The sequence below is a fragment of the Cellulomonas sp. P5_C5 genome (assembly GCF_054049655.1).
Map to the genome: position 1 here is coordinate 57,672 of NZ_JBFULY010000007.1, position 57,671 is coordinate 115,342.

48 protein-coding genes (2 of these 48 cut by a window edge) are annotated in these 57,671 nt (G+C 73.3%); 29 read left to right on the forward strand and 19 right to left on the reverse strand.

Annotated features, from left to right (window positions below):
• Nucleotides 1-413 carry the 3' end of a hypothetical protein gene (locus ACXJKF_RS08405; RefSeq protein ID WP_456787284.1) on the forward strand. 835 nt of this gene lie to the left of the window's left edge, so the window shows 413 of its 1,248 coding nt (coding positions 836-1,248); its start codon lies off the left edge, out of view; it ends in the stop codon at nucleotides 411-413.
• 6 nt (nucleotides 414-419) lie between these two features.
• Here the strand turns inward: ACXJKF_RS08405 and ACXJKF_RS08410 are convergent, their stop codons facing one another.
• Genes ACXJKF_RS08410 through ACXJKF_RS08425 form a run of 4 tightly spaced genes read right to left on the reverse strand, consistent with a single transcriptional unit; the run spans nucleotide 420 to nucleotide 3,971 of the window.
• Nucleotides 420-1,103 (reverse strand): class I SAM-dependent methyltransferase, encoded by a 684-nt coding sequence (locus ACXJKF_RS08410; RefSeq protein WP_456787285.1) that lies wholly within the window; start codon nucleotides 1,101-1,103, stop codon nucleotides 420-422.
• A complete protein-coding gene (locus ACXJKF_RS08415) occupies nucleotides 1,100-1,948 on the reverse strand; it encodes a ChbG/HpnK family deacetylase (RefSeq protein ID WP_456787286.1) in 849 nt (282 codons plus the stop codon). The genes ACXJKF_RS08410 and ACXJKF_RS08415 overlap by 4 nt, the downstream gene beginning before the upstream one ends.
• Nucleotides 1,945-2,721, reverse strand: coding sequence for a glycosyltransferase family 2 protein (locus ACXJKF_RS08420; RefSeq protein ID WP_456787287.1), 777 nt, complete (start codon nucleotides 2,719-2,721; stop codon nucleotides 1,945-1,947). Before ACXJKF_RS08420 ends, ACXJKF_RS08415 begins: the two co-directional genes overlap by 4 nt.
• Nucleotides 2,718-3,971, reverse strand: coding sequence for a hypothetical protein (locus ACXJKF_RS08425; RefSeq protein ID WP_456787288.1), 1,254 nt, complete (start codon nucleotides 3,969-3,971; stop codon nucleotides 2,718-2,720). The genes ACXJKF_RS08420 and ACXJKF_RS08425 overlap by 4 nt, the downstream gene beginning before the upstream one ends.
• Before the next feature lie 110 nt (nucleotides 3,972-4,081).
• Between ACXJKF_RS08425 and ACXJKF_RS08430 the strand changes: the two genes are divergently transcribed.
• Nucleotides 4,082-4,954 (forward strand): hypothetical protein, encoded by an 873-nt coding sequence (locus tag ACXJKF_RS08430; RefSeq protein WP_456787289.1) that lies wholly within the window; start codon nucleotides 4,082-4,084, stop codon nucleotides 4,952-4,954.
• Here the strand turns inward: ACXJKF_RS08430 and galE are convergent.
• Nucleotides 4,951-5,922, reverse strand: coding sequence for a UDP-glucose 4-epimerase GalE (gene galE, locus ACXJKF_RS08435; RefSeq protein WP_456787290.1), 972 nt, complete (start codon nucleotides 5,920-5,922; stop codon nucleotides 4,951-4,953). The two genes, ACXJKF_RS08430 and galE, sit on opposite strands and share 4 nt — an antisense overlap.
• A gap of 91 nt (nucleotides 5,923-6,013) precedes the next feature.
• Between galE and ACXJKF_RS08440 the strand changes: the two genes are divergently transcribed.
• The gene (locus ACXJKF_RS08440; RefSeq protein ID WP_456787291.1) at nucleotides 6,014-7,102 is read left to right on the forward strand and encodes a carboxylate-amine ligase; all 1,089 of its coding nucleotides are present in this window, start codon (nucleotides 6,014-6,016) and stop codon (nucleotides 7,100-7,102) included.
• Here the strand turns inward: ACXJKF_RS08440 and ACXJKF_RS08445 are convergent.
• On the reverse strand, nucleotides 7,099-8,328 hold the full coding sequence (locus ACXJKF_RS08445) for an NAD(P)/FAD-dependent oxidoreductase (RefSeq protein ID WP_456787292.1): 1,230 nt from the start codon (nucleotides 8,326-8,328) through the stop codon (nucleotides 7,099-7,101). The two genes, ACXJKF_RS08440 and ACXJKF_RS08445, sit on opposite strands and share 4 nt — an antisense overlap.
• A gap of 150 nt (nucleotides 8,329-8,478) precedes the next feature.
• Between ACXJKF_RS08445 and glgX the strand changes: the two genes are divergently transcribed.
• From glgX to treZ, 3 genes are read left to right on the forward strand one after another with little or no spacing between them, the layout of a single operon-like run.
• Nucleotides 8,479-10,731 (forward strand): glycogen debranching protein GlgX, encoded by a 2,253-nt coding sequence (glgX, locus tag ACXJKF_RS08450; protein ID WP_456787293.1) that lies wholly within the window; start codon nucleotides 8,479-8,481, stop codon nucleotides 10,729-10,731.
• Complete coding sequence (gene treY / locus ACXJKF_RS08455) at nucleotides 10,728-13,238, forward strand: malto-oligosyltrehalose synthase (RefSeq protein WP_456787294.1); 2,511 nt, start codon at nucleotides 10,728-10,730, stop codon at nucleotides 13,236-13,238. Before glgX ends, treY begins: the two co-directional genes overlap by 4 nt.
• Before the next feature lie 3 nt (nucleotides 13,239-13,241).
• A complete protein-coding gene (gene treZ, locus ACXJKF_RS08460; RefSeq protein ID WP_456787295.1) occupies nucleotides 13,242-15,029 on the forward strand; it encodes a malto-oligosyltrehalose trehalohydrolase in 1,788 nt (595 codons plus the stop codon).
• Nucleotides 15,030-15,041: 12 nt separating this feature from the next.
• Here treZ and ACXJKF_RS08465 read toward each other — a convergent pair whose 3' ends face one another.
• Nucleotides 15,042-15,746: a hypothetical protein gene (locus ACXJKF_RS08465; RefSeq protein ID WP_456787296.1), complete on the reverse strand. Its 705-nt coding sequence runs from the start codon at nucleotides 15,744-15,746 to the stop codon at nucleotides 15,042-15,044.
• A gap of 39 nt (nucleotides 15,747-15,785) precedes the next feature.
• Nucleotides 15,786-16,808 (reverse strand): cell division protein ZapE, encoded by a 1,023-nt coding sequence (gene zapE / locus ACXJKF_RS08470; RefSeq protein ID WP_456787297.1) that lies wholly within the window; start codon nucleotides 16,806-16,808, stop codon nucleotides 15,786-15,788.
• Nucleotides 16,809-17,159: 351 nt separating this feature from the next.
• Here zapE and ACXJKF_RS08475 point away from each other — a divergent pair, with 351 nt between their 5' ends.
• Genes ACXJKF_RS08475 through ACXJKF_RS08510 form a run of 8 tightly spaced genes read left to right on the forward strand, consistent with a single transcriptional unit; the run spans nucleotide 17,160 to nucleotide 24,477 of the window.
• Nucleotides 17,160-18,818: a nitrite/sulfite reductase gene (locus ACXJKF_RS08475; RefSeq protein ID WP_456787298.1), complete on the forward strand. Its 1,659-nt coding sequence runs from the start codon at nucleotides 17,160-17,162 to the stop codon at nucleotides 18,816-18,818.
• Nucleotides 18,815-18,973: a hypothetical protein gene (locus ACXJKF_RS08480; RefSeq protein ID WP_456787299.1), complete on the forward strand. Its 159-nt coding sequence runs from the start codon at nucleotides 18,815-18,817 to the stop codon at nucleotides 18,971-18,973. Before ACXJKF_RS08475 ends, ACXJKF_RS08480 begins: the two co-directional genes overlap by 4 nt.
• Entirely contained in the window at nucleotides 18,970-19,662 is a 693-nt protein-coding gene (locus ACXJKF_RS08485) for a phosphoadenylyl-sulfate reductase (protein WP_456787300.1), read from the forward strand. Before ACXJKF_RS08480 ends, ACXJKF_RS08485 begins: the two co-directional genes overlap by 4 nt.
• Nucleotides 19,659-20,573, forward strand: a complete 915-nt coding sequence (cysD, locus tag ACXJKF_RS08490) for a sulfate adenylyltransferase subunit CysD (RefSeq protein ID WP_456787301.1) — start codon at nucleotides 19,659-19,661, stop codon at nucleotides 20,571-20,573. The genes ACXJKF_RS08485 and cysD overlap by 4 nt, the downstream gene beginning before the upstream one ends.
• On the forward strand, nucleotides 20,573-21,997 hold the full coding sequence (locus ACXJKF_RS08495) for a sulfate adenylyltransferase subunit 1 (protein ID WP_456787302.1): 1,425 nt from the start codon (nucleotides 20,573-20,575) through the stop codon (nucleotides 21,995-21,997). The genes cysD and ACXJKF_RS08495 overlap by 1 nt, the downstream gene beginning before the upstream one ends.
• Nucleotides 21,994-23,190: a uroporphyrinogen-III C-methyltransferase gene (gene cobA, locus ACXJKF_RS08500; RefSeq protein WP_456787303.1), complete on the forward strand. Its 1,197-nt coding sequence runs from the start codon at nucleotides 21,994-21,996 to the stop codon at nucleotides 23,188-23,190. The genes ACXJKF_RS08495 and cobA overlap by 4 nt, the downstream gene beginning before the upstream one ends.
• 10 nt (nucleotides 23,191-23,200) lie before the next feature.
• The gene (locus tag ACXJKF_RS08505) at nucleotides 23,201-23,995 is read left to right on the forward strand and encodes a dihydrofolate reductase family protein (RefSeq protein WP_456787304.1); all 795 of its coding nucleotides are present in this window, start codon (nucleotides 23,201-23,203) and stop codon (nucleotides 23,993-23,995) included.
• Nucleotides 23,992-24,477: a hypothetical protein gene (locus ACXJKF_RS08510; RefSeq protein WP_456787305.1), complete on the forward strand. Its 486-nt coding sequence runs from the start codon at nucleotides 23,992-23,994 to the stop codon at nucleotides 24,475-24,477. Before ACXJKF_RS08505 ends, ACXJKF_RS08510 begins: the two co-directional genes overlap by 4 nt.
• Before the next feature lie 76 nt (nucleotides 24,478-24,553).
• Here ACXJKF_RS08510 and ACXJKF_RS08515 read toward each other — a convergent pair whose 3' ends face one another.
• Nucleotides 24,554-25,813 (reverse strand): carboxylate--amine ligase, encoded by a 1,260-nt coding sequence (locus ACXJKF_RS08515; protein WP_456787306.1) that lies wholly within the window; start codon nucleotides 25,811-25,813, stop codon nucleotides 24,554-24,556.
• Nucleotides 25,810-27,264, reverse strand: coding sequence for an NADP-dependent phosphogluconate dehydrogenase (gndA, locus tag ACXJKF_RS08520; protein WP_456787307.1), 1,455 nt, complete (start codon nucleotides 27,262-27,264; stop codon nucleotides 25,810-25,812). The genes ACXJKF_RS08515 and gndA overlap by 4 nt, the downstream gene beginning before the upstream one ends.
• 251 nt (nucleotides 27,265-27,515) lie before the next feature.
• On the opposite strand from gndA, the gene ACXJKF_RS08525 reads away from it, so the two are divergent.
• Together ACXJKF_RS08525 and ACXJKF_RS08530 are read left to right on the forward strand one after the other, a co-directional pair.
• Complete coding sequence (locus tag ACXJKF_RS08525; protein ID WP_456787308.1) at nucleotides 27,516-29,768, forward strand: carbon starvation CstA family protein; 2,253 nt, start codon at nucleotides 27,516-27,518, stop codon at nucleotides 29,766-29,768.
• Nucleotides 29,765-29,974, forward strand: coding sequence for a YbdD/YjiX family protein (locus ACXJKF_RS08530; RefSeq protein ID WP_456787309.1), 210 nt, complete (start codon nucleotides 29,765-29,767; stop codon nucleotides 29,972-29,974). Before ACXJKF_RS08525 ends, ACXJKF_RS08530 begins: the two co-directional genes overlap by 4 nt.
• Nucleotides 29,975-29,976: 2 nt before the next feature.
• On the opposite strand, the gene ACXJKF_RS08535 is transcribed toward ACXJKF_RS08530, so the two are convergent.
• Nucleotides 29,977-30,120 carry a hypothetical protein gene (locus tag ACXJKF_RS08535; RefSeq protein ID WP_456787310.1) on the reverse strand — a complete coding sequence of 48 codons (144 nt, stop codon included), beginning with the start codon at nucleotides 30,118-30,120 and terminating at the stop codon, nucleotides 29,977-29,979.
• A gap of 71 nt (nucleotides 30,121-30,191) precedes the next feature.
• Between ACXJKF_RS08535 and ACXJKF_RS08540 the strand changes: the two genes are divergently transcribed.
• The 5 genes from ACXJKF_RS08540 to ACXJKF_RS08560 all read left to right on the forward strand — a co-directional run bounded on the left by ACXJKF_RS08540 (nucleotide 30,192) and on the right by ACXJKF_RS08560 (nucleotide 36,221).
• Nucleotides 30,192-30,776: a DUF3000 domain-containing protein gene (locus ACXJKF_RS08540; RefSeq protein ID WP_456787311.1), complete on the forward strand. Its 585-nt coding sequence runs from the start codon at nucleotides 30,192-30,194 to the stop codon at nucleotides 30,774-30,776.
• A gap of 185 nt (nucleotides 30,777-30,961) precedes the next feature.
• Nucleotides 30,962-31,363 carry a LuxR C-terminal-related transcriptional regulator gene (locus ACXJKF_RS08545; protein ID WP_456787312.1) on the forward strand — a complete coding sequence of 134 codons (402 nt, stop codon included), beginning with the start codon at nucleotides 30,962-30,964 and terminating at the stop codon, nucleotides 31,361-31,363.
• Nucleotides 31,364-31,550: 187 nt separating this feature from the next.
• The gene (locus tag ACXJKF_RS08550; RefSeq protein ID WP_456787372.1) at nucleotides 31,551-32,747 is read left to right on the forward strand and encodes an HRDC domain-containing protein; all 1,197 of its coding nucleotides are present in this window, start codon (nucleotides 31,551-31,553) and stop codon (nucleotides 32,745-32,747) included.
• Between the two features lie 121 nt (nucleotides 32,748-32,868).
• Nucleotides 32,869-34,113: a thiolase family protein gene (locus ACXJKF_RS08555; protein WP_456787313.1), complete on the forward strand. Its 1,245-nt coding sequence runs from the start codon at nucleotides 32,869-32,871 to the stop codon at nucleotides 34,111-34,113.
• Nucleotides 34,110-36,221, forward strand: a complete 2,112-nt coding sequence (locus ACXJKF_RS08560; protein ID WP_456787314.1) for a 3-hydroxyacyl-CoA dehydrogenase NAD-binding domain-containing protein — start codon at nucleotides 34,110-34,112, stop codon at nucleotides 36,219-36,221. Before ACXJKF_RS08555 ends, ACXJKF_RS08560 begins: the two co-directional genes overlap by 4 nt.
• Here ACXJKF_RS08560 and pflA read toward each other — a convergent pair.
• From pflA to dxs, 3 genes are all read right to left on the reverse strand, one after another.
• Nucleotides 36,218-37,081, reverse strand: coding sequence for a pyruvate formate-lyase-activating protein (gene pflA, locus ACXJKF_RS08565; RefSeq protein WP_456787373.1), 864 nt, complete (start codon nucleotides 37,079-37,081; stop codon nucleotides 36,218-36,220). The genes ACXJKF_RS08560 and pflA overlap by 4 nt on opposite strands.
• 5 nt (nucleotides 37,082-37,086) lie before the next feature.
• Nucleotides 37,087-39,360 (reverse strand): formate C-acetyltransferase, encoded by a 2,274-nt coding sequence (pflB, locus tag ACXJKF_RS08570; RefSeq protein WP_456787315.1) that lies wholly within the window; start codon nucleotides 39,358-39,360, stop codon nucleotides 37,087-37,089.
• Nucleotides 39,361-39,504: 144 nt separating this feature from the next.
• On the reverse strand, nucleotides 39,505-41,388 hold the full coding sequence (dxs, locus tag ACXJKF_RS08575) for a 1-deoxy-D-xylulose-5-phosphate synthase (protein ID WP_456787316.1): 1,884 nt from the start codon (nucleotides 41,386-41,388) through the stop codon (nucleotides 39,505-39,507).
• A 178-nt stretch (nucleotides 41,389-41,566) separates the two neighbouring features.
• Here dxs and ACXJKF_RS08580 point away from each other — a divergent pair, with 178 nt between their 5' ends.
• Genes ACXJKF_RS08580 through ACXJKF_RS08600 form a run of 5 tightly spaced genes read left to right on the forward strand, consistent with a single transcriptional unit; the run spans nucleotide 41,567 to nucleotide 47,195 of the window.
• Nucleotides 41,567-43,021, forward strand: coding sequence for a GuaB1 family IMP dehydrogenase-related protein (locus tag ACXJKF_RS08580; RefSeq protein WP_456787317.1), 1,455 nt, complete (start codon nucleotides 41,567-41,569; stop codon nucleotides 43,019-43,021).
• Nucleotides 43,022-43,026: 5 nt separating this feature from the next.
• Complete coding sequence (locus tag ACXJKF_RS08585) at nucleotides 43,027-43,719, forward strand: type 1 glutamine amidotransferase (RefSeq protein WP_456787318.1); 693 nt, start codon at nucleotides 43,027-43,029, stop codon at nucleotides 43,717-43,719.
• A complete protein-coding gene (locus ACXJKF_RS08590) occupies nucleotides 43,716-44,402 on the forward strand; it encodes an NUDIX hydrolase (protein ID WP_456787319.1) in 687 nt (228 codons plus the stop codon). The genes ACXJKF_RS08585 and ACXJKF_RS08590 overlap by 4 nt, the downstream gene beginning before the upstream one ends.
• Nucleotide 44,403: 1 nt before the next feature.
• Nucleotides 44,404-45,273 carry an aminoglycoside phosphotransferase family protein gene (locus ACXJKF_RS08595; RefSeq protein ID WP_456787320.1) on the forward strand — a complete coding sequence of 290 codons (870 nt, stop codon included), beginning with the start codon at nucleotides 44,404-44,406 and terminating at the stop codon, nucleotides 45,271-45,273.
• Between the two features lie 44 nt (nucleotides 45,274-45,317).
• Nucleotides 45,318-47,195, forward strand: a complete 1,878-nt coding sequence (locus ACXJKF_RS08600) for an O-antigen ligase family protein (RefSeq protein WP_456787321.1) — start codon at nucleotides 45,318-45,320, stop codon at nucleotides 47,193-47,195.
• 55 nt (nucleotides 47,196-47,250) lie between these two features.
• Here ACXJKF_RS08600 and ACXJKF_RS08605 read toward each other — a convergent pair whose 3' ends face one another.
• Nucleotides 47,251-52,104 (reverse strand): hypothetical protein, encoded by a 4,854-nt coding sequence (locus tag ACXJKF_RS08605; RefSeq protein ID WP_456787322.1) that lies wholly within the window; start codon nucleotides 52,102-52,104, stop codon nucleotides 47,251-47,253.
• A 243-nt stretch (nucleotides 52,105-52,347) separates the two neighbouring features.
• Between ACXJKF_RS08605 and ACXJKF_RS08610 the strand changes: the two genes are divergently transcribed.
• Genes ACXJKF_RS08610 through ACXJKF_RS08620 form a run of 3 tightly spaced genes read left to right on the forward strand, consistent with a single transcriptional unit; the run spans nucleotide 52,348 to nucleotide 55,101 of the window.
• Nucleotides 52,348-52,800 carry a DUF1801 domain-containing protein gene (locus ACXJKF_RS08610; protein WP_456787323.1) on the forward strand — a complete coding sequence of 151 codons (453 nt, stop codon included), beginning with the start codon at nucleotides 52,348-52,350 and terminating at the stop codon, nucleotides 52,798-52,800.
• A 29-nt stretch (nucleotides 52,801-52,829) separates the two neighbouring features.
• Nucleotides 52,830-53,756, forward strand: a complete 927-nt coding sequence (locus tag ACXJKF_RS08615) for an arginase family protein (protein ID WP_456787324.1) — start codon at nucleotides 52,830-52,832, stop codon at nucleotides 53,754-53,756.
• A 28-nt stretch (nucleotides 53,757-53,784) separates the two neighbouring features.
• Entirely contained in the window at nucleotides 53,785-55,101 is a 1,317-nt protein-coding gene (locus ACXJKF_RS08620) for a hypothetical protein (RefSeq protein ID WP_456787325.1), read from the forward strand.
• Here the strand turns inward: ACXJKF_RS08620 and ACXJKF_RS08625 are convergent.
• From ACXJKF_RS08625 to acnA, 4 genes are all read right to left on the reverse strand, one after another.
• Complete coding sequence (locus ACXJKF_RS08625; protein ID WP_456787326.1) at nucleotides 55,098-55,724, reverse strand: hypothetical protein; 627 nt, start codon at nucleotides 55,722-55,724, stop codon at nucleotides 55,098-55,100. The genes ACXJKF_RS08620 and ACXJKF_RS08625 overlap by 4 nt on opposite strands.
• Complete coding sequence (locus ACXJKF_RS08630) at nucleotides 55,721-56,356, reverse strand: hypothetical protein (protein ID WP_456787327.1); 636 nt, start codon at nucleotides 56,354-56,356, stop codon at nucleotides 55,721-55,723. Before ACXJKF_RS08630 ends, ACXJKF_RS08625 begins: the two co-directional genes overlap by 4 nt.
• Complete coding sequence (locus ACXJKF_RS08635) at nucleotides 56,353-57,039, reverse strand: hypothetical protein (RefSeq protein ID WP_456787328.1); 687 nt, start codon at nucleotides 57,037-57,039, stop codon at nucleotides 56,353-56,355. Before ACXJKF_RS08635 ends, ACXJKF_RS08630 begins: the two co-directional genes overlap by 4 nt.
• An 87-nt stretch (nucleotides 57,040-57,126) precedes the next feature.
• A protein-coding gene (acnA, locus tag ACXJKF_RS08640; protein ID WP_456787329.1) for an aconitate hydratase AcnA crosses the window boundary here: on the reverse strand, nucleotides 57,127-57,671 show its end. It continues 2,200 nt past the right edge of the window; only the last 545 of its 2,745 coding nucleotides appear in the window; its start codon lies off the right edge, out of view — the gene reads right to left on this strand; the stop codon is at nucleotides 57,127-57,129.

A 57,671-nucleotide genomic window follows, 5' to 3' on the forward strand; every position in this document is an offset into this window, starting at 1 on the left:
CCGGCCGCGCCTGGGCTGGTGTGTGGGCGCCACCCGACGATGCCGGACCGAAGTGCCGACGGCCGGGCGGCACGGACACGCTGGTGCTGACCCTGCCGGAGCCGGCCGACGTGGACCGGATCGCGTTCAGCGCGGGCCTGCCGGAGACGAGCCCCGACCGGGCGACGCAGGACCTGCCGCGTCAGGTGGACGTGAGCTGGGGCGACGCGGCCGACCAGTGCGCGTCCTTCACCCTGACCGACTCGCCGGACCTGCAGCCGTTCGACATCGACGCCACCGACGTCTCCGAGGTGCGCGTCGCCGTCATCAGCGTGCACGAGACCCCGGACCCGCCCGAGACGCGGCACGTCGCGTTCAACGAGGTGCAGCTCATGCAGCGCGGGGCACCGGGGCTCGACGTCCCCGTCCCGTGACCGAGGTCAGGCGGGTGTGTCGGGCCGGCGCGCGACCAGCAGGTGGTGCGGGTGCACGCGGCGGGCGTCCAGCCGGTGCAGCTCGACGTCCAGCCCGAGCTCCGTCAGCCAGCCACCCATCGTGGCCGGGTCGACGAAGTCGAACGACGAGCCCTCGGTGATGCGCAGGACCTTGACCGAGAGGGTCTCCTGCACGGTGTTCCAGCGCACCTTCCACCGCGGGCGGGTGCCCATCTCCTTGACGACGACGCGTCCGCCGGGGGCAAGGTCGCGCACGGCCTCGGTCAGCAGTCGACGCTGCTCGGCTGCCGGCAGCAGGTAGAGGACGTCGACGAACACCACGACGTCCCAGGGGCCGGCCGGGACCGCGCCGTCGGGCGCTTCGCGGATCTCCAGGTGCTCGACCGCACGCGCTGCCACCTGCGCAGCGGCGATCTTGTCGGCGTCGATGTCCACGCCCAGGACCTCGCGCGTCGGGTCCAGGAGCGCGGCGTAGGCGCTGAACAGGCCGTGGCCGCAGCCGATCTCGAGCACCCGGCCACCCGGCGGCAGGGCGGCCGCGATCGCGGGGAACGGGGCGCTGAACCAGCGGACCGCGACGTGCGAGCGCACCCCCGCGGGCGCGGACCGGTAGAGGTCGAGCGCGGCGCGGCCGGCGGCGTCGGGCCGGCGGCGCGTGGTCGTCGTCATGCGGCACCGTCCGAGGTGGTCAGGGAGGCGAACCCGCCCAGGGTGTACCCCGCGGCGGCGATCTCGTCGCGCACCGCCGGGTCCAGGAGCATCGCGAGCTCGTCGGCCCACTGGTAGTCCCACGTGAAGCGACGCAGGTCCGTGTCGCCGGCCTGCGCGGGGTGGGTGTTGATCTCGAGGGTCGGTGCCCCCCGGCGCGCCGCGTCGGCCAGCGTCCGGCGGAACCGGGCGGCGTCGAGGTGTCCGGCCTCGTCGAGCCCCGCGTAGTCCTCGGTCGTGGCGCGCCCGGCGGCTCGCAGCGCCGACCGGGTCCTACGGGACAGGAACCGGACCCCGAGCCCGACGGGCGCGTGGGAGTGGCTGCCGGGGAGCCGGACGGCGGGGACGCCCGCGTCGCGTGCCAGCTCCGCGACCACCGTCGCCACCGCGGGCCACAGGTGGGTGTGCTGGTGGGTGTCCACGTGCGTCACGGGGACACCGACGCCGCGGACGCGCTCCAGCTGCGCGTGCAGCTCGCGGCGGACGTCGTCGGGGTCGAGACGACCGGAGAGCCCACGACCCACGACCGTGCGGTAGCTCAGCGGGAGCGCCCCGCGGGAGTCGACGAGCGTCGGGATCTCCCGGGCGGACAGCAGCGGCGGGTCCTCCCCGACCAGCGCGAGGTGCGCACCGAGCTCGAGCGTCGGCAGGTCCCGCAGCATCGCCGCGGCGTCGTCGAACGCGCTGCCGACCGCCAGCAGGGACGTCGCCGTGACGATCCCCGCCTCGTGGGCCCGACGCACCGCCGCGTTGACGCCGCGGGTCAGCCCGAGGTCGTCGGCGGTGACGATGAGCAGACGCGTCACGACGGGACCGAGGAGCCGACCACCGGGACGACGTGCTTGAGCTCGCTGCGCAGCCGGACCATCTCCCCCACCATCGTCCGGATGACCCCGAACGAGGACAGGGTCGAGACGCCGCGGGTGCGGGGGAAGTAGTCGACGCCGATCTGCAGGATCTGGAACCCGGACCGCTGCGCCCGGATCACGAGCTCGGCGTCGATGAACGAGCCCTCGCTCTTGAGCGTGACGTGGTCCAGGACGCGTCGGCGGCACAGCTTGAACGCGAAGTTGATGTCCCGGATCCGGGTGCCGAACGCGAGCTGGACGATGCCGTTGTAGAAGAACGAGTAGATCGCGCGCCGCGGCCCCTCGCCCGTGCGGTCCAGCCGGTAGGCGCTGACCAGGTCGACCTCGTACATCTGCAGCACGCGCAGCGCACGCGCCACCTCCGTCATCTCGAACGGCAGGTCCGCGTCGGTGTAGAGCACGACGTCGCCCGTCGCAGCGGCGAACCCGGTCTTGAGGGAGCCACCGAGCTTGCGGTTGACGTCGTGGTGCACCACCCGGACGTGCGGGTCGGCAGCGGCCATCGCGTCGGCGAGCTCGGGGGTCGCGTCCGTGGAGGCGTCGTCGACCACGATGAGCTCGTAGTCGAGGATCCGCCCTTCCGCCACGAGGTCGTCGCAGACCGTGCGCGCGGCACCGACCGCGCGGTGGATGTACAGCTCCTCGTTCCACATCGGGAAGAAGATCGAGAGCTTCTCGAAGGGTGCGGGTGTGTGGGGTGCGACCGTCACGAGACCGGAACCGATCTGCCGAAGAGGTAGGTGAGGAAGAAGAGGAGCGCCGCACAGACGCCCAGGACGGCGACGCGGACCCAGCGGTGCCGGACACCGGCGAGGAAGTCCCCGGCGGCGGCGATGACCGGGAACGCGACGAGCACATAGCGCCCGGTGCCCATGAAGTCCTTGGTGCCGATCAGCGGGATGAGCAGCACGACGGCGGCGAACGCGAGGTAGCCCCACCCGAACAGCCGCCACACCCGGCGCAGCAGGAGCACCGCGCACAGGACGGCGATGGCCTGCAGCGTGAGGATGGCCGCGACGTCCCACGGTCCCTTGATGAGCGTGCCCGCATAGATGATCTTGAACCACGTGCGGGGGCCGACGCCCTGGTTCCAGCCCGGCGCCGACTCGACCTCGATCCACGCCAGCGGGTGCCCGAACTCCAGCCCCAGGTAGACGCACCACGCGACGATCCCGAGCACCGCGGTCAGCACGCCGAGATGACGCAGCCGCACGTCGCGCACCGCGGAGACCAGGTCGCGCCAGCCGACAGCCGTGCGAGGGGCCTCGACGGCGTCGGTCGCCGAGGCGCGCCGTGACTCCGCGAGCATCTCGAGCGTGCGGATCACCAGCCCGGCGGCGACCGCGATCCCGACCGGCCGCCCGGCCGTGGCCAGGGCACCGACCAGGCCGGCGGCGAGGTACCACCGGCGCTCGAGCAGGAGGAACGCGCTGATCGCGCAGAGCAGGAACAGGGAGTCGGCGTACATGGCGCCGTACAGGAAGAACGAGTACGGGTAGACCAGCAGGAGGGCGATCGCCAGGATCGCCGACCGGCGCGGCAGCCGCTGCCACACCCACCGGGCGAAGAGCAGCGCCGCGGCGAGCCCGGCCAGCACCCCGAGCAGGGACCCCGCCAGCTGGACGTCGCCCAGCACCCCGCCCAGACCTCGCACACCCAGCGGGTACACCGGGAAGAACGCGATCGAGGACTGCACCCCGTCCACATAGTGGTAGCCGGTGCTGGCGATGGACCAGTACCAGGCGGCGTCGCCCTGGTACCACCCGTCGAGCCAGCCGGGACCCTGCAGGAACGGCGCCGGCCGAGGCCCGCTGCGGTAGATGGTGGTCAGCGCCAGGAGGGTCGACAGGGCGACCGAGACGGCGACGAACGCCCCAGCGACCACCGGCCACCGCAGGCGGCCGTTCGACTGCGGCTCACGGACCACGCCGTGCGTGACCTCGTCCTGCGCGTCGTGCACCTGTGCTCCTTGCGATGGATCCTGCCCCCACGACGTCAGCGTGGAGCATAGGGTGCCTCGGGCACGTCGCGTGCGACCGGCACGCGTGACGGGACGACTGGGGGTCTGCGGTGGGGCTCGCGCTGGTGTGCGTCGGGGTGGCCGCCCTCTGCTCGGGGACGGCGATCGTGCTGCAGGCCGTGGCCGCGCGACGGCTGCCCGCGGACGTGCGGCTCGACGCCGCCCTGGTCGGCGGCCTCGCCCGGAGCCCGCTCTACCTGCTCGCGCTCGGCCTCGTCGCCCTCGGCTTCGCCCTGTCGTTCGTCGCCCTGCGCACGCTGCCGGTGTTCGCCGTCCAGGCGGGGCGCGCGTCGAGCCTGGCCGTCGCCGCGATCCTGTCCGTGATCGTGCTCGGCGCCCGGCTGCGCTGGACCGACTGGCTGGGGCTCGGCAGCCTCGCGGTCGGGCTGGTCGTGCTCGCCCTCGCCGTGTCGCCGCAGACCACGACAACGCCGACCCCCGGGGCCACGTGGTTCGTCGTCGGTGCGACGGTGGCCATCGCGGCGCTCGCGGCCACGCTCGCGCTCGGGCCACCCACGCCATGGCGGGGTCTCGTCCTGGCCGCCCTGGCCGGCGCGGCGTTCGGGGTGCTCGCGCTCGGCGCGCACACGGTCGACGTCTCCGCGCCGATCGAGGTCCTGACCGATCCCGTGGCCTGGTGCGCCGGCGTGTGCGGCGCCCTCGGGCTGGCCGTGTCCGCGCTCGCGCTGCGACGGGCCGCGGTGGTCCCCGTGACCGCGCTCATGGTCGGCACGGAGACCGTCGTCGGTGCCGGCCTGGGCATCCTCCTGGCCGGCGACCGGCCCGCTCCGGGTGCGGGACCCGCGTCGGTCGTCGCCTTCGCGCTCGTCCTGACAGGGGCGCTCGTCGTGGCCCGGTTCGGGTCACCCTCGACGGACGAGACCGAGATCGGCTCGTCGGACCCGCGGGCTGCGCACGCCTAAGGGTGCGCGGCCTGCCAGGCCGCCCACGCGCTGGACAGCACCTCGGGGACCCGGCGCTGGGCCGTCCAGCCGACCTCGTCTCGGATCCGGTCCACCGCGGCGACGACCGACGCAGGGTCCCCCGCACGGCGCGGCGCGACCTCGGGTGCGGTGTCGAGCCCGGTGACCTGGGCCAGCAGAGCGAGAACCTCCAGCACGGACGCGCCGTGCCCGGTCCCCACGTTGTAGACGTCCCGCGGCAGGTGACCGGCCTCCAGCCGGTCCAGCACGGCGACGTGCGCCTGCGCCAGGTCCTGGACGTGCAGGTAGTCGCGCACACAGCTGCCGTCCGGCGTCGCGTAGTCGGTGCCGTAGACCTCCGGGCGCCCGCCGCGGGTGAGCCGGTCGAGCGTCTGCGTGACGAGGTTCGTCACGCCGGTGTCCCCGAGCTCCGGCCGGCCCGCGCCCGCGACGTTGAAGTACCGCAACGAGACCGCCCGCAGGTCGCTCGACCGGACGACGTCACGGACCAGCATCTCCCCCGCGAGCTTGCTGCGCCCGTACGGGTTCACCGGCCGGGTGGCGTCGTCCTCGCTCACCGGCGCACCGCCGCAGGACCCGTACACGGCGGCGGACGACGAGAAGATCATCGTGCCCACCTGCGCGGCCTGGGTGGCACGCAGGACGTTCGCCAGCCCTCCGACGTTCTGCGTCAGGTACCAGAGCGGACGGGCGACCGACTCCTCGACCCGCTTGCGGGCGGCCAGGTGCACCACCGCCGTGACTCCGTGCGCACGGCACGCCTCGGTGAGCGGGACGACGCTGGACGGGTCCGCCAGGTCCAGCCGCACGATCGGCGCCCCGCCGACGCGGTCGGCACGACCTGAGCTGAGGTCGTCGGCGACGAGCACCGCGCGGCCGGCGGACTGCAGCACGCGCACCACATGGGCTCCGATGTACCCGGCTCCCCCGGTCACGAGCACGGTCACGGGCTGGACAGTAGCGGGTCCGCCACGGGCTGCGTCGGTCGTGCCCACCTGCCGCCGCGCGCCGCGCCGTCGACGCCCCCACACTGTTCCGATGCGAACCCTGGGTGTCGAGGAGGAGTTCCTGCTGGTCACGCCGGAGGGGCGGCCGCAGCCGGTGGCGGCGACCGTGCTCCGGCACGCGGCCGCCGTGCTGCACCCCCCGACCGACGAGCCGGGTGGCGACCTGGAGAAGGAGTTCAAGCAGGAGCAGATCGAGACGTCGACACCCCCGCGCGTGGACCTCGCCGAGCTGGCGGCCGAGATCCGCGCCGGCCGAGCCCGGACCGACGTGGTCGCGCGGGAGGCGGGCGCGCGCATCGCGGCGCTCGCCGCCCCTCCGCAGGTCGTCGAGTCGACCGTGCTGCCGGACCGTCGTGCCTACGCCATCCGGGCGGAGTTCGGGGCGACCGCACGCGACCAGCTCACGTGCGGGTGCCACGTCCACGTCTCCATCGCCGACGAGGAGGAGGGCGTGCGCATCCTCGACCACCTCCGGCCGTGGAACGCGGTGCTGCTCGCCCTGTCCGGCAACAGCCCGTCCTGGCAGGGCACCGCCACCGGCTACGCGTCGTACCGGTCCCAGGTCTGGGGACGCTGGCCGACGGCAGGACCGACCGCACCCTTCGGCGACGCGGCCGGGTACCGCGCGGTCATCGACGACCTGCTGAGCACGGGGGCGATCCTCGACGAGGGGATGGTCTACTTCGACGCCCGCCTCTCCTCGCGGTACCCGACGGTCGAGGTGCGCGTCGCGGACGTGTGCCTCGACGCCGACGACGCCGCCCTGCAGGCCGCCCTGGTGCGCGGGCTCGCGGAGGCCGCGATGGGCGAGCCCATGCCGCAGCCGCGCACCGAGCTACTGCGGGCGGCGACGTGGCGCGCGGCACGGTCGGGTCTCACGGGCGACCTGGTGAGCCCGCTGACGGGCAAGCCGCTGCCCGCGGCGGAGGTCGTCGCGCAGCTCGTCGACCACGTGCGCCCCGCGCTGGCGGAGGCCGGCGACCTGGAGTGGGTCGAGCGCCAGGTCGCGACGGTGCTGCGGCGCGGCAACGGCGCGATCCAGCAGCTGGGCTGGCGGGCCGAGGGCGCGGACGACGACGAGGTCGTCCGTCGCGCGGTCGACCGGACGCTGGCCCCCTAGAGCAGGTCGGTCAGGGGCACGTCGGGATCCGCCAGCCGGTCGTGGTCGATCACCGCACCGGAGCGGATGAGCGCCTGCACGTCGTCGACGACGTCCCACACGTTGACGTTCATCGCGGCCAGCACGCGCCCCTCCCGTCGCCAGAAGGCGATGAGCTCCCGGCCCTGCAGGTCCCCGCGCACGACCACCTCGTCGTACCCGTGGGCACCCACGTACCCGACGTACTCCATGCCGAGGTCGAACTGGTCGGTGAAGAAGTAGGGAAGCTTGTCGTAGGGCTCGTCGGCACCCACGATCGTCGCGGCGGCGGTCGCCGGCTGGTTCAGGGCGTTCGCCCAGTGCTCCACCCGGACGTGGGTGCCCAGGAGCGGGTGGTGCGCACGGGCGATGTCACCGACGGCCAGCACGTGGGGGTTCGAGGAGCGCAGGTGGGCGTCGACGACGACCCCGTTCTCGACGTGCAGCCCGGCCGCCTTCGCCAGGTCGACGCGCGGGGCGGCCCCGATCCCGACGACGACCAGGTCGGCGTCGACCAGCGTCCCGTCGGCCAGCTCGACCGCACCCACGTGCGTCCCGTCACCGGCGGCCACGATCTCCGAGATCTCGGTCCGCGTCCGCAGGTCGACCCCGTTCTCCCGGTGCAGGTCCGCGAACATCGCGGCGAGCTCCGGGCCGAGCACGGCGAGGAGCGGCAGCGGGTCGCGCACCAGCACGCTCACCTCGCAGCCGGCCGCACGCGCGGCGGCGGTGACCTCGAGGCCGATCCAGCCGCCGCCGACGACCACCACGCGCTTGCCGGCCGTCAGCAGGGTGCGCAGGCGGTCGCTGTCGTCGAGGGTGCGCAGGTGCACGACGCCGTCGAGACCCGCGCCGGGCACGTCGAGCCGGCGCGGCTCCGAGCCGGTCGCGAGAACGAGGTGGTCCCAGGCCGTCCGCGTCCCCGAGCCGTCGACGACGTCGCGCGCGCCGACGTCGATGGAGCGGACCGTCGTGCCGAGGCGCAGGTCGACGTCGTGCGCGGCGTACCAGTCCGCCGGGTGCACGAACGCCCCGTCGCGCTCGTCGCTGCCCTGCAGGTAGCCCTTCGACAGCGGCGGGCGCTCGTACGGTCGCTCGGTCTCGGCGCCGAGCAGGACGATCCGCCCGTCGTAGCCCCGCTCCCGCAGCCCCTCGACCGTCTTCGCCCCTGCCAGCCCGGCACCCACGACCACGACCTGACCGCTCACGTCACTCCCCTGCCCTCGTCGGACCTGCCGCCGACGGCAAGCGCACCAGTTCACGCGCGCGGACGCAATGGGCCGGGGTGTGTCGAAGTCCACCCCGTTCACCGTCTCGCACCCCGCGCCGGATGCGCGGGCGGCTGGCACCCTGGGGCCATGCAGATGTGGCCGGGACGCCCCTACCCCCTGGGCGCCACCTATGACGGGAGCGGGACGAACTTCGCCCTGTTCTCGGAGGTGGCTGAACGAGTCGAGCTGTGCCTGATCGCCGATGACGGCACCGAGACCCGGACGGACCTCACCGAGGTCGACGCGTTCGTGTGGCACGGGTACCTGCCGGCCATCACGCCCGGGCAGCGCTACGGCTACCGCGTGCACGGGCCGTACGACCCGGCGCAGGGCCACCGCTGCAACCCGAACAAGCTGCTGCTCGACCCGTACGCCAAGGCGATCGACGGGCAGATCGACGGCGACCCGTCGCTGTACTCGTACGAGTTCGACGACCCGGAGAAGCGCAACGACGCCGACTCGGCCGCGCACACGATGACGTCCGTGGTCATCAACCCGTACTTCGACTGGGGCCACGACCGGCCGCCGCAGCACGAGTACCACGAGTCGGTCGTCTACGAGGCGCACGTTCGCGGCCTGACGATGCAGCACCCCGCCGTGCCGGAGGAGCTGCGTGGCACCTATGCCGGGCTGGCGCACCCCGCGGTCATCGAGCACCTCACGTCGCTCGGCGTGACCGCGGTCGAGCTGATGCCCGTGCACCAGTTCGTCAACGACCCGTCGCTCGTCGAGAAGGGGCTCTCGAACTACTGGGGCTACAACACCATCGGGTTCTTCGCGCCGCACAACGGCTACGCCGCGTTCCAGCACGCCGGCCAGCAGGTGCAGGAGTTCAAGGCGATGGTCAAGGAGCTGCACGCCGCCGACATCGAGGTCATCCTCGACGTGGTCTACAACCACACCGCCGAGGGCAACCACATGGGCCCGACGCTGAGCTTCCGCGGCTTGGACAACGCCAACTACTACCGGCTCGTGGACGACGACCAGGCGCACTACTTCGACACCACGGGCACCGGCAACTCGCTGCTCATGCGCTCGCCGCACGTGCTCCAGCTGATCATGGACTCGCTGCGGTACTGGGTGCTGGAGATGCACGTCGACGGTTTCCGGTTCGACCTGGCCGCGACCCTGGCCCGTCAGTTCCACGAGGTCGACCGCCTGTCGGCGTTCTTCGACCTGGTGCACCAGGACCCGGTCGTCTCCCAGGTCAAGCTCATCGCCGAGCCGTGGGACGTCGGCGACGGCGGCTACCAGGTGGGCGGGTTCCCCCCGCTGTGGTCGGAGTGGAACGGCAAGTACCGGGACACGGTCCGCGACTTCTGGCGCGGCGAGCCGTCCACGCTCGGGGAGTTCGCCAGCCGCCTGTCGGGCTCGTCGGACCTGTACGAGCACACGGGCCGGCGGCCGATCGCGAGCGTCAACTTCGTCACCGCGCACGACGGCTTCACCCTGAACGACCTCGTGTCCTACAACGAGAAGCACAACGAGGCCAACGGCGAGGGCAACAACGACGGCGAGAGCCACAACCGGTCCTGGAACTGTGGCGTCGAGGGTCCGACCGACGACGAAGCCGTCCGCGCACTGCGCGCCCGGCAGCGGCGGAACTTCCTGACCACGCTCCTGCTCTCGCAGGGCGTGCCGATGCTCGCGCACGGCGACGAGCTCGGCCGCACCCAGCAGGGCAACAACAACGTGTACTGCCAGGACGGGCCGATCTCGTGGATCGACTGGGACCTGGACCAGGACGAGACCGACCTGCTCGAGTTCACGCGGCGCCTGGTGCGGCTGCGCCAGGACCACCCGGTGTTCCGGCGGCGGCGCTTCTTCGCCGGCGAGCCGGACCTCTCGGACGAGTCGGACCTCCTCGACCTGGCCTGGCTCGGGCCGGACGGCCACCACATGCAGGACGAGGCATGGGCCGCCGACCATGCGCGGGCCGTCATGGTGTTCCTCAACGGCGACGCGATCGCCGAGCCGGACCTGCGGGGCCAGGAGATCGTCGACGACAGCTTCCTCGTGCTGTTCAACGGCCAGCCCGACCCGGCCACGTTCACGCTGCCGCCCGCGCGGTTCGGGGACGTCTGGACGGCGGTCGTGGACACGGACTCGCAGATCGAGTCCGGCAGCACGGTCGACGCGGGGACGACCCTCGAGCTCCGCGAGAAGTCGATCATCGTGTTCACCCGGCCCTCGATCTTGCCGTCCCCGACCTCGTCGGGCATCGGCGCGGTCGCGGCAGCGGCGAGCGAGGCGGCCAAGCAGGTCAAGGGCCGTGGGCACGGGGAGGCGGCCGACGACAAGCCGAAGCGACGCACCACGAAGCCGCGCCCCAGCGCATGAGCGAGCCGCGCCCGACCCCGACCCGCCGCCTGCCGACGGCGGGCCGGCCCGTCCCGGGCTCGACGTACCGGCTGCAGCTGGGCGTGGACCTGACGCTCGACGATGCGGCGCGCCGCGTGCCGTACCTGGCGTCGCTGGGGGTCACGCACGTGTACCTGTCGCCGATCCTGCGGGCGGCCCCGGGGTCGACCCACGGGTACGACGTCGTCGACCACGACGAGATCGCCCCCGAGCTCGGCGGTCTGCCCGCGTTGCGCCGCCTCGCGTCCGCGGCGCACGACGCGGGCCTCGGGCTGGTCCTCGACATCGTGCCCAACCACATGGCCGTCCCGACGCCCGTGTGGCACAACCGCGCCCTGTGGTCGGTGCTCGCGGAGGGGGCCGACTCGCCGTACGCGGACTGGTTCGACGTGGACTGGTCCGCGGGGGACGGCGCGGTGCTCATGCCGGTGCTCGGCGACCGGATCGGCGCGGTGCTGGGCCGCGACGAGCTGGCGCTGGACGAGGTCGAGATCCCGGGCGAGGGCACGCGCACCGTGCTGCGCTACCACGACCACGTGTTCCCGGTCCGGCCCGGCACCGAGTCGCTCTCCCTGGCGGAGCTCGTCGAGCGCCAGCACTATCGGCTCGCGTACTGGCGGGTGGCCGACGAGGAGCTCAACTACCGGCGCTTCTTTGACGTCGGCACGCTGCTCGCGGTCCGCGTCGAGGACCCGGCCGTGTTCGACGCGACGCACGCCCTCGTCCTGTCACTGCTCGCGGACGGCACGATCGACGGCCTGCGCATCGACCACCCCGACGGTCTCGCCGACCCGGCGGGCTATCTCGCCCGGCTGCGCGAGGCGAGCGGTGGAGCGTGGGTGGTCGTCGAGAAGATCCTCGAGGGCACCGAGACGCTCCCGCCCGACTGGGAGACCGCCGGCAGCACCGGCTACGAGGCGCTCTGGCGGATCCAGGAGACGTTCGTCGACCCCGGCGGCGCCGCGGTCCTCGGGGCCGTCATGCACCGGGTCACGGGCGACACGTCCGACGCGTTCCCGGCGATGGCGGAGCAGGCCAAGCGCGAGATCGTCGACGGTCCCCTGTACGCGGAGGTGCACCGGCTGACCTCGCTGGCGGCCGACATCTGCCGCGACGACCTGCGCCTGCGCGACCACACCTGGCGCGCGCTGGAGGACTGCCTGATCGAGCTGCTCGTCGCGTTCGACCGCTACCGCGCCTACGTGGTGCCGGGCGAGCCCGTGCACCCGGAGTCGCTGGAGGTCATGCAGACGGCTGCCGCGCACGCCCGCACACGGCTCTCCGTGGAGCGCAGCGCGACGATGGACGTCGTCGTCGACCTGCTGCTGGGCCGCGAGGTCGGCAGCGCCGGGCGCACGCGCGGGGCGCGCCGCGACGAGCTGATCGTGCGGTTCCAGCAGACCTGCGGCGCCGTGATGGCCAAGGGCGTCGAGGACACCGCGTTCTACCGCTGGACCCACCTGACGGGCCTGTGCGAGGTCGGCGGTGCGCCCGAGCAGTTCGCCCTCACGCCCACCGACCTGTCGGCGTGGGCGGCGCAGATGCAGGTGTCCGCGCCGCTGGGCATGACGACCCTGTCCACGCACGACACCAAGCGCGGCGAGGACACCCGGGCCCGGCTCGGGGTGCTCAGCGAGCTCCCGCGCGAGTGGTCGGCCCTCGTCGACGACCTCCGTGCCGCGTCGGCCCCGTACCGCAGCGCGCTGCTCGACGGCCGGACGGAGTACCTGCTCTGGCAGACGCTCGCGGGCACGTGGACGGACGACGGCCCGATCGCCGAGGACCGGCTGGTGGAGTACCTGACCAAGGCGATCCGGGAGGCGAAGAACCGCACGACGTGGACCGCGCCCGACGAGCCGTACGAGGCCGCGGTGCTCGACGCCGCACGGCAGGCGCTGGTCGACCCCACGGTCGCCGAGCTGTTCTCCGGCTGGGAGCTGCGGACCCGGGCGGCCGTGCGCGCCGCGACGCTCGGCACCAAGCTGGTCCAGCTGACGCTGCCCGGCATCCCGGACGTCTACCAGGGCACCGAGGTGCCGCACCCGGTCCTCGTGGACCCGGACAACCGCCGGCCCGTCCCGCTGGAGCCCCTGGTCGCCCGCCTGGCCCGGCTCGACGACGGTGCCGGTCCGCGCGACCTGGCCGACGAGAAGCTGCTGGTCACGTCCGCGTCGCTGCGCCTGCGCCGGTCCCTGCCGGAGGCGTTCGTCGGTCCCGACAGCGGTTTCCTGCCCCTCGCCCACTCGTCCGGGCACTCGCTCACCTACGCCCGGACGGTCGCCGGGCACCCGCGCGTCGCGGTCGTCGCCACACGTCTGGCGGCCGCCGTCGACCGGCTCGGCGGCTGGGCGGACCACACCGTCGCGCTCCCCGACGGGGACTGGCACGACGTGCTCACCGACCGGCCCGTGACGGGCGGGGTCGTCGACGTCGGACCGCTGCTGGACCGGCTGCCGGTCGCCCTGCTCGCCCGCGCGGAGGGCTGAGGCGTGCTCCCCGGCGTCTGGGCGCCGACCGCCGCGCGCGTCGACGTGGTCGTCGGCGACGAGCACCACCCGCTGACCGCCGACGGCGAGTGGTGGGTCGGCGACGTCGACCTGGCGCACGGGACCGACTACGCCTTCTCCGTCGACGGGGGCCCGCCGCGGCCCGACCCGCGCAGCGCATGGCAGCCGCACGGCGTGCACGGCGCCAGCCGCGTCTACGACCCCGCGACCTTCCCGTGGACCGACGAGGGCTGGTCCGGCGTCGACGTGCGCGGGCACGTGACGTACGAGCTGCACGTCGGCACGTTCAGCACGGGCGGCACGCTGACGTCCGCGATCGCGCACCTCGACGAGCTGGTCTCGCTCGGCGTGGACCTGGTCGAGCTGATGCCGGTCGCGCCGTTCAGCGGGGTGCACGGCTGGGGCTACGACGGCGTCGCGACGTTCGCCGTGCACGAGCCGTACGGCGGACCGGCCGGCCTGCAGGCGTTCGTCGACGCCGCGCACGCCCGGGGCCTCGGCGTCTGCCTCGACGTGGTGCACAACCACCTGGGCCCGTCGGGCAACTACCTGGGCGAGTTCGGGCCGTACTTCACGGACGCCCACCAGACGCCGTGGGGCTCCGCGGTCAATCTCGACGGCCCGGGCTCCCCCGAGGTGCGCCGCTGGGTGTGCGACAGCGCGCTGCGCTGGTTCCGCGACTTCCACGTGGACGCCCTGCGCCTGGACGCCGTGCACGCGCTCATCGACCTCTCCGACCGGCACGTCCTGTCCCAGCTCTCGGACGAGGTCGCGGCGCTGGCCGGGTCGCTGGGCAGGCCGCTGTCCCTGGTCGCCGAGTCCGACCTCAACGACCCCGTCTCGGTGACGCCGACCGCCGACGGCGGCTGGGGCATGACGGCCCAGTGGGACGACGACGTGCACCACGCCGTCCACGCGCTGGTGACGGGCGAACGCCACGGCTACTACGGCGACTTCGGTTCGCCCGAGGTGCTCCGCAAGGCACTGACCAGCGTGTTCGTCCACGACGGCGAGCTGTCGACGTTCCGTGGGCGCCGCTGGGGCCGGCCGGTGCCTCCCGGGACGGACGGCCACCGGTTCGTCGTCGCCGCGTCCACGCACGACCAGGTGGGCAACCGGGCGCTCGGCGACCGCCCGTCGGCCCGTCTCGACCCCGGCCGGGTCGCCGCCGAGGCGGCGCTCGTGCTGCTCGCCCCGTTCAGCCCGATGCTCTTCATGGGTGAGGAGTGGGGCACGCGCACGCCGTGGCAGTTCTTCACCGACCACCCCGAGCCCGACCTGGCCGCAGCCGTCCGCGACGGCCGGCGACGCGAGTTCGGCGGCCACGGCTGGGACGTCCTGTACGGCGGCGACATCGAGGTGCCCGACCCGCAGGACCCCGCCACGTTCCGCGCGAGCATCCTCGACCGCACGGAGCTCGACGACCCGGCGCACCCCGAGCACGCCCGCCTGCGCGACTGGTACCGGTCCCTGATCGCCCTGCGCCGCACGGTTCCGGACCTCGCGTCCGGCGACCTGTCCGCGACCGACCTCGTGTGGGGCGGCGCGTCGGAACGCGACCAGGACGACGTGCCGTGGGACGGCTGGATGGTGCTGCACCGCGGCTCGGCCCGCGTGGTCGTCAACCTGTCGGGCGAGGAGGCCGCCGTCCCGGTTCGCACCGACGGCCCGGTCGACGTGGTCGCGGCGTGGGACCCCGCCTCGGTGGAACCGACCCCCGGCGGCGCGCTCGTCCGGACCGCGCCGCGGTCGGTCGTCGTCCTGGCGTGACCGCGGCGCCAGTCAGGCCAGGTCATGGTCCCCGCCCGCGAGGGCACGGGAGGCATGCTCGACCGTGCGCTCGCGCGTCACGGACCGACCGCTGAACGCGGCGGCCCCCAGCAGGCACAGGCCCGCCGTCGCGGTGAGCAGACCGGAGACCGCCTCCCACCACGGCTGCGCGTCGAAAGGCCCGATCGCGTAGGAGAAAGTGGCCACGAGCGGGGTGGCGAGGATCAGCGCGACCGCCGCACCCAGCGGCCAGCCGCGGCTGGCGACCGCGAACCGCACGAGCAGGACCGGCGGGACCAGGGCCCACACGAACACGGTCACGTCGGCACCGACCGGCTCGACCACGCTGCCGGTGAGACCGGAACGCACGATCGCGACGCCCACCGCCCCGGTTGCCAGCACGGCACAGAGCAGCGCCACGGCGGAGGCGATGCCTGGCCGGCGACCGAGGAGCGCCCACGGCAGCGGCACGGACGCGAGCGCGAGCATGAGCAGCGACCACCCGGCCAGCTGCGCGGCTGCGCCGACGGGCTCCCACGGGAGGGTGGGTGCCAGGAAGTCGTAGAGATGGTCCTGCCGGAGGGCGCACAGCGTGTCGTCGACACCGCCGGCCCACGGGCAGGCACCGCCCCAGCGCTGCCACGACGCGGCGTACATCAGGGCACCGGACACTCCGAGCAGCACTCCCACGACGACCCTCAGGACCCGCAGCACCATGCCCCAGTGTGGGACCCGCCGCCGCCGCTCGGAAAGCACTCAGCCGACGAGCGCGGCGCCGTCCGCGGCGAGCGAGCCCAGCCGGGACAGCGCCCGGTAGTACTTCTTGCGGTACCCGCCGGCCAGCATCTCGGCCGAGAACAGGTCACGCTCCCCCGCACCGCCCAGCAGCACGGGCACGTCGCGGTCGTAGAGCCGGTCGACGAGCACGACCAGCCGCAGCGCGACGTCCTGCGTCGGGACGGCGTGCACACCGGTGACGGCCACGAGCCCCACGCCGTCGAGGAGGGCGCCGTAGCGGCTCGGGTGCACGGTCGCGAGGTGCGCGAGCAGGTCGCCGAAGTCGTCGAGCGTCGCGTCGGTCCGGGTGCCTGCCGCGGCGCGGACCTCGTCGTCGTCGAGCCCGTCGGCGTCGGTGACGACCGACCGGTGCCGGTAGTCGTCGCCGTCGACGCGCAGGACCTCGAACCGGGCCGAGAGCGCCTGGATCTCGCGCAGGAAGTCCTCCGCCGCGAACCGGCCCTCGCCCAGCGAGCCGGGCAGCGTGTTCGACGTGGCCGCGAGCGCGACCCCACGGTCGGCGAGCTCGCGCAGGAGGCGGGACATGAGGACGGTGTCGCCGGGGTCGTCGAGCTCGAACTCGTCGATGCAGACCAGGCGGCGGGTAGCGAGGGCCTCGACGGTCGGCAGGAACCCGAGGGCGCCGACGAGGTTGGTGTACTCGACGAAGGTGCCGTACGCCGCGTCCTGGACGCCGACCGCGTGCGCCAGCGACGTGAGCAGGTGGGTCTTGCCGACGCCGAACCCGCCGTCGAGGTAGACCGCGACGGGGGTCGCCCTCCCGCGCTTCCAGAACGACTTCTGCCCACCGCGTCGGACCTGCTCGGCGGCTGCCGTCAGCCGGGTCACCGCGGCGGCCTGCGACGGGTGCGCCGGGTCGGGCCGGTAGGTGGCGAAGGACTCGTCGGCGAAGTGCCGGGGCGGGACGAGCTCGGCCAGGAGGCGGTCCGGCGGCACGACGGGTCGACGTTGCGTCAGGCTGGGGACGCCCGGGGTGGTCACGGTCGAGCAGCCTACGTCGGGCTCCCGGGAGACTCGAATCGCGACCGGATCGGTCTCCTTTTACCGGGTCATGGACGCCTGTCCCACATGTCGACCGGAACATCTCATGATCCGGACGCCCTCTCCCATGTCACGTCCCGCCGTGACAACCTCTTCAGGTGATCGCCCCCGGGTTCCGCCTCTCGTGTCGGTGCATGTGCACCCTCACTGCGGACCTGTGCGTGTGCTGCTGTCCGCGGAGCAACTGACCCCGCCCCTCGTCCCCCCGGGCGCGCGGTCTGCGTCCGATGACCGCTTCCCCCAGCGGTGGGTGCAGGCGCACGTCCACGTTCTCCCGGAGATAACGCCCCTATGGCGCAGACCAGGATCGCCCCACCCGCCGCTCGTGCCGAGGGTCAGTGGGCGTTCGACCAGAAGGAACCGCTGAACGGCAACGAGCTGTTCAAGCAGCAGGACGACGCGCTCAACGTTCGGCAGCGCATCGAGGACGTCTACTCCCGCGAGGGCTTCGCGAGCATCGCGCCCGAGGACCTGCGCGGACGGATGCGCTGGTGGGGGCTCTACACGCAGCGCAAGCCCGGCATCGACGGCGGCAAGACCGCCACGCTGGAGCCGCACGAGCTGGACGACGAGTACTTCATGCTCCGGGTGCGCTGCGACGGCGGCGCGCTGAGCCTGCAGCAGCTGCGCACCGTCGCGGACATCTCCGTCGAGTTCGGCCGCGGCACCGCCGACGTCACCGACCGGCAGAACATCCAGCTGCACTGGATCCGCGTCGAGGACGTCCCGGAGATCTGGCGCCGGCTCGAGGCCGTCGGGCTGAGCACCCAGGAGGCGTGCGGCGACTGCCCGCGCGTCGTCCTCGGGTCCCCCGTCGCGGGCGTCGCGGCAGACGAGATCATCGACGGCACCCCGGCCGTGCGCGCGATCGTCGACAACTACATCGGCGACCCGCGGTTCTCCAACCTCCCCCGCAAGTTCAAGACCGCGATCAGCGGCTCGCCGCACCACGACGTCGCGCACGAGATCAACGACGTCGCGTTCGTCGGCGTGGTGCACCCCACGCTCGGCCCCGGCTTCGACGTGTGGGTCGGTGGCGGCCTGTCCACCAACCCGAAGCTCGGCGTCCGCCTCGGCGCGTTCGTCACGCTGGAGCAGATCCCGGACGTCTGGGTCGGCGTCGTGAGCATCTTCCGCGACTACGGCTACCGCCGGCTGCGCACGCGTGCGCGCCTGAAGTTCCTCGTCGCCGACTGGGGACCCGAGCTGTTCCGGCAGGTGCTGGAGGGCGAGTACCTCGGCTACACGCTGGAGGACGGCCCCGAACCTCCCCCGCCGCCCAGCGGCCGTCGCGACCACGTCGGCGTGCACCCGCAGAACGACGGGAACTTCTACGTCGGCATGGCGCCCACGGTCGGTCGGATCTCGGGCGAGCTCCTGCAGCAGCTGGCCGACCTCGTCGAGGCCGCCGGGTCCGACAAGGTCCGGCTGACGGTCGAGCAGAAGATCGTCGTGCTCGACGTGGCGCCGGAGAAGGTGGACCCGCTGGTCGAGCAGCTCGAGGCGCTGGGCCTCCCGGTCCGGTCCGCGAGCACGTTCCGCCGCGGCACCATGGCGTGCACCGGGATCGAGTTCTGCAAGCTCGCGATCGTCGAGACCAAGGCCCGGGCCACGCACGTGATCGGCGAGCTGGAGCAGCGGCTGCCCACCTTCGACCAGCCGATCACGATCAACCTCAACGGCTGCCCCAACTCGTGCGCCCGCATCCAGACCGCCGACATCGGCCTCAAGGGCGCGCTGGCGGGCGGCGAGGACGGCTACCAGGTGCACCTCGGCGGCGGGCTCGGCCTGACCAGCGGGCTGGGGAAGACGCTGCGTGGTCTGCGTGTCCCGGCCGAGGAGCTTCCCGACTACATCGAGCGCGTCACGCGCAAGTTCGACGAGCAGCGCCTCGAGGGCGAGCTGTTCGCGCAGTGGGCCCAGCGGGCGGACGAGGAGGACCTGCGATGAGCGGAACGTCGGGCGAGCGAGCGGTCCCCTACTACTGCCCGTTCTGCGCGAGCGAGGACCTGTGGCCGGCCGGCGAGACCCACGGCCAGTGGGAGTGCCGCTCGTGCACCCGCGCGTTCGCGCTGAAGTTCGTGGGGCTGGTGGCGCGCTCATGACGACCACCACGGACCTGCAGGAGCTCGCGGAGCAGGCCGGCCGCGACCTCGAGGGCGCCCACCCCGCCGAGATCCTGCGGTGGGCCGCGCAGACGTTCGGCACCGACCTGGTCCTCGCGTCCTCGATGGGCGACGAGGTGCTCGTGCACATCGCGGCCGAGGCCGTGCCGGGGATCGACGTGATCTTCCTCGACACCGGCTACCACTTCGCCGAGACGCTGGGGACGCGCGACTACTACGCCGACTTCACGAACGTCTCGCTGCGCACGATCCTGCCGCTGCGCACGGTCGCCGAGCAGGACGCCGAGCACGGCGCCGCGTTGCACGACCGCGACCCGAACCTGTGCTGCGCGCTGCGCAAGGTCGAGCCGCTGGAGCGCGGCCTCGCGCCGTACACGGCATGGGTCACCGGCATGCGCCGCGAGGACGCCCCGACGCGCACCGACATCACGGTGGTCGGCTGGGACGCCAAGCGCGGCAAGGTCAAGCTCAACCCCCTGGCCGCGTGGACGCAGGACGACGTCGACGCCTACGTCGAGGAGCACCACGTGGTGCTCAACCCCCTGCGCCAGGCGGGTTACGCGTCCATCGGCTGCGCCCCCTGCACGCGCGCCGTCGCCCCTGGTGAGGACCCGCGCGCGGGTCGCTGGTCCGGTACCTCCAAGATCGAATGCGGGTTGCACACATGACGGCACTGTCCGAGCGCTCGGCGCTCACGCAGCTGGACGCCCTGGAATCCGAGGGCATCCACGTCATGCGCGAGGTGGCCGGCGAGTTCGAGCGTCCGGTGCTGCTGTTCAGCGGCGGCAAGGACTCCATCGTCATGCTGCACCTGGCCCGCAAGGCGTTCTGGCCCGCACCCGTGCCGTTCACGCTCATGCACGTCGACACCGGGCACAACTTCCCGGAGGTCATCGAGTACCGCGACCGCGTGGTGGCGGAGCACGGGCTGCGACTCGTCGTGGCCAGCGTCCAGGACGCCATCGACGACGGCCGCGTGGCCGAGCGTGCCGACGGCTCCCGCAACCCGCTGCAGACCGTCCCCCTGCTCGACGGCATCACGGCGAACAGGTTCGACGCGGTCTTCGGCGGCGGTCGTCGCGACGAGGAGAAGGCCCGCGCCAAGGAGCGGGTGTTCTCCCTGCGCGACGAGTTCGGCCAGTGGGACCCGCGCCGGCAGCGACCGGAGCTGTGGGACCTCTACAACGGTCGGCACAAGCCGGGCGAGCACGTGCGCGTCTTCCCGCTGTCCAACTGGACCGAGCTGGACGTCTGGCGCTACATCGAGCGCGAGCAGATCGAGCTCCCGGCGATCTACTACTCCCACCAGCGCGAGGTCTTCCTGCGCGACGGCATGTGGCTGGCCCCGGGCGGCTGGGGCGGTCCGCGCGCCGGCGAGACGCTCGAGGTCCGCACGGTCCGGTACCGGACGGTCGGCGACATGAGCTGCACCGGCGCCGTCGAGTCGACGGCCTCGACGATCCCCGAGGTCATCACGGAGGTCGGCGCCAGCCGGCTCACCGAGCGGGGCGCCACCCGCGCCGACGACCGCGCGTCCGAGGCCGCGATGGAAGACCGCAAGCGCGAGGGCTACTTCTGATGAGCACGACTTCCCAGACGATCGAGGAGACCTTCACGGTGACCCAGCACGCGACGCGGGACCTCCTGCGCCTGGCCACCGCCGGCTCCGTCGACGACGGCAAGAGCACCCTGATCGGCCGGCTCCTGTACGACACGAAGTCGGTGCTGGCCGACCAGCTCAGCGCGGTCGAGGCCGCGACGCTGGCCCGCGGCGGCGGCGAGGTCGACCTGGCGCTGCTCACCGACGGTCTGCGCGCCGAGCGCGAGCAGGGCATCACGATCGACGTGGCGTACCGCTACTTCTCGACCGCCACGCGCGCGTTCGTGCTCGCCGACACTCCCGGCCACGTGCAGTACACGCGCAACATGGTGACCGGCGCGTCCACGGCCGAGCTCGCGATCGTGCTGGTCGACGCCCGCAAGGGGGTGCTCGAGCAGACCCGTCGGCACGCCACGATCACGGCGCTCCTGCGGGTCCCGCACGTCGTGCTCGCCGTGAACAAGATGGACCTGGTCGACTTCGACGAGGCCACGTTCCGCGCGATCGCCGACGAGTTCACCGCCTACGCGCTCAGCCTCGGCATCCCCGACGTCACGGCCGTCCCGCTGTCGGCGCTCACCGGCGACAACGTGGTGGACCGCTCCACGCGGACGCCCTGGTACGACGGCCCGACGCTGCTGGAGCACCTCGAGTCGGTCCCGGTGGGCCGCGACGCGCTGTCCGAGCCGTTCCGGTTCCCCGTGCAGGTGGTCATCCGCCCGCGCACGCACCTGCACCCCGACTACCGCGGCTACGCCGGGCGGGTCGCGTCCGGGGTGGTGTCCGTCGGCGACGAGGTCACCGTCCTGCCGTCGGGCAAGCGCAGCACCGTGGTCGGCATCGACACGTTCGACGGACCGCTGACCGAGGCGCACGCACCGCAGTCGGTGACGCTCCGCCTCGCCGACGACGTCGACGTGGCCCGCGGGGACGTCCTCGTCCCGACCGCCGCGACCGTCGACGTCGGCTCCGACCTGGAGGGCACCGTCTGCTGGCTCGCCGAGAAGCGCAGCGTCCTGGGCGCCCGCCTCCTGGTCCGCGTCGGCACCCGCACGGTCCGTGCGCTGCTGCGCGAGGTCAACGCCCGGCTCGACGTCGACACGCTCACCGTCGAGGCGTGGGACGGCGTGGACACCCTGCACGCCGTGGACGCCACCGACACGTCCTCGGACATCCCGCCGCGCGCGCTGACGCTCAACGCGATCGGCCGGGTCAAGATCCGGCTGGCCGAGCCGATCGTGCTCGACGAGTACGCGACGCACCGCCGGACCGGGGGCTTCCTGCTGGTCGACCCCGCGGACGGCACCACGCTGGCCGCCGGGATGATCGGCGCGACCCTGCTCGACCGGCTGGCGCCGACACCGAACGACGAGGACGACTGGTTCGCCGGGGCCGGCATATGACCAGCCCCCAGCACCCGCTGTTCCTCGACGTCACCGGTCGGCGCGTCGTCGTCGTCGGGGGCGGTCCGGTCGCGGCCCGGCGTGCCGCCCGGCTGGTCGAGGACGGAGCGGACGTCCTCGTCGTCGCCCCGGCACTGTGCGAGGACCTCGCCGACCACGCCGCTGCGGGCCGCGTCACCTGGCGGGCGCGCGACTACCTGACCACCGACCTCGACGGCGCCTGGCTGGTGCACACCGCGACGGGCGACCGCACGGTCGACGACGCGGTGGCCGCCGACGCCGAGGCCGTGCGGCTGTGGTGCGTGCGGGCGGACGACGCGAGCGCGTCGAGCGCCTGGACCCCGGCCGTCGCGCGGGCCGGTGACGTCACGGTCGCGGTCGGCACGGGCGGCGATCCCCGCCGTGCGGTCGCGCTGCGCAACGCCGTCGCGCTCCTGCTCGACACCGGTGAGCTCCCTCTGCGCCACCACCGACCGAGCACGGGCCGCGTGACCCTCGTCGGCGGTGGGCCGGGCGACCCCGGGCTCATCACGACGCGTGGTCGGCGCGCGCTGGCCGAGGCCGACGTGGTCGTCGTCGACCGGCTCGCCCCCCGAGCGCTGCTGGCCGAGCTGGATCCCGCCGTCGAGATCATCGAGGCCGGCAAGTCCCCCCACGCGCACACGCTGACGCAGACCGAGATCAACGCCGTGCTCGTCGAGCGCGCCCGGGCCGGTCACCGCGTGGTGCGGCTCAAGGGCGGCGACCCGTTCGTGCTCGGCCGCGGTGGCGAGGAGGTGCTGGCCTGCGTGTCGGCCGGGGTCCCGGTCGAGGTCGTCCCGGGCGTGACCAGCGCGCTCGCCGTGCCCGCCGCCGCCGGCATCCCCGTCACGCACCGCGGGCTCGCCCGCCAGCTCACGATCCTCTCCGCACACGACGCGACACCCGACTGGGATGTGCTCGCACGGCTCGACGGCACGCTGGTGCTGCTCATGGGCGTCGCGCAGCTGCCGTCGCACACACGGGCGCTGCTGGCGCACGGGAAGGACCCGGGCACCCCCGTCGCCATCGTCGAGAACGGGACGCTGCCGGGGCAGCGCACCACCGTCGGGACCCTCGCGAACATCGCGGACCTCGCGCGCGAGCGCGGCGTCGGGAACCCGGCGGTCGTGGTCGTCGGTGACGTCGCCGCCCTCGCGGACGTCCTGGCCTAGGTTGGCGGACGTGCCCGACCTGCCCGCGCTCGACGTCCTGCTCCCCGCCGACGCGCCCGCACGCCTGCTCGCGCCCCGCTCCGACGAGGCCGAGCTGATCGCCCTCTTCACGGACCCGCCGACGTCGGGCGTCCACGTGCGCGCCAACATGGTGAGCACGGTCGACGGCGCCGCGACGGGTGCCAACCGGGTCAGCGGCTCGATCAACGGCCCCGCGGACCTGCGCGTCTTCCGCGTGCTGCGCGCTCTGGCGGACGTGGTCCTGGTGGGCGCCGGCACCGTCCGCGCGGAGCGGTACACACCGCTCGACGTCCCCGCCGAGCTGCGGGCGGCGCGCGCGACGCTCGGTCGTCCCGACGCGCTCGAGCTCGCCGTCGTCACGGCGAGCGGCGAGCTCCCGGACTCCCTGCTCGACACCGACCGTCCGCCGCTGGTGCTCACCACCTCCTCGGCCCCGTCGCTCGACGCGCTCCGGTCCCGCCTCGGCGAGGACCGGGTGGTCGTCGCGGACGGCGGCGTGCCCGGCGCCGTCGATCCTCGCGCCGTCGTCGCAGCCCTGCGCGAGCGCGGCCTGTTGCACGTGCTGGCCGAGGGCGGTCCGACGCTGCTGGCCCAGCTGGTGGACGCGGACCTGGTCGACGAGCTGTGCCTGACGTGGAGCCCGCAGCTGGTCGGCGGGCCCGCCGCGCGCATCAGCCACCTGCCGACCTGGTTCGCGCCACCGCGTGCGCTGACCCTGGCGCACCTGCTCCACGCGGACGGCGTGCTGCTGGGTCGCTGGCGGGTGGCTAGGCTCGGCGCGTGACCGACACGATCATCGTCCTCACGGAGGACACCCTCGCCAGCGCCGACGTCGAGAAGCTGCTCGCCCTGCACGAGGGCGAGACGTACGCGTACCGCGTCCTCGTCCCGGCGGACACGGACCGCCCGCTCGTCTCCACGATCATCGACAACCTCAGCCTCGGCGAGCTCAAGGAGGCGTGGCACCGCGCCCTCGGCAAGGAGCCGTCGTCGCACGAGGCGAAGGCCACCGCCGACGAGCAGCTCGCCGGCAGCATCGCGGCGTTCGTCGCCGCCGGTCGGGAGGCCACCGGGTCGGTGGTCGACGACGACCCGCTGCCCGCCCTGCGGAGCGCCGTCGCGGACGGTGACGTGGTGGAGGTGGCCGTCGTCACCTACCCGCACGCGGTCGAGGACACGTTCCACCGCGACTGGGCCTCGCGGGCACGCGAGGAGCTCCGAGTCCCCGTCCTGCACCTGTACTCGGGAACCAGCGAGCTCGGCTGACGCACGGCGAAGGGCGACGCACCCGCACGGTGCGCCGCCCTTCGCCACGACAGGCCTCGACCCGCGTCGTGGCGGGTTAGAACCCGGTCTCGGTGACCGTCGGGTAGTACCGGCGGAACTTGCGGACCTGGTTGACCAGCGCCATCGCGACGTAGAGGCGCCGCCGCGGCGACAGGTCGCCCTTGTACGCCAGCGGGTGCGCGACGGCCTTCGCCTTCATGAGCCGCCGCACCCGCGCCGCCAGCTGCGGGTCGCGCACGTAGCGGAGCAGCAACCGGTGCGGGACCACGGAGTAGAGGATCTCCTTGTCGACGACCACGGGCGCGACCGAGCGACCCTCGACGGCGTCCTCGACGACGAAGCGCATCGGGTTGGCGCCCGCAGCGGTCACGTAGTAGTTGTTCCGGCCGATCCGCGGGTTGACCTCGAAGAACCGGAACTGCCCGGTCCGCGGGTCGACCTTCACGTCGAAGTTGGCGAACCCCCGGTACCCCGTCGACGCGAGGAACGTGCGCGCCTGCGCGAGCATCGGGTCGTCGCGGTACGTGATCATCGCCGCCGGGTTCCCGAGCCCGGACGGCGTGTGCTCCTCGAGCAGCACGTGTGCCGAGGCGAGCAGCGTGATCTCACCCCGCGAGTCGACGTAGGCGGTGATGGACCGCATCTGCGTGTCGTCCCCCGGTACGAGCTCCTGCACCACGAACCGCCCGCGGTACCCCGCCGTGCGCAGCGCCTCCCAGAGCCACGCGAGCTCGTCGGGCGTGGCGATCTCGAAGACCTTCTTCTTGCCCTCGAACTCGACGTCCTGGTAGTCGGCGCTGCTGGCCGCCTTCGCGATCAGCGGGTACTCGAGGTCGACCGTGACGGCCTCCCACGGCTCGGCGGAGCCGAACTCCTGCACCAGCGTCCGCGGCACCGAGATGCCGAGGTCGTCGCAGACCTGCGCGAACGTGGCCTTGTCCGAGATCTGGTCGAGCAGGTGCTCGGACAGGAACGGGACGACGTAGTACTGCTCCAGCAGCGCGCGGTGCTGGACGACGACACGGACCAGCCAGTCCGAGTTGGCCATGAGCAGCAGCCGGCGGTCCGGCATCGACTGCGCGACGGCCACCAGCCGGTCCACCAGCTGGCGGGGGTCGTGGCCGTCGTCGACGATCTCGTGCCGGACGATGCGCGAGTGCGCGACGGGCCCGAGGGCCGCACCGGCGACGACGACCGACGTGACGCCGTAGGCCTCGTGGAACGAGCGGGCGAGGGCGTACACGCCGATGTCGGCGCCCAGGATGACGGGCTGCAGCGGCCCGGAGGCCGCTGCAGCCGATGACCCGTCGCTCACGCCGTCTGCTCGGAGCGGTCGCCCGACCAGGTGGTGTGGAACGTGCCGTCCTTGTCCGTGCGGCGGTACGTGTGCGCACCGAAGAAGTCACGCTGCGCCTGGATCAGGGCTGCGGGCAGGCGCTCGGCGCGGACACCGTCGTAGTACGCGAGCGACGACGAGAACGCCGGGGTGGGCACGCCGTGCAGCGCCGCGCCCGAGACGATCCGGCGCCACGCCTCGACACCGTTGCCGACCGCGCCGGTGAAGTACTCGTCGGCGAGCAGCAGGGGCAGGTGCGCGTCGCGCTCGTACGCCTCGGTGATGCGGTTGAGGAAGCGGGCGCGGATGATGCAGCCACCCCGCCAGATGCGGGCCATGGCACCGCGGTCGATGTCCCAGCCGAACTCGGCGCTCGCCGCGGCGATCTGGTCGAAGCCCTGCGAGTACGCGACGACCTTGGACGCGTACAGCGCGAGCCGGACGTCCTCGATGAACGCGTCGCGGTCGGTGACGTCCCACGCCGTGGTGTGGGCCTGCAGGACGCCGGCGGCGGCCGTGCGCTGCGGCACCGAGCCGGACAGCGCGCGGGCGAACGTGGCCTCCGCGATACCCGTGATCGGCACGCCGAGGTCCAGACCGTTCTGCACGGTCCAGCGCCCGGTGCCCTTCTGCTCGGCCTGGTCGAGCACGATGTCGACGAACGCCGACCCTGTCTCGGCGTCGACGTGCTGCAGGACGTCGGCGGTGATCTCGATGAGGAACGACTCGAGGTCGCCGGTGTTCCAGTCGGCGAAGATCTGCCCGATCTCCGCGGCCGAGGCACCCAGCCCCTGGCGCAGCAGGTCGTACGCCTCCGCGATGAGCTGCATGTCGGCGTACTCGATGCCGTTGTGGACCATCTTCACGAAGTGGCCGGCGCCGTCGGGACCGACGTACGTGCAGCACGGCACGCCGTCGACCTTGGCCGAGATCTTCTCGAGGATCGGGCCGAGCGACTCGTAGGACTCCTTCGTGCCGCCGGGCATGATCGACGGGCCGAGCAGCGCACCCTCCTCACCGCCGGAGACGCCCGAGCCGACGAAGTGCAGGCCCTTCTCGCGCAGTGCGGCCTCGCGCCGGATGGTGTCGGGGAAGTGCGCGTTGCCCGCGTCCACGACGATGTCGCCCTCCTCCAGGAAGGGCACCAGCTCGTCGATGACCGCGTCGGTGGGACCGCCGGCCTTGACCATGACGACGACCTTGCGGGGCCGCGCGAGCGACGCGACGAAGTCCTCGACCGACTCGGACGGGACGAACACGCCCTCGTCGCCGTGGTCCGCGACGAGCGACTCGGTCTTGGCGTACGAGCGGTTGTGGATCGCCACGGTGAACCCGTTGCGTGCAAAGTTCCGGGCGAGGTTGCGGCCCATCACCGCCAACCCCGTGACACCGATCTGCGCGGTTCCGGTGGCGGTTCCTGAGGCGACCATGCGGGAGAGCTCCTTCGATCGACGGCCCGGCTCGTGTCGTGCCGCGGCAGCGAGCGCAGCGCGCGCACGTGGGGGCACGTGCGGGCGCCGGTCGGGCAGGGCGACGTCCGGGGGTTCTGGGTGCGCGGTCAGCCTAGTCCGGTGCGCACGGGCACGGGCGGGCGCCCGGACGGCGAGACGGGTGCGGTTGCGCAGCCGCTCGCCCCGCGTAGCGTCGGTGCTGCTCGACGACGACGTCGAAGGGGACAGCCATGGATGCGCGCACGCAGACCGAGCAGATCCGGACCGACCCGGACCTCCCTCCGGTCGCCGTCCTCGAACGGGGTCCGATGCCCGCGTCGCGGCGCGTCCTGTTCACCGTCGTCGCCCTCGTCGGCGCGGTCGCGTGGTCGGTGGTCGCCCTGGTGCGCGGCGAGGCGGTCAACGCGGTGTGGTTCGTGTTCGCCGCGGTGTGCACGTACGTCATCGCGTACCGGTTCTACGCGCGGCTCGTCGAGGCCAAGATCGTGCGTCCGCGCAACGACCGGGCCACCCCGGCCGAGCTGCACGACAACGCCAAGGACTTCATGCCGACGGACCGGCGCGTGCTGTTCGGGCACCACTTCGCCGCGATCGCCGGTGCGGGGCCGCTGGTCGGGCCGGTGCTGGCGGCCCAGATGGGCTACCTGCCCGGCACCGTCTGGATCATCGTCGGCTGCGTCCTCGGCGGCGCAGTCCAGGACTACCTGGTGCTCTCGATCTCGGTCCGTCGCCGCGGCCGCAGCCTGGGTCAGATGGCGCGCGACGAGCTCGGACGCTTCGGCGGCGTCGCGGCGCTCGTCGCCGTGTTCGTCATCATGATCATCATCATCGCGGTGCTGGCGCTCGTGGTGGTCAACGCCCTGGCGGAGAGCCCGTGGGGCGTCTTCTCCATCGCGATGACGATCCCGATCGCCCTCTTCATGGGCGTCTACCTGCGCTTCCTGCGTCCCGGCCGCATCTCCGAGGTCACGGTGATCGGCGTCGGGCTGCTGCTGCTCGCGATCGTCTCCGGCGGCTGGGTGGCCGAGACGCAGTGGGGCCAGGACTGGTTCACGCTGAGCCCGGTGGCGCTCGCCTGGTGGCTGGCCGCGTACGGGTTCGCGGCGTCGGTGCTGCCGGTGTGGCTGCTGCTCGCGCCGCGCGACTACCTGTCGACCTTCATGAAGGTCGGCGTGATCGTGCTCCTCGCGGTCGGCATCCTCATCGCGCGGCCGGAGGTGCAGGCGCCGGCCGTGTCGACGTTCGCGCGCAGCGGCGACGGCCCGGTCTTCGCCGGCACCCTGTTCCCGTTCCTCTTCATCACGATCGCCTGCGGGGCGCTGTCCGGGTTCCACTCGCTGATCGCCTCGGGAACCACACCGAAGCTGCTGGAGAAGGAGAGCCAGGCGCGGCCCATCGGGTACGGCGCCATGCTCACCGAGTCGTTCGTCGCCGTGATGGCGCTGATCACCGCCGTGATCATCGACCAGCACCTCTACTTCGCGATGAACGCCCCGGCCGGCGCGACGGGCGGCACGGCCGAGACGGCGGCCGAGTACGTCAACGGTCTCGGACTGAGCGGCCCACCGATCACCGCCGAGGAGATCGAGCGTGCCGCCGAGGTGGTCGGCGAGGAGTCGGTCGTGTCCCGGACCGGCGGTGCACCGACCCTCGCGTTCGGCATGTCGCAGGTGCTCAGCTCGGTCTTCGGCGGCACCGGGCTGGCCGCGTTCTGGTACCACTTCGCGATCATGTTCGAGGCCCTGTTCATCCTGACCACCGTGGACGCGGGCACCCGCGTCGCGCGGTTCATGCTCTCCGACAGCCTGGGCAACATCGGCGGACCGCTGCGCAAGTTCCGCGACCCGTCCTGGCGCGTCGGCGCCTGGATCTGCTCGGTCGTCGTCGTGGTCCTCTGGGGCGCGATCCTCCTGATGGGGGTCACCGACCCGCTCGGCGGGATCAACACCCTCTTCCCGCTCTTCGGGATCGCCAACCAGCTCCTCGCCGCCATCGCCCTGACCGTCGTGACCGTCGTCGTCGTCAAGAAGCAGCTCTACCGCTGGGTGTGGATCCCCGCCGTCCCCCTGGTGTGGGACCTGGTGGTCACGATGACCGCGTCGTACCAGAAGATCTTCTCCAGCGAGCCGCGCATCGGGTACTGGGCGCAGCACCGGGCCTTCCAGGACGCGAAGGCCGCGGGCGAGGAGACCTTCGGCGTCGCGACGTCGCCCGAGGCGATGGACGCCGTGATCCGCAACACGGCCATCCAGGGGACGCTGTCGATCATCTTCGCCGTCCTGGTGCTGATCGTCGTGGTGGTCGGCGCGGTCGTGATGGCGCGGTCCGTGCGCGCCGGCGGCCTGCCCACCACGGAGGAGCCGGACGAGCCGTCGCGGATCTTCGCGCCGCGCGGGATGGTCCCCACCGCCGCCGAGCGGGAGGTCCAGGCCCTCTGGGACGAGCGCGAGCGCGAGGGCGCCGCGACGGGAGCAGGGCGGTGAACCCGCGCCGCGTCCTGCACCCGATCCTGCGGGCGGGCCGGGCGGTGCGCTGGTACACGGCCGCACTGCTCGGCGAGCAGGACTACGCCCGCTACGTCGCGCACGTCGCGCGGGTGCACCCCGGCACCGACCCCGGGTCGGAGGCGGCCTACTGGCGTGCACGCCACGCGGAGCAGGACGCGCACCCGGGGGCGCGGTGCTGCTGACGTCACCGGGACCCGGCCTCGACGGACCGGCCCGCCACGGCGAGTCGTCGGACCATGAGGACGGCGAACGGGAGCAGGACCAGGTAGAGGATCTGGGCCCGGCGCAGCGGGTCGTCGACGAGCTTGGGGGCCGACTGGCCCGGCAACCCGAGGACGGCGCCGTGCGAGCGGCGTGCCGGACACGCGTACAGACTCCCCCACCCGTACGCTCCACAGCGTGACACCCGCTGGTCCGGACGACGTCCCCGCCGAGTTCGTCAACGCGCTGCGCTCGTTGCGCCGGGTGACCGTCCGTCCCGAGGTCGTCCTCGACGAGGTGCCCGGCCCGGCCCGCATCGCCCCGTTCTCCGCCGCGCTCACCGCCGAGGTGCGCACGGCCCGCCGTTCCGTCGCGGCGGCTGAGCTCGCGTCCGGCCGGTTCGTCGTCCTGTACGACCCTGCGGGCCAGGAGGCCTGGGAGGGCCGGTTCCGTCTGGTCACGCTCGTGCGGGCGACGCTCGAGGCCGAGGTCGGCGCGGATCCGCTGCTCGCGGAGGTGGCGTGGACCTGGTTCACGGACGCCCTGGAGGAGTCGGGCCTCGACACGCACGCCGCGGGCGGGACCGTCACGCGGGTGCTGTCGCAGAGCTTCGGCGCCCTGGAGCGTCGCTCGGAGCAGACGGAGCTGGAGATCCGCGCCTCGTGGACCGCTGCCGACGAGGACCTGGGGCCCCATCTCCAGGCCTGGGGCACCCTGCTGTGCACCGCAGCAGGGCTCGAACCACTGCCCGACGGCGTCATCGCCTTCGGGCCGAGACGCTGATCCCAGGCTCGGGGGGGCCCGCACACAGGATCCGGCTCAAGTCAACAGGTCACGATGCCGATGACTGGCACGTGACCATCGAGCCCTTGCGACGCGACCTGGCCCCGGCCCGACGGCCCGAGCTCAGGCCCTCCGTGGCTGGCTCGCGCACTCCTCCGCCCTCCGCGCAGCAGATGTGCGTCGTCGTGACCGAGGTGGCCGACGGCGACGGCGCTCCCCTGGTGCGCAACCTGCGCCGCCGCGGCGCCCCTCGCGTCGTGGTCCTCACCCGGCGCGCCAGCCGTCCCGAGCTGGGCATCCTGCTCCAGGGCGGCCTGCGCGGCGTCGTCGCCGGCTCCACCGCGCCGAGCCTGCAGCGCGCCGCCGTCGCGGCCGCTCCGCCTCCGCCGCTGCCCGAGCTGACCGCACGCGAGATCAGCGTCCTCAAGCTCGTCGCCGACGGGCGCACCAACCGCCTCATCGGCGAGGACCTGGGCCTGTCGGCCCTCACCGTGAAGAGCCACCTGGCGCGGATCTCGCGCAAGCTCGGCACGGGTGACCGCGCGGAGCTCGTCGCCATCTCCATCCGCGGCGGCGTGCTCGCCTGACCTGCCTGTACAGACGCCGTCGGGGTGGAAGTACCCCACGGCGCGCGCGGCCTGCACAGAAGCGTCGGCGTCGTCGCTTACCGTGGTCCTCATGCGACCCGAGGTGACCACCGGCGACCCTGCCGAGGGGCCCGTGCCGCCTCCGAGCACCGCTCCGGAGGCCGAGGTCGACCTCCCCCAGATCACGATGCTCACCGAGCCCGCCGAGGGCATCCCGCCCGTCGTCGAGACGGCCGAGGCCCTGGCCGCTGTCGTCGCCGCCTTCGGCGCCGGCACCGGGCCCGTGGCCGTGGATGCCGAGCGCGCCTCCGGCTACCGCTACGGCCAGCGGACCTACCTGGTGCAGCTGCGGCGCGAGGGCGCCGGGACGGCCCTCATCGACCCGATCGCCGTGCCGGACCTGTCGTCGCTGTCGGACGCGCTCGTCGGCGTCGAGTGGGTCCTGCACGCCGCCTCGCAGGACCTGCCGGGCCTCGCCGAGCAGGGACTGAAGCCGAGCCGGGTGTTCGACACCGAGCTCGGCGCCCGGTTGCTGGGCCTGGAACGGGTGGGGCTCGCCGCGGTCGTGGCCGATGCGCTCGGGCTGGGTCTGGCCAAGGAGCACTCCGCGGTCGACTGGTCCACCCGCCCGCTGCCGTCCGAGTGGCTGCGGTACGCGGCGCTCGACGTCGAGGTGCTCGTCGAGCTCCGGGAGGTGCTGGCCGAGCGCCTGGCCGTCGCCGGCAAGGCCGAGTGGGCGGCGCAGGAGTTCGAGGCCGTCCGCACCGCACCGCTCCCGCCGCCCCGGGTCGAGCCGTGGCGGCGGGTCTCCGGTCTGCACGCGATCCGCGACGCGCGCCGTCTGGCCGTCGTCCGCGAGCTGTGGCTCACGCGCGACCAGAACGCCCGCACCCGCGACATCTCCCCCGGCCGTGTCCTGCCCGACCACGCGATCGTCTCCGCGGCGCAGGCCCTGCCCCGGTCCGTCCCCGAGCTGACGGCGCTCCCCGCGTTCGCCGGCAAGGGCACCCGTCGCCGGGCGGCCCTCTGGCAGTCGGCCGTCGATCGTGGCCTGGCGACGCCCGACGCGGACCTGCCGTCGGTGCGCGGCCCCAAGAGCGACGCCCCTCCGCCGCCGCGGGCGTGGGCGGAGAAGGACCCGGGCGCCGCGGCGCGGCTGGCCGCTGCCCGCGACGTCATCGTCGGCCTGTCGACCACCCATGAGGTGCCGGCGGAGAACCTCCTGCAGCCCGACCTGCTGCGCCGGCTGTGCTGGACGCCGCCGGCGGTCCTCGACGTCGAGGGGATCTCCGGCTTCCTGCAGGCCGGCGGTGCACGGCCCTGGCAGATCGGGCTGGCCGCACAGCCTCTCGCCGACGCGTTCGAGGCTCTCCCGCGCGCCTGACGCCGGTGTTACTCTGGAGTAACTTACGGCTGGCTCTGCCCGGGAGACCCGGGTAGCGTCGGTCGTCGCGGGCCCGCTCTCGCGTGCTCGTCGGACACCGCCGTCCCGCCCTGGAGGCTCGATGCCCACCGCATCTCCCCGCCCCGCAGCACTGGTCCGCCGCGTCGTGTTCGTCGACGGGGTCCGCACCCCGTTCGGCCGCGCGCGCAAGGACGGGCTGTACGCCCACACCCGCGCCGACGACCTCTCGGTCAAGACCGTCCGCGAGCTGCTGCGCCGCCACCCCCAGCTCCCGCCCGAGCGCATCGACGAGGTCGCCATCGCGGCCACCACGCAGCAGGGCGACCAGGGCCTGACGCTCGGCCGCACCGTCGGCGTGCTGTCCGGGCTCCCCCGGTCGGTACCCGGGTACGCGATCGACCGTATGTGCGCCGGCGCGATGACCGCGGTGACGAACACGGCGGCCGCGATCGGTTTCGGGGCGCAGGACGTCGCCCTGGCCGGCGGTGTCGAGCACATGGGGCACCACCCGATGGGCTTCGACGCGGACCCGAACCCGCGGTTCCTGTCCGAGCGGCTCGTCGCCAACGACGCCCTGAACATGGGGGTCACGGCCGAGAACCTGCACGACAAGTTCCCCGCTCTGACGCGCGAGCGGGCCGACGCGTACGGCGTCGCCAGCCAGGACAAGTACGCCGCCGCGCTGGCCGCCGGCAAGATCGACCCGGACCTGGTCCCGGTCGCGCTGCGCGACCCGGAGAACGGCTGGGGCCTGGCCACCGCCGACGAGCCGCCGCGCCCCGGCACCACGGTCGAGGCGATCCAGAAGCTGTCCACGCCGTTCCGCGCGGGTGGCCGCGTCACCGCCGGCACCGCCGCACCCCTGACCGACGGCGCGGCGTCCTGCCTGCTGGCCGCCGAGGAGACGGCCGCCGAGCTGGGACTGCCGACGCGCATGCGCCTGGTGTCCTTCGCGTACGCCGGCGTCGAGCCCGAGATCATGGGCATCGGCCCGGTCCCGGCGACCGTCAAGGCGCTGGAGCGCGCCGGCCTGTCCATCGAGGACATCGGCCTGTTCGAGATCAACGAGGCGTTCGCCGTCCAGGTGCTGTCGTTCCTCGACGCCTTCGGGATCGCCGACGACGACCCCCGCGTCAACCAGTACGGCGGCGCGATCGCCGTGGGTCACCCGCTGGCCTCGTCGGGCGTGCGCCTGATGACGCAGCTGGCCCGCCAGTTCGAGGAGAACCCGGACGTCCGCTTCGGCCTGACGACGATGTGCGTGGGCCTGGGCCAGGGCGGGACCGTCATCTGGGAGAACCCGCACCACGCCGACTACGAGCCCTTCGAGGGGGACAGCAAGTGACTACCGAGACTCCTCGCGCTGAGCGCGTCAGCCACGCCATCGCCCGTGACGTCACCCTGCCCGGCGGCGTCGGCACGCTGGTGCTCGTCACCATCGACAACGGCCTCGACCACACCAAGCCGACGACGCTGGGCCCGCTGGGCATCGCCGAGCTGACCGCCACGCTCACGGCCGTCCAGGCGCGCGTCGCGGCCGGCGAGGTCGCCGCCGTCGCCGTCACCGGCAAGCCGTACTACCTGGCCGCCGGTGCGGACCTCACGCAGATCGGGACCGTCCCCGGGCGCGAGGGAGCGCTCGCGCTCGGCCAGGGTGGGCACAAGGCCTACGAGCTGCTGCACTCGATGGGCGTCCCGACGTTCGCGTTCGTCAACGGTGTCGCCCTGGGCGGCGGCCTCGAGCTGGCGCTGAACTGCGACTACCGCACGGTGGCGTCCGACGTCCGCGCACTGGCCCTCCCGGAGACCGGCCTGGGCCTGGTGCCCGGCTGGGGCGGCGCCTACATCGTGCCGCGGCTCGTCGGGATCGAGAAGGCGCTCGACGTCATCCTCACGCGACCCGCGGCGAACAAGCCGTTCGCCGCGGTCGAGGCCACGACGATCGGCCTCATGGACGTCGTCCTCGACCCGGCCGACTTCCTGGAGGAGTCCATCCGCTGGGCTGCCCGCGTGGTGACCGGCGAGGTCGTCGTCCCCCGTCGTGAGCTCGACAGCGCCGAGGTCTGGGACGGCGTCGTCGCGGCGGCCCGTCAGCGCCTCGACGCGGTCATCAACCGCTCGCGGCCGGCGCCGTACCGCGCGCTCGACCTGGTCGCCGCCGCGCGCACCGCGTCGCGTGAGGAGGCCTTCGCGGCCGAGGACGAGGCGCTCGCCGACCTGATCATGAGCGACGAGATGCGCGCGTCGGTGTACGCGTTCGGGCTCGTCTCCGGCGGCAAGAAGCCCGTCGGCGCCCCCGACCGGTCGCTGGCGCAGCCCGTCACCCGGGTCGGCATCGTCGGCGCGGGGCTCATGGCGGCGCAGATCGCGATGCTGTTCGCGCAGCGCCTCGGCGTCCCGGTCGTCATGCGCGACCTCGACCAGGAGCGCGTCGACAAGGGCCTCGCCGCGGTGCGGTCCTCCGTCGAGCGCCTCACCTCGACGGGCCGCATGAGCGAGTCCGCCGCGAGCAGGCTGGTCGGCTCGATCCAGGGCACGACGGACCTCGCCGAGTTCGCCACCTGCGACCTCGTCATCGAGGCGGTCACCGAGATCCTCGACCTGAAGAAGAAGGTCTTCGCCGAGCTGGAGACGGTCATCTCCCCGACGACGATCCTCGCGACGAACACGTCCGCGCTCTCGGTGACCGCGATGGCCGCCGACCTGCAGCACCCCGAGCGCGTGGTCGGGCTGCACTTCTTCAACCCCGTGGCCGCGATGCCGCTGGTGGAAGTCGTGCAGGCCGAGCGCACGTCGCTCGAGGCGCTGGGCACCGGGTTCGCCGTCGCCGCCAAGCTGCGCAAGACAGCCGTGCTCGTCGCGGACCGTCCCGGCTTCGTCGTCAACCGGCTGCTCGTCCTGCTGCTCGGCGTGATCGTGGACGCCGTCGAGAAGGGCACGCCGGTCGAGGTCGCGGACCGCGCCCTGCGGCCGCTCGGCCTTCCCATGCCGCCGTTCGAGCTCTTCGACCTGGTCGGACCGGCCGTGGGCCTGCACGTGCTGACGTCGCTGCGCGAGGAGCTGGGCGACCGGTTCCCGCGCTCGCCCGGCCTGGAGAAGCTCGTCGCCGACGGCACCACGGTGGTCCTGCCCGCGAAGGCCAAGGGACTGCCCAAGCCGGTCGACCCCGCCATCCAGGCGGTGTTCGACGGCACGGGCACCGGGGACGCCCCGCTCGACGAGGCCGGTGTGCTCGACAGCGTGCTCACCGCCCTCACGGTCGAGGTCGGGCACATGCTGGAGGAGGGCGTCGTCGCCACCCCGCAGCAGATCGACCTGTGCATGATCCTGGGCGCCGGCTGGGGCTTCCACCTCGGTGGGCTCACGCCGTACCTGGACCGCACCGGCTACTCCGAGCGCGTGCTGGGGCGCCGGATCCTGCCCGACGGCGTCGCGAACGTCCCGGCGGTCTAGAAGACGCTCAGCCCCCGGTCCCGGAACGTCGCGCGCACGCGCTCGACGAGCTCCGGGGTCGGGGGTTGCGTGTCCCCCAGCTCGTACCGCATCCCGAGCTCGTCCCACTTGTCGCGCCCCATCTGGTGGAACGGCAGCACCTCGACGCGCTCGACGACGTCCCCGAGGGCGACGATGTGGTCCGCGACCGCCTCGACGTTCTCCGGTGCGTCGGTCAGGCCGGGGACGAGGACGAACCGCACCCACGTGCGCGTCCCGCTGTCCCGCAACCGGGCCCCGAAGTCCAGCGTCGGCTGCAGAGCCCGCCCCGTGACGCGGCGGTAGGTCTCGGGCAGGCCGGACTTGATGTCGAGGAGCACCAGATCGACGTCCGCGAGCATCGCGTCGGTGCACTGGCTGCCCAGGAAGCCGGACGTGTCCACCGTGGTGTGCACGCCCATGGCCTTCGCCCCGCGCAGGAGCCGCGCGACGAACGCCGGCTGCATCAGGGGCTCTCCGCCCGAGATCGTCAGACCGCCCCCGGTCGCGGCGAACACCGTCCGGTACCGCGCGACGCGCGCCAGGATCTCGTCGGCCGTCACGTCCGTCCCGCGCCGCATCTGCATCGTGTCGGGGTTGTGGCAGTACAGGCACTGCAACGGGCAGCCGGCCAGGAACACCGTCAACCGCGTGCCGGGGCCGTCGACCGCGGTCACCAGCTCCCAGGAGTGCACGGACCCGAGGTCCCCCGCGCGCACGGCAGCCATGCGCGCGGAGTGGTCGAGCTCGACCGACGAGAGACCGGCCGTGCCGGACCTCGCTCGGGGAAGACCCAGGTGCACGGTCGGCCACGGAGCCACGTCGTGCACCTGGGTGGTCATGGTGGTCATACCGAGCCGTGGAACGTCCGGGACAGCACGTCGAGCTGCTGCTCGCGGGTGAGCCGCACGAAGTTCACGGCGTAGCCCGACACCCGGATGGTCAGCTGCGGGTAGTCCTCGGGGTGCTCCATGGCGTCCTCGAGCGTCTCCCGGTTGAGGACGTTGATGTTCAGGTGGTAGCCCGACGACATCATGTACGCGTCCAGCAGACCGACCAGGTTGGTGACCTGCTCGTCGCGCGTGCGTCCGAGACCCGTCGGGATCACGGACGACGTCAGGGAGATCCCGTCCATCGCCTCGGCGTACGGGATCTTGGCGACCGACAGTGCGGAGGCGAGCATCCCGTGCGAGTCCCGGCCGTTCATCGGGTTGGCACCCGGCGCGAACGGCTGGCCGGCGCGGCGCCCGTCGGGCGTGTCGCCCGTGGACTTCCCGTAGACCACGTTCGAGGTGATGGTCAGCACGGACTGCGTGTGGATCGAGTCGCGGTACGTGGGGGTGCGGCGGATCTTCGCCATGAACGTCTCGACCAGCCACACCGCGATGTCGTCGGCGCGGTCGTCGTCGTTCCCGTAGGTGGGGAACTCGCCGTCCACCCGGTACTCCGTGACCAGACCGTCGGCGTTGCGGACCGGGTGGACCCCGGCGTGCTTGATGGCCGACAGGGAGTCGGCGACGACGGACAGCCCGGCGATCCCGCACGCCATCGTCCGCAGCACCTCGCGGTCGTGCAGCGCCATCTCGAGTCGCTCGTACGCGTACTTGTCGTGCATGAAGTGCACGCAGTTGAGGGCGTCGACGTAGGTCTGGGCGAGCCAGTCGAGCGTGACGTCCAGCTTGGCGACGACGTCGTCGTAGTCGAGCAGGTCGCCGACGACGGCCGGCGCGGCGGGGGCCACCTGCTTGCCGGTCAGCTCGTCGCGACCGCCGTTGATGGCGTACAGCAGAGCCTTCGCCAGGTTGACCCGGGCGCCGAAGAACTGCATCTGCTTGCCGACGCGCATGGGCGACACGCAGCACGCGATCGCGGCGTCGTCCCCCCAGGACTCACGGATGAGGTCGTCCGACTCGTACTGCAGGGCGGACGTGTCGATGGAGACCTGCGTGCAGAAGCGCTTGAACCCGTCGGGCAGCCGCTCCGTCCAGAACACCGTGAGGTTCGGCTCGGGGGCCGGACCCAGGTTGTAGAGGGTCTGCAGGTACCGGAACGAGTTCTTGGTGACCAGCGTCCGGCCGTCCTCCCCCATCCCGCCGATCGACTCGGTCACCCAGGTCGGGTCGCCGGAGAACAGCTCGTCGTACTCGGGCGTGCGCAGGAACCGCACGATCCGGAGCTTGATCACGAGGTCGTCGACGAGCTCCTGGGCGTCCTGCTCGGTCAGCCGGCCCGCGGCGAGGTCACGCTGCAGGTACACGTCGAGGAACGTCGAGGTGCGGCCCAGCGACATCGCCGCGCCGTTCTGCTCCTTCACGGCACCGAGGTACGCGAAGTAGAGCCACTGGACGGCTTCCTTCGCGGTCGTCGCCGGGCCGGAGATGTCGTAGCCGTAGGACGCGGCCATGGTCTTGAGCTCGCCCAGCGCGCGGATCTGCTCGGCGTTCTCCTCGCGGTCGCGGATGACGTGCTCCGACGAGCGCTCGCGGTCCAGCTCGGCGCGGTCCTGGCGCTTGGCGGCGATCAGCACGTCGACGCCGTACAGGGCGACGCGACGGTAGTCCCCGATGATCCGGCCGCGCCCGTAGGCGTCCGGCAGCCCGGTGATGAGGTGCGCCGAGCGCGCCGCGCGCACGTCCGGGGGGTACACGTCGAACACGCCGTCGTTGTGGGTCTTGCGGTACTTGGTGAAGATCTCGCCGACGATCGGGTCGGGCTCGAACCCGTAGGTCTCCAGCGCCTTCTCGACCATCCGGTAGCCGCCGTTGGGCATGATCGCGCGCTTCAGGGGCGCGTCCGTCTGCAGGCCGACGATGAGCTCGTTGTGGCGGTCGATGTAGCCGGGCTCGTGCGACGTGATCGTCGACGGCGTGTGCGGGTCGACGTCGTAGACGCCGCGCGCACGCTCGGCCGGGAACATCGCCGCCAGCCGCGCCCACATCGCGGTCGTGCGCGGCGTGGGACCGGCGAGGAACGAGGCGTCGCCGGTGTACGGCGTGTAGTTGCGCTGGATGAAGTCCCGCACGTCGATCTCGTCCGTCCAGGCGCCTCGGGCGAAGCCGCGCCACGCCGGCTGCAGCGCGGGCTCGGTGGGGACGTTCCGGGACAGGGTGCTGGTGGACATCTGCGTGCTCCTCCGACTGTGGTCGATGCACTCGACGCTACGGAGGGAGTGATCCCATGTCTCGGGACGAAAGACCCTAAGTCCCTGATGAGCCGACCAACGGCCCGGCCACCATCCTCATGCGTGGGACGGACGACCCACGTCTCAGGCGGGCCGGCCCAGGGCGGCCAGCGTGTCCCGCGCGATGTCGGCCGGCCGCAGCCGGAGCTCGGTCACCAGCTGCTCGCGGGTGGCGTGGTCGAGGAACGCGCGCGGGATGCCCACGGCCTGCACGGGCGTCCCGATCCCCGCCTCGCGCGCCCGCTGGGCCACCAGCGACCCGAGGCCGCCGTCGACCACCCCGTCCTCGATCGTGACCACGTGGTCGTGGTCCCCCACGAGCTTGGTCAGCGCCGCGGAGACCGGCATGACCCAGCGCGGGTCGACGACGGTGACCCGCAGACCGTGCGCGGCGAGCAGGTCGGCGGTCTCGAGCGCGGTCGGCGCCATCGCGCCGTACCCGACGACCAGCACGTGCTGCGCGTCGGCCGGTCCGTCGTGCCGCGCGAGGACGTCGACGCCGTCGAGGTGGTCGATCGCGGGGACGGGGTCGACCAGCGCGCCCTTGGGGTAGCGGACCACCGTGGGGGCGTCGTCGACGTCGACCGCCGTGCGCAGCGCGTCGCGGAGCGTCTCCTCGTCGCGCGGCGCGGCCAGCCGCAGTCCGGGGACGACGCCGAGCATCGCCATGTCCCACATGCCGTTGTGACTGGCGCCGTCGGAGCCCGTGAGCCCGGCGCGGTCGAGCACGAACGTGACGCCGGCCTTGTGCAGCGCGACGTCCATGAGGACCTGGTCGAACGCGCGGTTGAGGAACGTGGCGTACACCGCGACCACCGGGTGCAGTCCCCCGAAGGCCATCCCGGCAGCCGACGTCGCCGCGTGCTGCTCCGCGATCCCGACGTCGAACACCCGCGTGGGGAACTCCGCCGCGAACGGGGCCAGCCCGACCGGCTGGAGCATGGCCGCGGTGATCGCCACCACGTCCGGGCGCCGACGGCCGATGCGCACGAGCTCGTCGGCGAAGACGCTGGTCCACTCGAACCGCGACGGCGCGACGGGCAGGCCGGTCTCGGGGTGGATCTTGCCGACCGCGTGGAACCGATCCGCGACGTCCTGCTCGGCCGGGACGTACCCGCGGCCCTTCTCGGTGATGACGTGCACGATCACGGGACCGCCGAACGCCTTCGCGCTGCGCAGCGCACGCTCGACGGCGCGCACGTCGTGGCCGTCCACCGGGCCGACGTACTTGATGCCCAGGTCCTCGAACATGCCCTGCGGCACGAGGACGTCCTTGATGCCCTTCTTCATGCCGTGCAGCGCGTCGTACGTCGCCCGCCCCGGCGCGCCCGACCGGCGCAGCGTGCGCTTGCCCCACGACAGCACGTTCTCGTAGCCGCGCGTGGTGCGCAGGGTGTCGAGGTGGTGGGCCAGACCGCCGATGGTCGGCGCGTAGGAGCGGCCGTTGTCGTTGACGACGATCACGAGCCGGCGGTCCTGCCCGGCGGCGATGTTGTTGAGCGCCTCCCAGGCCATGCCGCCCGTCAGCGCCCCGTCACCGATCACCGCGACGACGTGCCGGTCGCCCCGGCCCTGCAGCTCGTTGGCCTTGGCGATGCCGTCGGCCCAGCTGAGCGCGGTGGACGCGTGCGAGTTCTCGACGACGTCGTGCTCGGACTCCGCCCGGCTGGGGTACCCGGACAGCCCGCCCTTGCTGCGCAGCTGCGAGAAGTCCCTGCGCCCGGTGAGCAGCTTGTGCACGTACGCCTGGTGGCCCGTGTCGAACACCATGGTGTCGAGGGGCGACTCGAAGGCGCGGTGCATGGCGATCGTGAGCTCGACGACCCCGAGGTTCGGTCCGAGGTGCCCACCGGTGCGGGAGACCTGGTCGACGAGGAACGTGCGGATCTCGGCGGCGAGGTCGTCAGCCTGGCGAGACGTGAGCCGACGCACGTCCTCGGGGGAGCTGATGCGGTCGAGCTGACCCATGGTGGTGCCTCCTCCTCCGGGGTGCGGCGACGATGCCGCACCGTGCGGACGCCGAAAGCTTGTCCACACTGTAGGCCGACCCGAACCGTCCGACGCGCTGACGCAGGTCAGAGGCATGTGGAGGCACCGTGAAGACGGGCCGACGAGCGACTACCATGGACCGGAAAGGGGGAAACCCATGCGCTTCCTGCCCGGCCAGTCGGCCACCTCCGACCTCACGTACGGCGACGTCTTCCTCGTCCCGTCGCGTTCCGAGGTCACCTCCCGCTTCGACGTCGACCTCACGGCCGTCGACGGCACCGGCACCACCATCCCGATCGTCGTCGCCAACATGACGGCCGTGGCCGGCCGCCGGATGGCCGAGACGGTCGCCCGCCGCGGCGGCATCACGGTCCTGCCCCAGGACGTCCCGACAGACGTGGTGGCCGAGGTGGTCGCGTCCGTGAAGGCACGGCACACCGTCATCGAGTCCGCGGTGGTCGTCAGCCCGCACGACACGGTGCACACCGCGCTGACGCTCATCGGCAAGCGCGCGCACGGCGCCGCGGTCGTCGTCGACGGTGGGAAGCCGGTCGGCGTCGTCACCGAGGTGGACTGCCAGGGCGTCGACCGCTTCACGCAGGTCGACCAGGTCATGACGTCCCACCCCACCACCGTGGACCTGGAGATCGTCGAGCAGGGCGGCCTGCGCGGTCTCGAGGCGGCGTTCGAGAAGCTGCACGGCTCGCGCCGCAAGTTCTCCCCCGTGGTCCGCGACGGCGAGCTGGTCGGCGTGCTCACCCAGGTGGGTGCGCTGCGCTCGTCCATCTACCAGCCGGCTCTCGACGCCGCCGGGCACCTGCGCGTCGCCGCGGCCGTCGGGATCAACGGCGACGTCAAGCAGAAGGCCCTGGAGCTGCTCGAGGCCGGGGTCGACGTGCTCGTCGTCGACACCGCCCACGGCCATCAGCGCAAGATGCTCGACGCGCTCGGCGCGGTCCGCTCGCTCGACCCGCAGGTGCCGGTCGTCGCGGGCAACGTGGTCACCGCCGAGGGCACGCGTGACCTCATCGCCGCCGGCGCGGACATCGTCAAGGTCGGCGTCGGCCCCGGCGCCATGTGCACCACCCGCATGATGACCGCCGTCGGCCGTCCGCAGTTCTCCGCGGTGCTGGAGTGCGCCGCGGAGGCGCGCCGGCTGGGCAAGCACGTGTGGGCCGACGGGGGCGTGCGCCACCCGCGCGACGTCGCCCTCGCGCTCGCGGCCGGTGCGTCGCAGGTCATGGTCGGGTCCTGGTTCGCCGGCACGCACGAGTCGCCGGGCGACCTGCACGAGGACGGCAACGGCCGGCTCTACAAGGAGAGCTTCGGCATGGCGTCCGCCCGCGCCGTCGCCGCACGCACCCGTGGCGGCTCCGCGTTCGACCGGGCGCGCAAGGCCCTCTACGAGGAGGGCATCTCGTCCTCCCGGATGTTCCTCGACCCCCGGCGTCCCGGCGTCGAGGACCTGATCGACCACATCACCGCGGGCGTGCGGTCGGCGGCGACGTACGTCGGCGCCACCTCCCTCGACGAGCTCCACGAGCGTGCCGTGGTCGGCATCCAGTCGGCCGCGGGCTACGAGGAGGGGCGACCGCTGCCCGACGGGTGGTGACGGGCATGCGCCCCGTCCTCGTCGTGATGCACGCTCCGCACGAAGGTCCCGGGCTGATCGCGCGCGGCATGGACGCACCCGTCCGGGTGCGCACCGTCCTGGACCTCGACGACGCCCGGCTCCCAGCCCTCGACGAGGTGTCCGGGGTGGTCGTCATGGGCGGCCCCATGGACGCGGACGACGTGGCGGGTCACCCGGGCCTGGCCGCCGAGCGTGCGCTGCTCGCCGCGGCCGTCGACGCCGACGTGCCCGTGCTCGGGGTGTGCCTCGGCATGCAGCTCCTCGCGATGGCTCTCGGCTCGTCGCTGCACCTGCGCGCCGCGACCGAGATCGGGTTCGCCCCCGTCGACGTCGTCGCGGAGGACCTGATGCTCGGCGCGCTCGGCGAGCGGCCGACCGTGCTGCACTGGCACTCCGACACGGTCGACCTCCCGGCCGGCGCCACGCTCCTGGCCTCGACGGACGCGACGCCCGTGCAGGCGTTCCGGGCGGGCAGCGCGCTGGGCGTGCAGTTCCACCCGGAGCTCGACGCCGGGATGCTCGACCTGTGGCTGGCCACGCCGGACATGGTCGGGGACCTCTCCCCCGAGGAGGTCGACGAGATCCGCGCGTCCGGCGCCGAGCACCTGCCCGGGCTCGTCCCCGCCGCGACCAAGATGTTCGCCGGGTTCGGGGAGCTCGTGCGGGCGCGCGGATGACAGACCCGGCACCCGAGGTGCGCGGGGCGCGCGCCGAGCTCCTCGACCTGTGCGCGCGTGGGCTCGACTGGCGCGTGGACCCGGCGCGGGTGCTCGAGGACCCGTCCACCGCGCGGCCGGCCGCGGTGCTGGTCCTGTTCGGCACGCTCGACGCCACCCCGTCGCGCGCGACGGACACCGTGGTCGCCCGCGACCTCGACGTGCTGCTCCAGCGGCGCTCGCGGACCCTGGGCCACCACGCCGGGCAGATCGCCTTCCCCGGGGGTCGGCTCGAGCCCTCCGACGCGGGTCCGCGCGAGGCTGCCCTCCGCGAGGCCGTCGAGGAGGTCGGGCTCGACGCGTCGGGCGTCGAGGTGCTCGGCACCCTGCCGCCGATGCCCGTACCGGTGAGCAACCACCTCGTCACCCCCGTGCCCGCGTGGTGGACGCGCCCGTCGCAGGTCGCGGCCGTCGACCACGCCGAGACGGTGGACGTGTTCCGCATCCCCGTGGGGGACCTGCTGGAGCCCGCCAACCGCGCCAGCGTCGAGCACACCCGCTGGGGCCGCGCCGTCCGCACACCCGCGTTCACCGTCGACGGTGTGCTGGTCTGGGGGTTCACCGGGATCGTGCTCGCCAGGATGTTCGACGCCCTCGGCTGGGCCGTGCCGTACGACGTGCACCGGATCGTGCAGGCCCGCTGACGTGGTGCATCCCGTCCCGGAGATCGACGTCACGCAGGACCTCGCCCGCACGCTCCTGCGCGAGCAGCACCCCGACCTGGCGGACCTGCCCCTGACCTGGGCGGGCACCGGGTGGGACAACGCGCTGTGGCGCGTCGGGGAGCGCCTGGCCGCCCGGTTCCCCGTGCGGGCCGTCGCCGCTCCCCTGGTCGAGCACGAGCAGCGGTGGCTGCCCGTCCTGGCGTCCCGGCTGCCGGTCGACGTGCCGGTGCCCGTGCGCGTCGGCCTCCCGTCGCTCACGTACCCGTGGACGTGGAGCGTCGTGCCCTGGTTCGACGCGGTCGCCGCGCACCGCACGGCGGTCCCCTCCCGCTCGGCGTGGGCCCGTGACCTGGCGGAGGTGTTCGTCGCGCTGCACCGCCCGGCCCCCGACGACGCCCCGATGAACCCGTTCCGCGGCGTGCCGATCGCCCCGCGCGAGCAGCCGCTGCGTGACCGGCTGGAGCAGCTGAGCCTGCCCGACACCGACCGCATCCTCGAGCGCTGGCGTGATCTCGCCGTCGCCCCCGCGTGGGACGGTCCGGCACTGTGGCTGCACGGCGACCCCCACCCCGCCAACCTCCTGGTGCACGACGGGCGGCTGCGCGCGGTCATCGACTTCGGCGACGTGACGTCCGGGGACCCCGCCTCCGACCTGTCGACCGCGTGGCTCACGTTCGACGACGAGGGCCGTGCGGCGTTCCGGGAGCGGCTGGCGCCCGACGACGCGACGTGGCGGCGCGCGCGGGCGTGGGCGCTGCACATGGCGGTCGTGCTGCAGATGCACCCCGTCGAGCACCCGACCCTCGCGGAGATCGGGCGGCACGGGATCACGCAGGCGCTCGCCGACTGACGCCCCCGCGTCGGTCCGTGTCACCCGTCAACTACCCTCGTCAGGTGGCACGTACCGTCGGTTCGCAGCGCGGGCCGGGGGCACCTGCCGCTCCGGACGACGCACCCGGCTGGTCCGGGTGGCCTCGTCTGGCCATCGTCGCGGTGCTCGTGTCGACGGTCGTCCTCGCTCCCGGCGGCCTGTTCCGGTTCGTGCTGCCGAAGCTCGCCGTGCTGGCGCTCGCCGTGGTCGCCGCGGCCCTCGCTCGGCGCACCGGACAGCTGCACCGCTGGGTCGCCTGGCTCGTCGGGGCAGGCGCGGTCTGGCTGGTCGTGGCCGCGCTGGCCGGGGCGGCGCCGCTCCCCCAGGTGCTCGGTCGGTGGCCGCGGTACGAGGGTCTGGTCGCGCTGCCGCTCTATGCCGGGGCGTTGTGGGCCGGTGCACGCCTCCTCGGCCCACGCGCGCCAACGGACTCCGTGCGCTGGTTGTGGGGCGCGTCGGCCGTCGTCGCGGCCGTGCTGGGCTGCGTGTCGGCCGCCGAGGCCGCCGGCCTGCGCCCGCTCGGCGGGGACGTCGCACGACCCGGTGCGCTGCTGGGGAACGCCAGTGACCAGGGCGCGCTCGGGGTGCTCCTGCTCGCCCTGCTGTGCGGCCCGGCGATCCGGCGGCGGACGCCTCTGCTGCTCGTCGGTCTGGCCGGGGCCGTCGTCACGGTCGTCACGTCCGCATCGCGCGGCGCACTGCTCGGCGCGCTGGTCGCCCTGGTCGTCTGCACGGTCGCCCAGCGCGTCGGCTCAGGCACCTGGCGAACTCCCGGCGTGGTCGGACCGATCGTCACCGCGGTCCTGGTGGTGGTCGGCACCCTGGCCCTGCCGCTGTCGCGGTCCCGCGCTCTGGGGACCAGCGACCTGGCCGTGGACACGGTCACCGGCCGCGGCGACCTGTGGCGGTCTGCGCTCTCGACGGCTGCGGGCGACCCGCTGGTCGGTGCGGGACCCAGCGGTCTGGTCGATGCCCTGCCCGCCCATCGGTCCCAGGACTGGGCGGCCGGAGCTGACCCGCTCTCCGTCGTCGACTCGTCCCACGCATGGCCCGTCCAGGCACTCGTGGCCGGCGGGGTCCCGCTCCTGGTCCTCGCCCTCGCACTCGCTGTCGCCGTCCTGGTGCTCGGCTCCCGGCGACTCCGCGCGTCCCGCACCGCGGCGGACCCGGAGCAGCCCGACCTGGTGCTCGGCGCGCTGGCGGCGGTCATGGGCTACGGCGTCTGCCTGCTCACCCACTTCACCTCCGCCGGCACGACCGGCCTCGCCGCCCTGCTGGCGGGCGCCCTCGTGGCCGTGCCCACCGCGGGCCGGCGACGGCTCGTCGCCGCGCTCGTCGGCAGCGCTGCAGGGGTGCTCGCCCTGGTCCTGCTGGTGGGCACGGCGGCGGAGTACCCCCTCGCGTCGGCCGTCCAGCACGCCTCGGTCGGTGAGGTTGCCGCCGCCGAGTCCGACTTTGCGTCGGCGCAGCGACTGCGACCGTGGGACCTCGACATCCCGCTCGTCGCGGCGTCCACCTTCTTCGCCGGCACCCAGGCGGGTGACGCCGAGTCGGCCGAGGCGGCGGCACGATGGGCACGGCGCTCGCTGGACGCCACCGGCTCGCTCGAGGCGCAGCGGATCCTCGGCTCCGCGCAGGTCGTCGGTGGGGAGCCGGCACAGGCCCGGGCGACCCTCGACGACGCCCTGCGGCGTGCACCGCTCGATGCGTCGGTCGAGGTGTGGCGGGGCCTGGCCCTCGCGCAGCTGGGCGACGAGGCGGGGGCCGAGGAGGCCTGGCTGGCGGCCACCCGGAACGCGCCGACGGCCCCGCGCGCCTGGGGGCTGCTCGCCCGGCTGTACGAGTCGCAGGGGCGCGTCGACGAGCAGGAGAGGGCCGCGGAGCTCGCCGGAGGGCGCTGATACGCGACGAAGGCCGCGCCGGGAGTCACCTCCTCGGCGCGGCCTTCGGGCGGGATCAGGAGACTGCGACCCCCGCAGGCGTGGCCGACCCCGGTGTGTACCCGTCGCGGCTGACCGTGACCGTGACGGAGACGGCCTTGCCCTTGTCCGCGGGGGTCAGGACGTACGTCCGCCCGGTCGCACCACCGATCGCCACGCCGGCACGCTTCCACTGGAACGTGACCGTCGTGCCCGTGCCCGCCGGGGTCCACAGGCCCCTCGACGCCGCCAGCACCGACCCGACCGTGGCCGCGCCCGTGATCCTCGGCGCCGCCGACATGGCGAACGTCCCCGCCACGACCTTCGCCGTCGCGGCCGACGTCGCCGACGCACCCGTGTACCCGGTGCGCGCCACCGTGACCTTCACCGACAGGGCGGCGCCCAGGTCGGCAGCCGTCGGCCGGTACGTCACGGTCGTCGCACCGCTGATCGCCTCACCGGCACGCAACCACTGGTAGGTCACCGTGGTCGCCGCCGGCGACCACGTGCCCGCCGACGCCGTCAGCAGGGAACCGACCTTGGCCGTGCCGGTGATCGCCGGCGCCACCGTCGTGGAGATCGTCCCGGCCACGACCTGCGCGGTCGGGGCCGACGTCGCCGACGCACCCGTGTACCCGGTGCGCGCCACCGTGACCTTCACCGACAGGGCCTTGCCCACGTCGGCGGCCGTCGGCGCGTACGACGCGGTCGTCGCCCCCGAGATCGCCGAACCGGCACGCAGCCACTGGTACGTCATCGACGTCGCCGTCGGCGACCACGTGCCCGCCGACGCCGTCAGCACGGAACCGACCTTGGCCGTGCCCGTGATCGCCGGCGCCGTCGTCGTCGTGAACGTCCCCGCCACGACCTGCGCGGTCGGGGCCGACGTCGCCGATGCGCCGGCGTACCCGGTCCGGGCGACGGTGACCTTCACCGACAGTGCCTTGCCCAGATCAGCCGCCGTCGCCGTGTACGACGCGGACGTCGCTCCGCTGATCACGGCACCCGCGCGCAACCACTGGTACGTCACCGACGTGCCCGTCGGCGACCACGTGCCCGCCGACGCCGTCAGCACCGACCCGACCTTGGCCGTGCCCGTGATCGCCGGCGCTGCCGACGCGGTGAACGTCCCCGCCACGACCGGCGCCGTGGGGGCCGACGTCGCCGACGCACCCGTGTAGCCCGTGAGCGACGGCGTGACCTTGACGGCGAGGGTGTCTCCGAGGTCGGCCGCCGCGACCGTGTAGGTCGCCGCGGTCGCGCCGCTGATCGCGACACCGCCGCGCAGCCACTGGTAGTCCGGCGTCGTACCGGCCGGCGTCCAGCCGCCCGCCGACGTCGTCAGCGTGGACCCGACCTTCGCGGTCCCGGTCACCGTCGGCTTCGTCGTACTGACGATCGTCCCGGCGACCACCGCAGCGGTGGCCGCCGACCTCGCGGTGGCCGGTGCATAGCCCGGCTTCGAGACCGTCACCTCGACCGAGACCGTCGTGCCCAGGTCCGCCACGGCCACGGCGTAGGTCGAACCCGTCGCGCCCTCGATCGCCGTGCCCGAGCGCAGCCACTGGTACGCCGGCGTCGAGCCGGACGGGGTCCAGGTTCCTGCCGACGCCGTCAGCGTCGACCCCACCTTCGCCGTCCCGCTGATCGCAGGCGACGCCGTGCGCGTGAAGGTCGCAGGAACGACCGGCTGCGTCGCGACCGAGGTCACGACTCCCGCCCCACGGCCGTCCGCGGACGCCGTCACCTGCACGGACAGCTCGGCGCCGAGGTCGGCGGCGGTGAGGACGTAGCTCGCTCCCACCGCTCCCGGCACGACGGCACCGTCGCGCAGCCACTGGAAGGAGACCGTCGCGTCGGCGGGCGACCAGGTGCCCGCGGACGCGGTGAGCGTCCGACCGACCTGCGCGACACCACTGACGGTCGGCGCACCCACGTTCTGCACCGGGGGCGTGGCGGACAGCTCCACGCCGCTGACCTCGTCGCACTCCGTGATCTGCAGGTCCTGCTCGGTGACCTCCACGTACCCGTCGTCGCCGAAGTAGCCCAGCGCGACGTGGTACTGGCCCTGGAGCAGACCGGTCACGGCGAACGCACCGTCCCGCGTCCACGCCGACCGGGTCACCAGGTCCGGGTCGTCGTCGTTGTAGATGACGACCTGACCGTCCTGGTCGGCCGGCAGCAGCGCCGGGTCGACCTCGCCGCTCACGCTGGCGCAGGTGCTCAGGTGCGCGTCGACGTTCTCCACGACCTCACCGGTCGCCACCCGCACGACGTCCGCGTCGGCGAAGCGCACCGGGGTGTCCCGCGGCTCGGCCGTGTAGAAGGTGCCCGTGTAGAGCGAGGTGCCGCTCTCCCGGTTGAAGCCGATCTTGAAGGTGCCCGGCGGCACCTCCTGGGTGCGGACGTCCGCGTCGGAACGCTCCTCGGCCTCCGTCGGTACGTTCCAGCCCGTCCGGACCCGCTCACCCGACGCGGCGTCGTACACGCCGACGACGGCGTCGATGCCCCAGGGGTCGCGCTCGTGCCCTGCGGGCCGGCTGACCGTGCCGAGCAGGGTCGAGGACGCCTGCGCCACGGCCTGCAGCCCGGTCGTCCCGCCGAGCACCGGCACTCCCGCACCCGACCACGCCAGGGGCTTGCCCTCGCCGGCGTACAGACCGTCGAGGAAGCCACCGTCGCCGTCCGAGAACTGGAGCCGGACCTCCGCGCCGGGCCGCACGCGCCGCACGACGAACGACCCGTCCGCCTCCACCCGCGTGCCGAACGCCCCGCCGTTGCCGCTGAACGCGTAGACCCACGGCCCGCTGGGTGCTTCGTACCCGCTCGGGAGAGCCAGGTGCCCGGTGACCGTCGCTCCCCGTTCCGCCTTCAGGGTGATGCCCGACCGTCCGCCGACGATCGACACGGCATCGTTCACCGAGTCGGTGAGGAACGCTGCGTCCGACGAGTAGTACCCGCCGAGGAGATCACCGGAACCGTCCATGGCGGTCTCCGAGAGCTGCACCGTGTACGCAGCCCCCGGGTCAAGCCCTCCGATGACGAACCGGTGCGTCGTCGGGTCGACCGACGCCGACCGCAACCCGGTCCACACGCCACCGTTCGACGTCTCGGACGCCGTCACGGAGAGGTACTGCGGCGTGTACCCGTCGGGCAGCACGACGGTCCCCGAGATCGAGACAGCCGGCCGAAGCTGGAGGTGGAGGTCGTTGACGGGGGCCGTGACGTCCGAGCCACCGTCCGCGGTCGTGGCGAGCGGCCCGGTGCCGGCGAAGTAGCCCCCGAGGTACGTGCCGGAGTTGTCCTGGACCTCGATGCGATAGTTCTCGCCCGGCTCCAGCCCTCCGATCGCGAAGGGGATCTGGTCCTCGTCGTTCATCATGGTGATCCACGACGATCGACTGGTCGCCCAGTACGGGTATCCGTAGGGGGACGTCGCCAGGTACATCGCCGACACCCGGACGCCTGCCATCGCCGGGATCACAAGGCCTGCCGGTGCGTGGACCATGCCCTCGACCGTGGCGCCCGCGCGGAGCCGGAGCTCGAGCCCGGACCGTCCGGCGAGGACGTCCTGGCCGTCGGTCATCTCCCGGACGAGCGGCTGGCCGTCGCCGGCCCACGTCCCGTCGATCAGCATCCCGCTGTTCTGCACCTGGACTCGGTAGGTGGCACCAGGCTCGAGGCCGGACAAGGTGAACGGGGTGCTTCCGGAGCCCTGTGCGGTCACCGAGGTGTACGCCGCGTACGCCCAGTAGCCGACCCACCGGTACGCGGTGACGTTGACCCACGACTGACCGACGTCGGACGGGAGGATGACGGAACCGGTGATCGTGGCCCCCACCACCGGCACCTCGACTCCCCCGGTGCGCGGGCGCACGACGACACCGGCGGCGGGCGCGACGACGTCGACGCTCTCGGTCTCGCTCGTGGTGATGCCGTTCGTGGTCATCCACCCCTCGGGGAGCACCCCCGTCGGGTCGGTCAGGCGCAGGGCGTACGGGTCGCCGGGGATGAGGTGCTCGAGCGTGAACGAGCCGTCCGCCGCGACGACCGACTCGGTCACCAGGTAGCGGTAGTCCATGACGGTGTCGTGACGGTAGGCGGAGACCGTGAGGGGTGCGCCGTCACCGACGACGAAGCCGTCCGGCAGGTCGACCACACCGGAGACCGACGCCCAGATCCCCGGGGTGATGTGGAGTCCGGTCGCGGGGGCGACGACGGGGGCGAACGACGAGTGGTCGCGCGAGAGCGGCTCGCCGTCGCCGACGAACCACCCCCCGAGAACGCCGAGACCGTCAGTGAGCTCGAGCCGGTAGGAGCCACCGGGCGCGAGCCCGCGGACGACGAACGCACCGTCCTCGGACACCGGATCCTGTGTTCCCCACGGAGAGCCGTCGAGAGGGCGGGCGATCGCGTACATCGGCTCCGTCGAGCGGTCGCCGGCGTCGGGCAGGGCAAGGACACCGGAGATGGTGGCGGCCTCCTGCGCCACGATCACCACGCCGTCCGCTGGTGCTACCACCGACACCGCAGCGTCGCGCGACGGCGTCGGAAAGGCGTCCGGGCCGGCGTAGAACCCCGTCACGATCTGGCCTGCGTCGGAGCGCACCTCGATCGCGTAGGCGCGTCCGGGCTGCAGGCCCTGGAGCGCGAACACCCCATCGGCGGCGACGTCGGTCCACGCGCCCTGCGACCAGCCCATCACCGGGTCGTCCCAGAACGCAGAGATCGAGGCCGAGACGACATCAGCTGGGAGCTCCACCCGGCCAGAGATGGTCGCGGACGACGGCGCGTCCTCCGCAAGGGCTGCCGTCGCCGGGAGTCCGGTCAGAGCGAGCGCTGCCACGAGGGCGAGTGCCGTCGCGCGGGCGCGATGGAAGAGACGATGCATGTCGTGATGCTCCGGGGGGTCGGTGGGCGACGGTGGTGCCGTCGCGCTGCGCGAAGGATTCCCCAGGCAACCGGCGGGAAGCCAATGGGACGCCGGCCCCTATAGCCGGACGTCACCCCTCGCACCGGGCGCCTGTGACGCCTCGACGACGGCCCTGAGCGTCGGCTTCACCCCCTCGGCGTAACGGCGGATGCGCTCGGTCCGGGGGTCGAGCACCGTCCCGGAACGCGCGATAGTGGGCCGATGGCACACGAGCCCAACAAGACGCAGCCCACGGACGCCGACGTCGACGCGTTCATCGCGGCCGTGGAGCACCCGGTCCGTCGCCGCGACGCCGAACGGCTCATCGCCCTGATGACTCGGATCACGGGCGAGCGGCCGCGGATGTGGGGACCGACCCTCGTCGGCTTCGGCACGTACCACTACAGGTACCCGTCCGGCCGGGAGGGCGACGCAGGTGCCGCCGGCTTCTCGCCTCGCAAGGCGGCGACGACGATCTACTTCCCGGACGGCGTCGAGGCGCACCCCGAGCTGCTGGAGCGCCTGGGGCCGCACACGGTCGGCAAGGCCTGCCTGTACATCAAGGATCTCGACACGGTCGACCTCGGTGTCCTCGAGGAGATGGTCCGCCGCTCGTACACGACCGTGACCGCAGGAACGTTCGACACCCGACTGTCCGGACCGTCCGCCGGCTGAGTGTCGGCGCCCGCGCCTAGCCTGGCCGGATGCCGCACCGACCTCTGGGGATCCTCGGGGTGCCGTCCAGCGCCGCCGCCCACGCTCCAGGCCTTGACCGCTCCCCCGCCGCGCTGCGGGCCGCCGGCGTGGTCGCCGCGCTGGAGCTCTCCGGTCGTCGCGTCGTCGACCACGGGGACACGGCGTCGGCGCGATGGCGCCCCGACCCGCCCGAACGGACCAACCCGCACGACGTCGCGCGCGTCGCGGCCGTCCTGCAGGAGGCGCGGACCGCGGTCGGGTCGGTCCTGTCGGCGGGCCACCTGCCCGTGGTGCTCGGCGGCGAGTGCACCGTGACGCTGGCGGTCCTCGCCGCGCACGCGGACCGTGGGGCCGATCTGGGCCTGGTCTACGTGGACGGCGGGCAGGACCTCCAGCTTCCCGCGGACCACCCGGAGGAGCCGATCGCCGACTCCATGGGCGTGGCGCACCTGCTCGACCTGCCGGGCGCGCACGAGACGCTGGCGGGCGTCGGCCCGCACCGCCCGCTGCTGGCCGCCGACCGGCTGTGCTTCGTCGGGTACGCGGACGACGAGGAGGACGTGCACGGCGCCGTCCCGTCAGCCCGGTTCCCGGCGGAGGTGGTGCTCGCGGACCCGGTCTCGGCCGCGCGTCAGGCGGTCGCTGCGGTGCAGGCAGCGCGCGACGGCTTCCTGGTGCACCTCGACGTGGACGTCCTCGACATGTTCACGCTGCCTCTCGCGGACGTCCCGCAGTACGGGCGCGGGCTCACACTGCCGGCGCTGACGGCACTGCTCGCCGAGCTGGTGTCCGCGCCCGGCTGGTCGGGTCTTGTCGTCGCCGAGGCCAACCCCGACCGTGACGACGAGCAGGGGACGTCGATGCGCACGCTCGTCGACCTGCTGGGGACGGCACTGGAGCACGTCGGGGTGACATCTCGGACAGCGGCCCCGTGACGCCGCCCGGCGCGCCATGATGTCCGCCGTGAGCGACGCACCGACCACCGCCCCCGCACCGCGCGACGGACTGCGCGCCTGGCTGCGCGATCTCGGCGCCGTCGTGGCACAGGGCGGGCGGCTGTGGGCCCGGTCCTGGCCGGTGCTGCTCGTCATCGCGCTGCTCGCCGTGGCCGGCCGGCACGCCGCCGGGTGGGCCGCCGTCAACGCCTCGACCGTCAACAACACGCTCGGCTGGGCCGTGCTCGTCCTCGCGCCGCTGAGCATGGTCGCGGGGATCGTCGCGATGCTGCACGTGCTCCGTCGCGACCTGCCCGCGCTGGCCGCCATCGGCCGGTCACGTGGCCCCGACGATGCCACGTCCGGGCACGAGCGCGGCCTGGTCGACGTGCTGGCCTCGGTGTTCGTGCCCTTCCTCGCCCTGTACGCGTCGTACGGGCTGCTCGAGGAGGACCGGGCGAAGTTCCTCAACACGGCCGCCTACCGGGAGTTCATGGAGGGGATCGACTTCTCCGGGACGGGCGACGGACCCGACGGGTCCTTCGTCGACCTGGCCACCGGGTGGGGGCTCGTCGCCCTCGTGGTCGTCGCGGTCGTGCTCCGCTGGCTCCTCGGCCGGTGGGAGGGCCGTAGCCACCGTCGCGCTCTCGCGTTCGCGGGTGCGTACGTCGAGGCCTTCTGGCTGCTCGCCGTGGCGGCGTTCGCGACGCAGCTCCTCGACAAGGTCTGGGCGTGGGTCGAGAACCGACAGGCCGTGTCGATCGTCCTGGACTGGTGGCTGACGGTGCTCGAGGCGCTCGGGCCGGTGGCCGGCCCGGTCGACGCCGTGGTCGACACGGTCGCCGGCGTGCTGGGCAACCTCGACGACCTCGTCGTCATCCCCCTCGCGTGGCTCACCGTCGGCGCGGTCGTCTACGGGCACAAGCTCGCCGCACCCACGAAGCCGGAGGCGCGGCGGCCTGCCGTGTGGCAGCGGGTGCCCGCCCCGGTGCGACGGTGGACCACCGAGGCCGCGGCACCCGTCATCGGCGACGTGCGCGGACGCTTCACGGCCCTCACCGACGGGCTGCGCCGCCTCGCCGTCGCCGGCCTGGGACCGATGCTCGTGTTCGCGCTCGCGTTCCTCGTGGCGACTCGGATCGAGGAGGCCGTCCTGATGCTCGCCCGGGCGATCAGTGGACCGCAGGACACGTACACGTGGCTCGCGTTCGCTCCGATGGTCTCGTCGGTCGCGACGGCCGTCGGCCTCACGGTGACGATGGCGCTGCTCGCCGCGGGCGTGGACCGGATCCTCGCCGGCCAGGCGGCCGTCGCGGAGCGCGAGCCGGAGCCCGCGGAGCTCTAGCCCGGCGCCTCGAGCAGCACGTACCGCGGCTCCTGCCACCAGAGCACCACGTCGGCGACCTCGGTGCCGTCGGGGACCACGATCACCCGGGAGACCGACCACGTCCCCGGACGGGGCCCGGCGTCGGTGGGTGCGACGTCGGCGTCGCCGAACGACGGCCACGGTCCAGGCGTGTCCTCCGGGACGCAGGCGACGGCAGGCTGCAGCGCACCCCAGCCGCTCGACACGTAGTCGTACCGCGTCCCCGCCGCGTCGCGCACCGCCAAGGAGCAGCCGGTCAGCCCGACGTCGGGGTCGGCGCTCAGGGTCAGGTCCACCTGCACCGCACGGGTCCCGGGCGGCAGCTCGAGGTCCTCGGGAAGGGTGGCAGCGTCGTCCACCCGGTCGAGATGCACCTCCACGTCGACGTCGGCCCCGTCGTACATCCGCTGGTGGAACTGCGCGGTCGCGCCCGCCTCGGCCGTGGTCGGCACGCGCAGGTCCCGCATCCACCACAGCGACCGGACGCGGTCGCCCGCGGCGACGAGTGCCAGCGCGAGCACGAGGGGCAGCGCGGCCAGGGCCCAGCGGTTACGCCTCCACCACCCGGCGGCCACGGCTGGTGGTGCGGTCTGCGTGCTCACGGCTGCTCCGGCGGCTCGTCGGACCACGAACGGGCGAGGACGGGGGTGTCGTCCGCCGCCCACGCGTCCGCGTCGGCCTGCGTGAGGCCCAGGTCGATGTCGGCGACATCGTCGCGCCGCTGGTCCCCCTGATCCAGCCCGAGGCGCAGGTGGGCACCGGGCAGCGCCTGCGGCGGGACCTCGACGCGCACGGTCGCGTAACGGGGTACCCCCGGCTGCGCGGTGCCGGGCAGGAAGAACGAGCGGCCGCCCGTGAACACCGTGTACGTCCGGCCGTCGCCGCCGAGCAGCTCCGCGAAGCTGAGCAGGCGAGGCTCCCCGGTGGCCTCGATCGTCAGGGGCACGGTGAGCCACACGCCCGGCGTCGAGAGGAGCGTGCCGCCGTCGTCGGGGTCGAGGACCGTCGAGCCGACGGGCTCGCCGGCTGTCACACGCGCGTACCGCAGGTCGACGGGCTCGCCGACGACCGCGGGGCGGACGAACGGCGCCGCGACGCGCTCGTCGACCGGGAACGCGGTGACCACGACGTGGCCGACGGCGAGAGCCGCCAGCACGGCAGCCCCGGCACCGAGCGTCTGCGCGGTGGGTCGACGCACGCGGGAGACAGGTGGCGTGCCGGCAGGGGTGCTCACGACTCGCCCTCCTCGTCGGCGTCCGACCGGGCCTCGCGCACGTCGAGCTCGCCCCGCAGCGTCGTCGTCGGGTCCCACCACGCCGCCGTCGGGTCGAGGCTGCCGCTGCGCCAGGTGTGCTGCTGCAGGAGCACGGTCGCGCTGGTGGGCGGCGGGACCGATCCGTCCTGCTCGAAGAGGAACGCGGCCTCGTACGTCAGGCCAGGCTGGACCGGGCTCAGCGACGAGGCGTCCTCCAGGAGGACGACCGACGTCGCCCGCACGCCCGGGACCAGCCCTCGCTGCTGCTCGACCAGGCCGTCGACCTCGGTGAGCGTCAGCGTCTCCTTCAGGGTGCCGCCCAGGATGCCGGTGTCGCTCGTGTTGCGCACGGTCGCGACGACGCCGACCCAGCGGTTGCCGTCGTCGGACAGGTACTGCCCCGGCAGCTCCGTGGTCCACACCACGCGGTGCACGGTCAGCTCGAACGGTGCGACCGCGACGGGCACGTCGACCGCCAGCTCCTCGGGTCCGTCCTGCGTCTGCTCCCGCAGCCCGCCGAACGCCGCCGTGACCGCGAGGAGCACGACCGCACCGCCGATCCCGATGCGCCGCAGCGGCTGGTCCAGTGCGCGGCGCGCCACCAGGCTGCCGCTGGCCCGGGCACGCGCGCGCAGGTCGGGCGGGGCGGCGGGTCCGGACACGCGCCCGAGTGTAAGGGCCGAGCGGCCACGAACGCCGCGAGCCCGGCCCCCGTGGACGGGGACCGGGCTCAGCGGTGGCGCGGTGCGTCAGGCCTTGACGAGCGAGCGCAGCACGTACTGCAGGATGCCGCCGTTGCGGTAGTAGTCCGCCTCACCCGGGGTGTCGATGCGCAGCACCGCGTCGAACGCGACGACCGTGCCGTCAGCCTTCGTCGCCGTGACCGCCAGCGTGCGCGGCGTCGTGCCCTCGTTGAGCGCGGTGACGCCCGTGATGTCGAACGTCTCGGTGCCGTCCAGGCCGAGCGAGTCGGCCGACTCCCCCTCCGGGAACTGCAGCGGGAGGACGCCCATCCCGATGAGGTTCGAGCGGTGGATCCGCTCGAAGCTCTCGGTGATGACCGCCTTGACGCCCAGCAGGCTGGTGCCCTTGGCGGCCCAGTCGCGCGACGAGCCGGAGCCGTACTCCTTGCCACCGAGAACGACGAGCGGGATGCCCGCCTCCTGGTAGGCCTGCGACGCGTCGTAGATCGACGACTGCTCACCGGTGAGCAGGTTCTGCGTGAACCCGCCCTCGACGCCGGGGACCAGCTGGTTGCGCAGGCGGATGTTGGCGAACGTGCCGCGGATCATGA

Bases quoted from the DNA above. Each gene is read 5' to 3' on its own strand.
- pflA (WP_456787373.1), bottom strand. From the start codon at position 37,081: ATGACCACCCAGGTGCACGACGTGGCTCCGTGGCCGACCGTGCACCTG.
- ACXJKF_RS08440 (WP_456787291.1), top strand. From the start codon at position 6,014: ATGCGAACCCTGGGTGTCGAGGAGGAGTTCCTGCTGGTCACGCCGGAG.
- ACXJKF_RS08590 (WP_456787319.1), top strand. From the start codon at position 43,716: ATGACAGACCCGGCACCCGAGGTGCGCGGGGCGCGCGCCGAGCTCCTC.
- ACXJKF_RS08495 (WP_456787302.1), top strand. From the start codon at position 20,573: ATGAGCACGACTTCCCAGACGATCGAGGAGACCTTCACGGTGACCCAG.
- ACXJKF_RS08585 (WP_456787318.1), top strand. From the start codon at position 43,027: ATGCGCCCCGTCCTCGTCGTGATGCACGCTCCGCACGAAGGTCCCGGG.
- ACXJKF_RS08485 (WP_456787300.1), top strand. From the start codon at position 18,970: ATGACGACCACCACGGACCTGCAGGAGCTCGCGGAGCAGGCCGGCCGC.
- treY (WP_456787294.1), top strand. From the start codon at position 10,728: ATGAGCGAGCCGCGCCCGACCCCGACCCGCCGCCTGCCGACGGCGGGC.
- ACXJKF_RS08480 (WP_456787299.1), top strand. From the start codon at position 18,815: ATGAGCGGAACGTCGGGCGAGCGAGCGGTCCCCTACTACTGCCCGTTC.
- ACXJKF_RS08605 (WP_456787322.1), bottom strand. From the start codon at position 52,104: ATGCATCGTCTCTTCCATCGCGCCCGCGCGACGGCACTCGCCCTCGTG.
- cysD (WP_456787301.1), top strand. From the start codon at position 19,659: ATGACGGCACTGTCCGAGCGCTCGGCGCTCACGCAGCTGGACGCCCTG.
- ACXJKF_RS08410 (WP_456787285.1), bottom strand. From the start codon at position 1,103: ATGACGACGACCACGCGCCGCCGGCCCGACGCCGCCGGCCGCGCCGCG.
- ACXJKF_RS08580 (WP_456787317.1), top strand. From the start codon at position 41,567: ATGCGCTTCCTGCCCGGCCAGTCGGCCACCTCCGACCTCACGTACGGC.
- gndA (WP_456787307.1), bottom strand. From the start codon at position 27,264: ATGGTCGCCTCAGGAACCGCCACCGGAACCGCGCAGATCGGTGTCACG.
- ACXJKF_RS08525 (WP_456787308.1), top strand. From the start codon at position 27,516: ATGGATGCGCGCACGCAGACCGAGCAGATCCGGACCGACCCGGACCTC.
- ACXJKF_RS08550 (WP_456787372.1), top strand. From the start codon at position 31,551: ATGCTCACCGAGCCCGCCGAGGGCATCCCGCCCGTCGTCGAGACGGCC.
- ACXJKF_RS08615 (WP_456787324.1), top strand. From the start codon at position 52,830: ATGCCGCACCGACCTCTGGGGATCCTCGGGGTGCCGTCCAGCGCCGCC.
- pflB (WP_456787315.1), bottom strand. From the start codon at position 39,360: ATGTCCACCAGCACCCTGTCCCGGAACGTCCCCACCGAGCCCGCGCTG.
- ACXJKF_RS08555 (WP_456787313.1), top strand. From the start codon at position 32,869: ATGCCCACCGCATCTCCCCGCCCCGCAGCACTGGTCCGCCGCGTCGTG.
- ACXJKF_RS08475 (WP_456787298.1), top strand. From the start codon at position 17,160: ATGGCGCAGACCAGGATCGCCCCACCCGCCGCTCGTGCCGAGGGTCAG.
- ACXJKF_RS08610 (WP_456787323.1), top strand. From the start codon at position 52,348: ATGGCACACGAGCCCAACAAGACGCAGCCCACGGACGCCGACGTCGAC.
- cobA (WP_456787303.1), top strand. From the start codon at position 21,994: ATGACCAGCCCCCAGCACCCGCTGTTCCTCGACGTCACCGGTCGGCGC.
- dxs (WP_456787316.1), bottom strand. From the start codon at position 41,388: ATGGGTCAGCTCGACCGCATCAGCTCCCCCGAGGACGTGCGTCGGCTC.
- ACXJKF_RS08465 (WP_456787296.1), bottom strand. From the start codon at position 15,746: ATGGTGCTGCGGGTCCTGAGGGTCGTCGTGGGAGTGCTGCTCGGAGTG.
- glgX (WP_456787293.1), top strand. From the start codon at position 8,479: ATGCAGATGTGGCCGGGACGCCCCTACCCCCTGGGCGCCACCTATGAC.